Annotated in this window: 31 protein-coding genes; 5 read left to right on the top strand and 26 right to left on the bottom strand. The window is 29.3% G+C overall.

What is annotated here, in order from left to right; translation table 11 throughout:
* Positions 1-98 precede the first annotated feature (98 nt).
* From KJQ97_RS02610 to KJQ97_RS02625, 4 genes are all read right to left on the bottom strand, one after another.
* Entirely contained in the window at positions 99-437 is a 339-nt protein-coding gene (locus KJQ97_RS02610) for a TfoX/Sxy family protein (RefSeq protein WP_214119868.1), read from the bottom strand.
* Positions 438-531: 94 nt separating this feature from the next.
* Positions 532-2283: an autotransporter outer membrane beta-barrel domain-containing protein gene (locus KJQ97_RS02615; protein WP_214119869.1), complete on the bottom strand. Its 1752-nt coding sequence runs from the start codon at positions 2281-2283 to the stop codon at positions 532-534.
* A 387-nt stretch (positions 2284-2670) separates the two neighbouring features.
* Entirely contained in the window at positions 2671-4218 is a 1548-nt protein-coding gene (locus tag KJQ97_RS02620) for a flagellar hook-basal body complex protein (RefSeq protein ID WP_214115776.1), read from the bottom strand.
* A complete protein-coding gene (locus tag KJQ97_RS02625; protein ID WP_214115777.1) occupies positions 4215-5030 on the bottom strand; it encodes a flagellar hook capping FlgD N-terminal domain-containing protein in 816 nt (271 codons plus the stop codon). Before KJQ97_RS02625 ends, KJQ97_RS02620 begins: the two co-directional genes overlap by 4 nt.
* Before the next feature lie 93 nt (positions 5031-5123).
* Here KJQ97_RS02625 and ciaB point away from each other — a divergent pair, with 93 nt between their 5' ends.
* Positions 5124-6866, top strand: a complete 1743-nt coding sequence (ciaB, locus tag KJQ97_RS02630) for an invasion protein CiaB (protein WP_214119870.1) — start codon at positions 5124-5126, stop codon at positions 6864-6866.
* Positions 6863-8950 carry a type I DNA topoisomerase gene (gene topA, locus KJQ97_RS02635; protein WP_214119871.1) on the top strand — a complete coding sequence of 696 codons (2088 nt, stop codon included), beginning with the start codon at positions 6863-6865 and terminating at the stop codon, positions 8948-8950. The genes ciaB and topA overlap by 4 nt, the downstream gene beginning before the upstream one ends.
* Before the next feature lie 44 nt (positions 8951-8994).
* Here the strand turns inward: topA and KJQ97_RS02640 are convergent, their stop codons facing one another.
* Together KJQ97_RS02640 and KJQ97_RS02645 are read right to left on the bottom strand one after the other, a co-directional pair.
* Positions 8995-9576: a hypothetical protein gene (locus tag KJQ97_RS02640; protein ID WP_214119872.1), complete on the bottom strand. Its 582-nt coding sequence runs from the start codon at positions 9574-9576 to the stop codon at positions 8995-8997.
* Position 9577: 1 nt separating this feature from the next.
* On the bottom strand, positions 9578-11971 hold the full coding sequence (locus KJQ97_RS02645) for a molybdopterin-dependent oxidoreductase (protein WP_214119873.1): 2394 nt from the start codon (positions 11969-11971) through the stop codon (positions 9578-9580).
* Between the two features lie 407 nt (positions 11972-12378).
* Here KJQ97_RS02645 and KJQ97_RS02650 point away from each other — a divergent pair, with 407 nt between their 5' ends.
* Positions 12379-20559, top strand: coding sequence for an autotransporter adhesin family protein (locus KJQ97_RS02650; protein ID WP_214119874.1), 8181 nt, complete (start codon positions 12379-12381; stop codon positions 20557-20559).
* Between the two features lie 156 nt (positions 20560-20715).
* Here the strand turns inward: KJQ97_RS02650 and ychF are convergent, their stop codons facing one another.
* From ychF to KJQ97_RS02690, 8 genes are read right to left on the bottom strand one after another with little or no spacing between them, the layout of a single operon-like run.
* Complete coding sequence (gene ychF / locus KJQ97_RS02655) at positions 20716-21819, bottom strand: redox-regulated ATPase YchF (RefSeq protein WP_214119875.1); 1104 nt, start codon at positions 21817-21819, stop codon at positions 20716-20718.
* A complete protein-coding gene (locus tag KJQ97_RS02660; protein ID WP_214119876.1) occupies positions 21816-23228 on the bottom strand; it encodes a leucyl aminopeptidase in 1413 nt (470 codons plus the stop codon). The genes ychF and KJQ97_RS02660 overlap by 4 nt, the downstream gene beginning before the upstream one ends.
* Positions 23212-23862: a DedA family protein gene (locus tag KJQ97_RS02665; protein ID WP_250325095.1), complete on the bottom strand. Its 651-nt coding sequence runs from the start codon at positions 23860-23862 to the stop codon at positions 23212-23214. Before KJQ97_RS02665 ends, KJQ97_RS02660 begins: the two co-directional genes overlap by 17 nt.
* Positions 23863-23864: 2 nt before the next feature.
* Positions 23865-24413 carry an adenine phosphoribosyltransferase gene (gene apt / locus KJQ97_RS02670; protein ID WP_442862231.1) on the bottom strand — a complete coding sequence of 183 codons (549 nt, stop codon included), beginning with the start codon at positions 24411-24413 and terminating at the stop codon, positions 23865-23867.
* Positions 24407-24739, bottom strand: coding sequence for a hypothetical protein (locus KJQ97_RS02675; RefSeq protein WP_214115786.1), 333 nt, complete (start codon positions 24737-24739; stop codon positions 24407-24409). Before KJQ97_RS02675 ends, apt begins: the two co-directional genes overlap by 7 nt.
* Positions 24740-25180, bottom strand: coding sequence for an RpiB/LacA/LacB family sugar-phosphate isomerase (locus tag KJQ97_RS02680; RefSeq protein ID WP_214119885.1), 441 nt, complete (start codon positions 25178-25180; stop codon positions 24740-24742).
* A 32-nt stretch (positions 25181-25212) separates the two neighbouring features.
* Positions 25213-25650 (bottom strand): SsrA-binding protein SmpB, encoded by a 438-nt coding sequence (gene smpB / locus KJQ97_RS02685; protein WP_214115787.1) that lies wholly within the window; start codon positions 25648-25650, stop codon positions 25213-25215.
* Between the two features lie 8 nt (positions 25651-25658).
* Positions 25659-26564 carry a lipoprotein N-acyltransferase Lnb domain-containing protein gene (locus KJQ97_RS02690; RefSeq protein ID WP_214119877.1) on the bottom strand — a complete coding sequence of 302 codons (906 nt, stop codon included), beginning with the start codon at positions 26562-26564 and terminating at the stop codon, positions 25659-25661.
* A 51-nt stretch (positions 26565-26615) separates the two neighbouring features.
* On the opposite strand from KJQ97_RS02690, the gene KJQ97_RS02695 reads away from it, so the two are divergent.
* Positions 26616-27695, top strand: coding sequence for an Mrp/NBP35 family ATP-binding protein (locus tag KJQ97_RS02695; RefSeq protein ID WP_214119878.1), 1080 nt, complete (start codon positions 26616-26618; stop codon positions 27693-27695).
* Positions 27696-27727: 32 nt separating this feature from the next.
* Here KJQ97_RS02695 and KJQ97_RS02700 read toward each other — a convergent pair whose 3' ends face one another.
* The gene (locus KJQ97_RS02700) at positions 27728-31846 is read right to left on the bottom strand and encodes a hypothetical protein (protein ID WP_214119879.1); all 4119 of its coding nucleotides are present in this window, start codon (positions 31844-31846) and stop codon (positions 27728-27730) included.
* A 95-nt stretch (positions 31847-31941) separates the two neighbouring features.
* Here KJQ97_RS02700 and KJQ97_RS02705 point away from each other — a divergent pair, with 95 nt between their 5' ends.
* On the top strand, positions 31942-32712 hold the full coding sequence (locus KJQ97_RS02705; RefSeq protein WP_214115791.1) for a DUF5718 family protein: 771 nt from the start codon (positions 31942-31944) through the stop codon (positions 32710-32712).
* Between the two features lie 4 nt (positions 32713-32716).
* Here KJQ97_RS02705 and KJQ97_RS02710 read toward each other — a convergent pair whose 3' ends face one another.
* From KJQ97_RS02710 to KJQ97_RS02760, 11 genes are all read right to left on the bottom strand, one after another.
* Positions 32717-33091: a hypothetical protein gene (locus tag KJQ97_RS02710; protein WP_214115792.1), complete on the bottom strand. Its 375-nt coding sequence runs from the start codon at positions 33089-33091 to the stop codon at positions 32717-32719.
* A complete protein-coding gene (locus KJQ97_RS02715; protein ID WP_214115793.1) occupies positions 33091-33948 on the bottom strand; it encodes a helix-turn-helix transcriptional regulator in 858 nt (285 codons plus the stop codon). The genes KJQ97_RS02710 and KJQ97_RS02715 overlap by 1 nt, the downstream gene beginning before the upstream one ends.
* Complete coding sequence (gene rlmN / locus KJQ97_RS02720) at positions 33929-34993, bottom strand: dual-specificity RNA methyltransferase RlmN (protein WP_214115794.1); 1065 nt, start codon at positions 34991-34993, stop codon at positions 33929-33931. The genes KJQ97_RS02715 and rlmN overlap by 20 nt, the downstream gene beginning before the upstream one ends.
* The gene (locus tag KJQ97_RS02725) at positions 34990-35499 is read right to left on the bottom strand and encodes a phosphorylase family protein (protein WP_214119880.1); all 510 of its coding nucleotides are present in this window, start codon (positions 35497-35499) and stop codon (positions 34990-34992) included. Before KJQ97_RS02725 ends, rlmN begins: the two co-directional genes overlap by 4 nt.
* Positions 35496-37301 (bottom strand): 1-deoxy-D-xylulose-5-phosphate synthase, encoded by a 1806-nt coding sequence (gene dxs, locus KJQ97_RS02730; protein ID WP_214119881.1) that lies wholly within the window; start codon positions 37299-37301, stop codon positions 35496-35498. Before dxs ends, KJQ97_RS02725 begins: the two co-directional genes overlap by 4 nt.
* The gene (locus KJQ97_RS02735; RefSeq protein WP_214119882.1) at positions 37291-38073 is read right to left on the bottom strand and encodes a FliH/SctL family protein; all 783 of its coding nucleotides are present in this window, start codon (positions 38071-38073) and stop codon (positions 37291-37293) included. The genes dxs and KJQ97_RS02735 overlap by 11 nt, the downstream gene beginning before the upstream one ends.
* Positions 38073-39101, bottom strand: coding sequence for a flagellar motor switch protein FliG (gene fliG / locus KJQ97_RS02740; RefSeq protein WP_214115798.1), 1029 nt, complete (start codon positions 39099-39101; stop codon positions 38073-38075). Before fliG ends, KJQ97_RS02735 begins: the two co-directional genes overlap by 1 nt.
* Positions 39101-40789 carry a flagellar basal-body MS-ring/collar protein FliF gene (gene fliF / locus KJQ97_RS02745; protein ID WP_214115799.1) on the bottom strand — a complete coding sequence of 563 codons (1689 nt, stop codon included), beginning with the start codon at positions 40787-40789 and terminating at the stop codon, positions 39101-39103. Before fliF ends, fliG begins: the two co-directional genes overlap by 1 nt.
* Positions 40786-41850, bottom strand: a complete 1065-nt coding sequence (gene pheA, locus KJQ97_RS02750) for a prephenate dehydratase (RefSeq protein ID WP_214116008.1) — start codon at positions 41848-41850, stop codon at positions 40786-40788. The genes fliF and pheA overlap by 4 nt, the downstream gene beginning before the upstream one ends.
* A gap of 4 nt (positions 41851-41854) precedes the next feature.
* Positions 41855-43066 (bottom strand): diaminopimelate decarboxylase, encoded by a 1212-nt coding sequence (gene lysA / locus KJQ97_RS02755; RefSeq protein WP_214119883.1) that lies wholly within the window; start codon positions 43064-43066, stop codon positions 41855-41857.
* Positions 43067-43084: 18 nt separating this feature from the next.
* On the bottom strand, positions 43085-43653 hold a 569-nt coding region (locus KJQ97_RS02760; protein ID WP_214119884.1), incomplete at its 5' end, for an LptF/LptG family permease.

Raw genomic sequence — 43653 nt, forward strand, 5'->3', positions numbered from 1 at the left:
AAGTTATCTTGATATATTATAAATATATTAAATACTTTTCACAAGATTTCAATCAAAATAGCTATGAGAATTTAAAATTAAGAATTTTTATAAATATTTTAATTACTAATACAATCTTTACTATTTTTAAGCTTCTTTTTAGGATTTGGCAATTCATCAACCATTGCTATTACAATCATACTCAAAAGCTCTTTATCTTCTTTATCAAACAAAACCATCTCATTTTTTGCACCCTTAAAAGGCAATAAAAAAGTAGGTTCATTTAAGTATTTCAACACTGATTTTGTAGGTTTTAATAATAATTGATTATCAAAAATACCACCTATAACCTTATCTTTATAATACAGCATATATTCACTAAACATATATTTATATCTTATATTCAATCCATCAAATAAGTCTAAAACATACTCCAAATAATCCTTACTTGTAGCCATCAAAACTCCTTTAATAATTTAAATATAAAAATATCATACTAAATTATTTTTATTTTTAAAGCCTAAGGTTTAAATACCTTAAGCTTTAAACAAATTAGAATGTATATCTAATAACTGCATTTACTTCATAGTCTTTTTTGAACTTACTTCCGAAGCTCTTTTCTACGCCTAAATTAATTCTTAGATTATCATTTACTTTATAGCTACCACCTACACTTGCAAATCCGTGATTATTACTATTTAACTTGGTTTTAGCTTTTGCATCAATTCCATTTACGATATTGTTGATTACTATATCAGCTTCTTGTTTTTTCGCATTAACTACAGCACCAACTCCAGCTCTAAATACAAAGTCTTTATGCTCTATACCTGTATAAACTTGAGGCTTAATCATAATTGGCGTAAATGATTTAACACTTATTGTATTAGCCTTGCTCTTAGCTTCATATTTACCTACACGACCAGTGATTATTTCTAAGCTTGGCTCTACATAAGCTTTTTCATTAATCTTAGCTCTATATCCACCTTCAACGCTTAATAATACAGAGTTTTGTTTTTTAAACTCTACGCCAGTCTTTTTAAAGCTTGTATTTGCATATTTTAAAACGCTATCAACAAATAAACCATTATTATGGATATAACTTCCATATACACCAATATTAAAGCCATTTGCCTTAGTATCAGCATTAACTTTATCAAATCCTATCATCGCACCAGTTATCACATCAGCATCACTTAAATTACTCATCTTATCAGCACCAAATTGAGTTGAGTAGAAATTAATATGATTGCTACTATCGCTAAATCTTCCGCCATAAGCTCTAAACCAAGTTCCAATATCAGAATTTAATCCCCTAATCTCACCTAAACGCTTGTTCATATTATTAATTTGCACATTAAACGCACCTAGAGCATTGCTTGTGATATTTGATTTTTCATTATCAATTACTTTTGTTGCTATTGCATTTGCTGCTGTTTGAACTTTTGCTTTTGTAGTAGCGTCTAATTTATTTGCATTAAATGTAGCTAAATCACTAACTCCGCTATCTACTAGGATAGTTACAAGTTCATTTACTTTATCTTTTGCCATATTTCCTAGATTACCTAGATTTTTTACTATTTCTTCTGTTTGTTTGATTAGTTGCTCTTTTTTAACTTCTTCAGGAGATTTCTCTGGGACAGCTGGTGTGCTTACATCAGGTTTGATTGGTTTAGTAGCTTCATCTTTTTTGCTATCTTCTTCACCTTTATTTGCATCTTCTTTATTTGTATCTTCTTTGCTTGATTCTGGCTCTTTAACTTCTTCTTTTTTATCTTCAGTTTTTGGAGCTTCATCAACTTTTGGAGTATCTTCAGCTTTTAAACCATCTTCTTTACTTGCTTCATCTTTTTGATTTTCATCTACTTGACCTTCTTTCTTCGGCTCATCAGGGTCTTTTGTATCTACTGATTGGTCTTTATTTTCTGTGCCACTTGATTGGTCTTTATTTTCTGTGCCACTTTCAGTTCCGGTTGATTGGTCTTTATTTTCTGTGCCACTTGATTGGTCTTTATTTTCTGTGCCACTTTCAGTTCCGGTTGATTGGTCTTTATTTTCTGTGCCACTTTCAGTTCCGGTTGATTGGTCTTTATTTTCTGTGCCACTTTCAGTTCCGGTTGATTGGTCTTTATTTTCAGTTCCGGTTGAGTTTGAAGGTGATGAATTTATACCTTGTAAGTTTGTTTCCTTTGAATTTACTAATTGTGTGTTTTGATTTGAAGTTTGTAGCTCATCAGCAATTAAGCCTTGAGAGAAAATTAATGCACTAGCTGCAAGAGATAACTTTAAAATACCCCCCCCCAGCAACAGGTTTGTTACGTTTTTTCATTGTGTCTCCTTTGAATAAATTTGCACGAGAACTATATATTTAATTTATTAAATAAAACTTAAACATATACAAATTATGATTTTTTAAATTATATTTTATTCATAAAATTTTTCTTAAAATCCCTAGTTACAATACTTTCTTAATATTTCAAAATATTAATAAAAATTAATTTATATATTAAAAGCTAAAGAAAATAAAAATTAACTTTATCTAAAAAGACAATAACACAAAAATACATATTTTAAATTCTAAATTAATTATAAAACACACAATTTTTAAATATTTTTATACTAAATAATTTATTTAAAATATATTTTTAATTATATTTAACACGAAAAATTGTGCTAAATATAATTTATTTTGTATTATTTTTTCATCTCTATTGCGCGTTTTAGCATTTGATCGGCTGTTGTGATACTCTTAGCGTTTGCTTCATAAGCCTTTTGAAAAATAATCACTTGAGTAAGCTCCGTGCCTAAATCCACATTGCTTTGCTCTAAATAATTTGATTTGATTTTATATGAGTTTATTACATTACCATTTGCGTCGGTAAAAAATATAGGATTTCCACTATCAGGAGTAGTGCTGAACTCATTTTCTCCATTTTTATGTAAGCCTTGCTCATTTACGAAATTAAACACTGCAAACTTAGCTACAGCTTGAGATTTACCATTAGTAAAATTAGCTAATATATTGCCCCTTTCATCAATAGCGTAATCTTTTAAAACTCCTGCTGGATAGCCGTTTGCTTCTACATAACGCTCTATTTTTGCATTATCAATACAAGTTAATCCATCATATCCACCCTTACCATCAACTCTTGGGCTTCCTAGATTTAGATTTATTCCATCTATTTGATTTAATTCATTTGTATTTAATGAACCATCGGTATTAAAAATAATATTCCCACTAGCTTCACTAATAGTATTTCCTTGAGTATCTTTTAAAATAGCAGTAGCTTTAAAATTAAGCTTATCAATAGCTTGTATTTGCAAATCAATTTTTCTAATATTTCCATTCGCATCATAAGTTGCTATATCAAATTTATTATTAGCACCTACATTAATAGTCTTTACTTGCCTTGCACTAAAGCTATTTACATTCCCGCTAATTGTCTTTTCTAAATTCCCAAACTCATCAGCAAATGCTTCTATAGTATCGCTTCCATCTCCCCTATCAACTTCTAATAAAATTCTAGCATTAGGCTCAAGATTACTTGCTTTAAAAGTGCTTTTATTATTATCAATTTCTAATTCAATATTATCAAGATTTATATACTTATCTTCTTCATGAAAAGCATTGCTAAGATTTGCTTTAATATTTACATTTGTAGTTGCTACTGCATTCATAAAAAGTGTTCTTGGCAATGTTATAGGAGTTTGTGCGTTTGGTGCGTTTAGTTTAATATCTAAATCATTATTAGATATTGTAAAACCAGCATTTGAACTAACTTTTCCAAACATTTCTTTAATATTTTCACTCATAGCACTCGCATTAAATCCAGCATTCATAGTCCCTAGCACAAATCTTCCAAAACTATCAACCAAATTAAAATCGCTATCAATATTAAAAGCCCCATTTCTAGTATAATAAGTATTACCATCGTAATCTTTTATGCCATAAAATCCCTTGCCTTCAAGTGCTACATCAAAGGTATTTTGACTAGAAACTAATGCTCCTTGTTTTTGAGAAAAAGTTGAGCTTAAACCACTTGCAGCAAGTCCGACTTGATTTGCCCCAAAATTATTTAAGCCACCAACATCATTGCCTGTTTGATAAAATATGTCTTTAAATTCAGGCATAGCAGCCTTGTAGCCAACGGTGTTTATGTTTGAAATGTTATTAGCTAATAAATCCATTCCAAAACTATGAGTTTTTACCCCACTAACCCCGTTATAAAATGAACGCATCATAGTTTTTCATCCTGAAATTGTGCTATATCATCAAAGCTAATTTTAATACCAGAAGCGTTTAAATAAGCCTTACCATCTTCAAAAGTAACCCCATCAACCTTAAAATAACCGCTAGGAATTTGAACTATATTTCCATGTTCATCTTCATATTGAGCTACGAATTTAAAATCACCCTTCTCTCTAATAGTTCCATCTTCATATCTAGTATCCCAAATAAAATTATTATTACCTTTTTGAATAATGTCTTTATTGACTTTAATTGCGTCAATTTGCTCTTTATTTGAGTTAAATACACCTATTACTACATCATTTGGAGCACCATTTGGAAAGTATAAGTTAAACGGCAAATCAACAGCCTTACCATCGTGAGTAAAGGTATCTTTTTTAAGTACAGCCATTTTACCAACTGCATTAATCATACCAATTCCTACACTATTGCTAAGTAATTCCATTCTCTTAGCTAATTCATCCATAGTTTTATTGGTTTTTTCTTGAGTTTCAAGAGCTGCTAGTTGGCTTGTTTGAGTTAGCATTTTATCACTATCCATTGGACTTGTTGGGTCTTGATGCTTTAATTCTTCAAGCAATAATCTCATAAAAGCTTCTTGAGAAATCTTAGAATTTGGATTAGTTCCATCAGCTTCTTTTAAGGCTTTTGCATCTGCTTCTTGCTTTTTTACATCACTTGTATGAATGGTATTATCAAGACTAAAGCCCTCTGATTTTTGCTTATCAGAAAGTGTATTAGCATTTTGTGCAGCGATACTTGTATTAACACTCATAGCAGTATTATTCATAGGTGAAATTGCCATTTTCTATCCTTGTTTAAAAATATTTTTACTTATATAGCAAAGTGTGTTCCATATTTAAATATTTTTTGGCAAAATGCGAAAAAAGGAGCAAAAATGTTAGGAAAAATCATAAAAGAGCACGAAGAAGAATTATTCTCATTATACAAATTAAACTCATCAAGCAATCACGATTTAGCAAGACTTATAAATAATGATTTAAAAGAACTTGGCTTAGAAATAAATGATATGAATTTCAATTCATATTTATTAAGAATTATTGAGCTAAATACTACAAATTATGAAAATACTTGCAAAAAAAATAATATAAACTTAGCAAAAGCAAAAGATTTAGCATATAAAAGAGTTAAAGAATTTTACGAGCAAAGACATATAAAAATCATTGAAAAATTAAGCCCTTGTTTAGATAAATTTTATGTAGATTTATTAAATCTAGTGCATAAAATCGGTCTTGTTTTTAATAGTATTCAGCCTAAATGGGATAAGGCAATTGAAAAAAATAATGAATTTTTTAAAAGTTTAGAAAATCCTTATGAGTTTATAAAAAATAATAAGCTTTATTATCTTGATGAAAATGATGAAATAGCTACTAGGATTTATGCAATAGCAATTAATTTGGATACTAAACCAGAGCTTTTACCATATTCTTTATATTTTGAAGAAGAATTTAAAAAGATTGATGAATACTTTAATGAGTTTTTTAAATTAAATCATAAAAATGAAGCATATATAAAATATCTTAAAGCCTTGCAAAATGCTTTAATGAGTAAAGAGCTTAGCCTAAAGCCTTGGCAAAATGCTGAAATAGCTTGGATGGGGGCAAAAGACTTCATTCAAGTTGGGCATTTTTTAGAATATTACGAAGACGCTTTTACTCATTCAGTAGCACTTGAGTGGGATATTAGAATTGATGATAATTATGATTTTAATAGTGAAAGTTTTGTTAATAAGATGAAAAATAGCTTAAATAAAGCTTATAAAAACGCTAATATAACTAATCAAAACGCATTAAATCTAAGCCTAGCTAATTTAGACAAAATTGAACTTCATATTAGCAAACCTATACTTTATTATGGAGCAGAATTAAATGGCTTATTTTCAGCTCAAGTTGTGCCAAATGATGAATTTGTATCAGCAAATTATGGCAAAAAAATATTTGCATTTTTAGATTTTGTCTATAAAAAAACAAAATCAAAACCAAGAACAATGCTAAATCAAAAAGTATTTGATAAAGCCTTTAACGACTACAATAAAAGCGTATTAAATGATGAGTTTTTATGGAAAAAGATTTATGAGATTAGCACCATTGGACACGAAGCAGGACATATTTTCTTTATAGGTAACGATACAGAAAGCTTAATGAATACTAATGGAGTATTTAAAAATATTGAAGAATTTAAAGCAAGTGCTGGTGGGATATATGATTTTTGCAATCATTTTGATGAAAAATACAAAAAGGCCTTATTAGCAAATATAACAAGTAGAGCAGTATCTTTAATGGCTTATAAAAGCACTAAAGAAATAGAGCCTTATTATTGTGAAGGTTTGATATTTTTAGCAATATTATTTAAAAGCAAGGTTTTAAGCTTTTCAAATGATACTTTATTAAGCGTTGATTTAGAAAAATTTGAAGATTTTCAAAAGGAATTTTTAAATGTATATAACGAACTTGCAAAAACTTATCTTAAAAAAGAAAATGCAAATAATTTTTTAAAAGATTATGCAGTGTTAAAGGATTTAGAATACATTAGCACAAATAAAGATTTAGTAAAACTTGGCGATGAATATAGAAAATTATATGATGAATTTGCCAATGTTTTAATCAAGGAGAACGAATGAGTAATACCCTAATAATAGTAGAATCACCAAGCAAAGCTAAAACAATTTCAAGATTTGTAGGTAGTGAATATAGCGTAATTGCGTCTAAAGGTCATATTAGGGATTTGCCTAAAAATAAATTAGGAATTGATATAGAAGATGGACATTTTAAACCTAATTATGAAATCAGTAAAACTCACTCAAGCATAGTAAAAGAATTAAAAAGCCTTAGCAAAGGTGCTAAAGTCTTACTAGCAACCGATGAAGATAGAGAAGGAGAAGCAATTGCATATCATCTAGCAAATATCTTAGGCGGAGATGTTTTAGGCTATGATAGAATAGTTTTTCACGAAATTACAAAAGACGCTATTTTAAACGCTATTAAACACCCAAGAAAAATAGATTTAAATAGCGTAAATGCTCAACAAGCTAGGCGTATGCTAGATAGAATTGTGGGCTTTAAATTAAGTGGCTTATTATCAAGCAAGGTAGCAAGCAAACTTAGTGCTGGTAGGGTTCAAAGTGCGGCTTTAAGATTAATTATCTTAAAAGAGCGAGAAATAAGAAATTTCGTAAGCATTGAGTATTATGAGCTTGATACTAAGTTTAAAACAGATTTAGAAGTAGAATTAATAGAATTTGATAACAAGAAATTATCAAAAACAAGCATTACTGAAAAAGCCTTAGCCGAAGAAATCCTAAAACACATTACAAGCTCGGATTTTATCGTAGATGAAATCAGTATAAAAGAGCGTAAAGATAGTCCAAAGCCACCTTTTATGACTTCTACTTTACAACAAGCTGCTAGTTCTAAATTAGGTTTTTCTCCTAAAAAAACTATGATGTTAGCACAGACTTTATATGAAGGCGTTCAAACTCACGCAGGATTTATGGGTGCAATTACTTATATGAGAACTGATAGCTTAAACTTAAGCGAAGAAGCAATAAAATCAGCAAGAGAGCAAATCGCAAAAGACTATGGCAAAGAATATTTACCGACTAAAGCAAGAGTTTATGAGACTAAAAGCAAAGGCGCTCAAGAAGCTCACGAAGCTATTCGTGTAACTAATGTTAGCTTTACTCCCAAAATTGCTAAAGAATATTTAAAGGCTGATGAATATAAATTGTATAAATTAATTTATGATAGATTTTTAATGACCCAAATGGCTGATGCGAAGATAGAAAACAATACAATTTATATCACAAGTAATAAGGCGAAGTTTAAACTAAGTGGAAGAAGAGTGCTTTTTGATGGACATTTAAGATTGAATGATGATGCTAGTGGAGATAAGATTTTACCTGCTTTAAATAAAGGCGATAAAATGACTTTACAAAGTTCAAAAATAAAGACCTTACACACAGAGCCACCTGCAAGATATAACGAAGCAAGTCTTATTAAGCAACTTGAAGAATTAGGCATAGGTCGTCCTAGCACTTACGCACCTACAACAAGCCTTTTAATTGATAGAGATTATGTGAAGTTAGAGAAAAAACAACTAATCCCTACAGAAAAAGGCGAAAAAATCATAGAATTTTTAGAAGAACATTTTATGCAAATAGTAGATGCGAAATTTACTAGCAATATGGAAGAGCGTTTAGATGAGATTGCAACTCATGGGCGTGATTTAGATGAAGTTTTAAATGAATTTTATGAGCCATTCATTACTAAAATCAACGATGGAAAAACAAGTATTCAAAGTCAAAAACAAGTAGAAAAACTAGGAGAAAATTGCCCTGATTGTGGTAAAGAATTGCTAATTCGTGAAGGCAAATTCGGTAAATTCGTAGCTTGTAGTGGTTATCCAAAATGCAAATATTCAAGGAATTTAAATGATACAAAAACCGAAAACAAAGAAGAAAAACCTAAAAAAGAATTAGTAAAACTAGATGTCCCTTGCCCTAAATGTGGTAGCGATTTGGTGCAAAGATTTTCTAAAAGGGGTGCATTTTATGGGTGCAGTTCTTATCCTAAATGTAATTTCATTAGCTCATACCCACTAGCTAAAGAAAAATGCGCTAATTGTGGCGGAATAATGATTATAAAAGAACTTAAAAAAGGCACATTTATAGAGTGCTTAGATTGTAAAACAAAAATAGAAAAATAATAAAAGAATTTGTAATTAATCCTAATTACAAATTCTATTTTAATTTACTTAAAAGCTCCATTGCTAGAATGTGCTTGCATATAGCGTAATATTCTATCCTTTTGCTCGTCAGTAATTTTTGCATTCATTTGCATTGCTCCTAAATAAGCGTCCCATTCATCAATTGCGTGTTCGCTTGGAGCGTGTGCTGCGTGACAACTCGTGCAAGAATCATAATAAAACACCTCAACACCTTCAAAAGCAGCGTCTTTATCAGTAGTTAAAGAGCTTGATTTTACCCAAAAGCTCATTTCAGGCTTAGCGTTTTTACTCTCTAAATAGACAAATTCCGCATTTTTATTAAATGCTAATTTATCTCCTACAACTTCTCCACTAATGCTAACCTTAGCTAAATCTCCCTTAGTTTCAATTAGCTTAACCATAGTTCCTTCATAAATCGTTCCGATTTGCTTTTGATTTTCATCTAGCATTGTCGCTTTTTCATCTAAGATAAATCTAATATCTTTAGCAAATTCTTGCTTTTTTGTCTCAACTTTTGCAGGAGTTGGTAAAAATATTTGCTGATAATCAGGCTTATATGCAAAAGCACTTAAAGTAATTAATGATAATCCTATAATTTTTCTCATTTTACGCTCCTATAATTGTTGGTGGTGTTGTGTTTTTATATGGTTTAACAGCTTCATTTTTATCAAGTTTTCTAATCGCTACTAAGCAAGTATTTACGCTTGTTGCTTGTGCCATTTGAGAAGTTGGGCGAGATGAAGTCAGCACATTTACATGACCTTGATTGCATCTTGAATTATCTTTATCATCTTCAGGGTCATACCAAGCACCCTCTTGAATAGCTACAACGCCACTTCTAATATCATCACTTACAAATGCACCAGCTAATAATCTACCACGATTATTATATACTTCTACCACTTCGCCGTGCTTAATACCAAGCTTTTTAGCATCTTCAGTATTAATTACTACAGGCTCACGACCTTGGATTTTGTAAAGCTCTCTTACCCAAGTATTATCAAGTTGAGAATGAATTCTATATCTTGGGTGTGGGCTTAATAAATGGAATGGATATTTTTTGCTTAATTCTTGATTTCCTAAATATTCAGCCGGTTCAAACCAAGTTATATGACCTTTAAAATCAGGTAAATCATAATCAGCAAATTTTTGTGAATAGATTTGGAATTTTCCACTTTCTGTTGCTAATTTATTATTCACTGGGTCTTTTCTAAAATCAGCGTGGCGAACAAATTCATAAGCTTCTTTTGGAATTTCAAAATGAAGTGAGCCTTTCTCCCAAAACTCATCAAATTCCATTTCATTTATACAATCACTCTTCTCATAAAAACTTCTTATCCATTCTAAATGGTCTTTCTTGCCACCACTAAACTTAGCCAATTCTCTTTCGCCAAATCTTTTTGCTAATTCATAGAAAACATCGTAATCATTGCGGCTTTCATACACAGGCTCGATTACTTTTTTCATAGCATATACCCAATCTTGCGAATATGAACCACCAAAACTTATATCATCACGCTCAAGTGTTGTTGTAGCTGGGATTACTATATCAGCCATTTTTGCCATCGGCGTCCACCAAGGCTCATGAACAACTATTGTTTCAAGTTGTCTTAAAGCATGAATTAATTCATTAGTATTTGGATGATGACCTAAAACACTAGCACCTGCTACATAAAACATTTTAATCTCTGGATATGTAAAGGTTTTGCCTTTAAAATTAATAGTTTTATTTGGATTTAGGATAGCTTCGCTTACACGACTTGCAGGGATATTTATATTTACGCTATTTTTTCCTTGTGGTAATCCAACAGGAAGTAACGCTCCACTAAACGCTCCACCAGCCGAGCAATAATGCATAGAAAAGCCAAATCCACCACCAGGCAGTCCAACTTGACCAATCATACAAGCTAAAGTTATGATAGCCCAGTCAGCTTGTTCGCCGTGATGTGCTCTTTGATTTGCCCAGTTACCTGCTAAAAATGTTCTTTTACTAACGAATAAATCGCATAATTCTTTAATCTTAGTCGCATCAATTCCACAAATCTTAGCCGCCCATTCAGGAGTTTTTTCTACTCCATCGGTTTTACCTAGTAAATATGGTAAAAACTTATCAAATCCATCTGTGTATTTAGCTATAAATTCTTTATCGTATTTTCCACTTGTATATAAATAATGGCACATTCCAAGTATCATTGCAACATCGGTATTTGGGACGATTTTTATCCATTCAGCCTTTGTAATTTCTGCCGCTTTTGTATATTGTGGGTCAATGTTAATAAACTTTATATTACTAGCTGCGTATTTTTTAAGCCAACCATCATTCTCACGATTAGCTACCTTAAAATCTATTTGATTATCCTTGTAAATATCACAACCCCACATTACATAAACTTCGCAGTTTTTAATCATTTGCTCGTAATTTGTCTGCAAACTATAAACTTCTAAATCCCCTGCTATAGCGGTATTTACTTTACCCGCTGCTCCGTTACTATACTCTCCATCAGTGCCTATTGCTCCACCTAAAACGGTGTTAAAAAATCTACCTGCAACTGCGTTACAATTATGAAGTAAGCCAACATGACCCCATCCACCATAACTTGCGTTAAAGATATTTTCAGGTTTTGTAGCTTTAAGCTTTTTATATAATAAATCAAGCACTACATCCCAACTAACACGAACGAAAGGCTCACGACCCCTTAAATCAGGGCGATTTTTACCTTCTAAAAAACTTTTTCTAACACTTGGATATTTTACCCTTGTATCTGAATATGTTCTATCTATGATAGCTTTAGTGATTACGCTTGGGTTTTTATCACTTTCGTGTGGGATAAGATTGATTATTTTTCCTTCGCTATTTACTTCGGCTGTAAATGCACCAAAATGTGTAGCGTGTGGGATTTGCTTGATATCATAAAAGTTTGTATCAGCATTTAAAGGACAAGTAATCGCACTAGCTGTAATTGCTGAACCTTTAAGAAATGTTCTTCTTGAAATTGCCATAATTTCTCCTTTTTAAAATATAAAGCAAACATTTTATATAGTAAGTATTATCATAAAGTTATAAGGTATTTTTAGTCTTCTTTGAATAATTAGAATTTGAAATTCTAAAGCTATATTTTTATCACTAAGAATGAAAACTAATAAATATTTAAGATTTTAAATATTTATTTAATTTTTATAAATTAATATTTTATCTACTAGAACAATATTTAAAGTATTTTAAATATAACTAAATTACTATTAGAAAACTTGTAATATTTAAGAAATTTATTGCGAAAAATTTAGCAAAAATTGTTGCAAAATTATCATTTTTTAAGCTTTCTTTTTTCATTTTATAAATATAATACCTTGATTTATATCAATTTTTTAGCATTAATAAAAATCAAGCAACTTTTTAAGGATTTCATATGAATAAGACCATAAGAATGTCATTACTAGCATTTACGATAATTAGTTCAGTTCAAGCAGCAAGTTTTAATAATGGAACTTTGACTATTGATAAGTTAAACGACGAATATAATAATATTAAAGAAACAAACATAAGCAAAATTTCTTTTACCAATGGAACAAATGCTGAAACCACTAACTTTACTATGAGCGGTGGTGGGGACTTTCATCCTTTAGATAGTTTTAACGGAAGTTTTTATAACTTTACTATAAATAGTCAAGGATATTCATCTACAATGTTTAACAAAGAACAAAGAAGCACTTTGTGGATGAATTATAAAAGCTCCATGACAGTAAAAAATGATTTAACCGTAAATGGGGATTTAAATAACCCTTCAAATACTGAAGAAAAAGATTTAGGAAGTAAAGATGGCATTTATATGGAAAATCTAAATGCAACACTACTTGTAGAAGGCAATCTAATAGGTAATAACACTTATCTAGTAAATGACAAAGGAGCAAAATTTACAGTAAAAGGTAATACGAAATTAGAAAATACATTTTTACAAAACAAATGGGGAGAAATGACATTAAATACCTTAGAAGGTAATGGCTCTTCTAATTCTAAGCTAGAAAATAAAGCCGGTAATCTAAACGCTGAAACTATTTCATCTACAACTATTAATAGCAAAGGCGGAACTCTAACTTCTAAAAATATCAATAATAATTCTATCATCAATAGCGAAACTGGTGGAACTATTAATGTTACAAATGAAATTAATGGCTCAGAAGTTAATGGCAAAGGTGGAAAACTAACTGCAGGAAGTATTACCAATAATTCTACAATAACAAGCACGAGTGGAACTATTAATGTTACAAATGAAATTAATAATTCAACAATAAATGGCACAAGTGGAAATATTACTGCGGGAAATATCACAAATAAATCTACTATCAATAGTAAAGGTGCGACTATTAAAGTAAATAGCAATATTGACAATTCAACAATTGAAGGCGATAGTGGAACTTTAACTGCGGGAAATATCACAAATAAATCTACAATTAATAGTAAAGGTGCAAATATAACTGCTGATAATATTACTGCTAATTCAATTATAAATAGTGAAAGTGGTGGGAATTTAAGTGTTACAAATAATATTGACAATTCAACTATTAAAAATAATGGTGGGACTATTGATGTTAAAAATGATGTAGTAGGTTCTACAATTGATGGAACTAGCGGGACTTTAAAGGTAGCAAACAATATAGATAGCTCAACTATCAATAGTGATGGTGCTACAATCCAAGTTAAAAATGTTACAAATAACTCAATTATTAATAGTAATACAGATGGTAATTTAACTATATCAGGCGATGTTATAGGCTCAACTATTAATAGTAATGCTAATGGAAAATTAAGCGTTAATAATGTTAAAGATAACTCAACTATAAATAGCAAAGGTGGGACTTTAACTACAAAAGAAGTTAATAATTCAACTATTATAAGCGATAGTGGGGCTTTAAATATTAATGGCAATACAAGTGGCAATACCATTACTCACAATGGTGGGAGTGTAATATTAGGTGACGCAACTAATGAAACTACCGGCACTAATAATACAATTAATATCAATTCAGCTGGCTTTAATATAAATTCTAATTTATCAAATGGCACGATAAATACAAAAGGCAGTGGTGTTGCTAATTTCACAAAAGACAATACAACCATAACAGGCACTAAAATCATAGGAGATAATCCTTCAAGCATTAATGTAATGATTGGTCAAGATAAAACTCTCACATTAAAAAATGCTAATGCTACCAATTCTTATTTTGGACAGACTACAGGTAGTGTTACCGGTGGTCTTACAATAAGTGGTGGTAATTATGAGAATGTTATTTTAGGACAAGGTGGTGGAGGAGCAACTATACAAAAACTAACTATCACAGATAATGCAAATATAAGTGGGGATAGAATAAACGCTGATAATCTTACAATAAAGAAAAGCTCTGTAACTACTAGCGGAAATATTAGCACCAATACAAATATCACAATTGATGGTTCAAATGTTGATTTTAAACACATAGTTGTGGGTAAGCCAAATTCAACTATTGATATTACTAATTCAAATATTACTTCAAACAACACTACAGATGGTGGTATTTGGTCTACTCAAAGTGGAAATAAAATAAATATAACCAATTCTAAGCTAGATTTAGTAACCTTAAAAAGTGGTAGCGATATAACAATTAAGGATAATAAAACCGATAAAGCCTTAATGTCAAAAACAGAAGTAACATCAACTCAAGGCGGTGTAACTTTAGATAATACAGATAGTAATGCAAAGAACATAAATGGTAAAAATATCAATATTACTAACAATTCAAATATACTTTCTGGAACACTTAAAGCTAATGAAAATGTAAATATTAATAATAACTCAAATATCCAATCGGGTAAAATCATAGCTGAAAGCGGAAACATTACGCTAGATAGTTCAAACACAAGCGAAAACGCTAATTTAGAAAGTAAATTTAATAATGTTACTTATAAAGGCAAGTCTAATATACAAGGCAATACCATAGCAGGAGCTGATATCATCATTGAAAGTGGTGCAAATGTAAGCAAAGGAACTCACAAAGCTACTAATATTAAATTAAATCAAAACGGAAATATAAGTGGCTCATCAGAGCTAAACGCTACAAATCAAGCCGACATTGGTGGCAATGTAAGTGGTGGTAAAATCACTGCAAATAACACTATAAACATTAATTCTGGTGGTAATGTAAGTAGCGGAGAATTAAATGCAAATGATATATATGTTAAATCAGGTAGCAATGTAAATGGTGGAGTATTTACTAGCACAAATTCTATTAATATTGGAGAATTAGGTAAAGACAAAACTAATGTTAGTGGTGGAGAATTTACAAGTAATTATTTTAAATCTACTAATGCAAGTGTTAGTGGTGCAAATATCAATACAGACGGAGCTTATTTTCAAAACTCAACTTATAATGGAAATAGCTTTAAATCAACTGGCAATGTAGATATAGAAAATAATAGCGAAATTAATTCAGCCCTTGATATAGGTGGTGATGCAAAAATATCTTATGGAAGTAAGCTAAATGCAGATATTATAAATGTTAAAAATATAGACATTTATGAAACAAATACAATAATCAATGCCAATATAAATGCAAGTGGATTTTTAAATATGTATAGTGATGCTACCTTAAATGCAGATAAAACAATCAAAGCAAATAGTGCAAGAATAGGAAGTGGAAATATAAAAGGTATTTTAGATATAGATGATAGTGTGGATTTATTAAATGCAAATGTAGAAAAAACTGCAACAATTAAGGCAAATAATAAAATCCAAGCATATTGGGGGACTATAAACGGAGAATTAGAATCTAAAAATAGTGATATACTCTTAGGATATGGAGCTAAGTCAGATGAAAATGCTAAGTTTATAACAAATAGTGGAAGCGTTATTTTAAGTAATAAAATGCTTATGGATAACGCTCCTGTAACAGATACTCAAGATACCAATATAAAAGGGGCAATTAATGCTAATAAATTGCTTGTAAAAGATGGTGCTACATTAAATGCTAATTCTACAATAACTACTACAGCAGAATTTGAAAGCAAAGCTATTTTAGGAGAAAGTGGTGTTGTAAATGCTAATAGCGTTACTTTAAACGATAGTAGCACTAAAACAAACTCACAAATCAATGCTATTAATGATATACAAGTAAATAATGGCTCAACTATACAAGGTGGCTTAAAAGCTAAAGATATAACGATTGATAATTCAAAAACAGAAAATGCTACCATAAATGCTAATACAATAACCTTACAAAACAAAAGCGTAATCAACGAAGGCACAAAGCTTAGCACAAATACTAATGGTGGTAAAATCATAATAGATGGAAAAGATACAAAAGTATTAGCGTCAATTGAAGATACTGATAATTTAGAAGTAAGAAATCAAGCTACACTTAGTGGTAATGTAAATATCAAAAGCACTACTACTATAAAAGACGCTAATTTATCGGGAAATCTAACTTCTAATGAAGTTAATTTCATTAATTCTAAATTAGACAATTCAAAAGAAACTACAATCAAAGCTAATAAAACATTATTACAATTAGCTCAAGATATGCTTTTAGAAAAATTAAACATTCAAAATAAAGATGCTAATAAAAATAATGATGTTAGAATTGATGGGAATTTAAAAATTGCTAATTCTAAGATTAGTAATTCTAATATAAATGCAGCAAGTATAGATGATACATTAAATCTTAAAAATGTAGATTTAGCTAATGCAAATATAGGCAATGATACTAGCAAACGCTTAAATGATTTAACTTTAGATGATGTTAAATTTACTGGAGATACTATCAGTGCTAAAAATACTAATATCTTAAATACACAAGAAGCTAAAGGAATTAATGCTAATTTAATTAAAGCTGATGAGAAATTAAGCATTACAAATTCTAAAAATATAAAAACAAATACTCTAAATGCAAAAAATACTGATATAAGTTCATCTAGCGTAACTTTAAATAATGGTAATTCTAGTGATTTTTCAGCTACTAAACAATCAGTTGTAAATGTTTTAGGAGAATTATTTACAAATAAAGCCTTAATAGATTGCTCTACTACTAATGATGGTTTAATTAAAGGAACTAATTTAGTTACCGTGCAAAATGGTTCTATTGTTAATTCTAATATTAATAGTAGCGGTAGAGTAGATATAATAGGTGGTGGCTCTTGTGCTAATAACACAACTACTACAATTAATAAAGCAATAGAAACCAATGAATTAGTAGCTAGAAGAGGTGCAGTGATTAATGCAGGTAGTAATTTTAACAATGCTACAATTGATAATGCTACTATAAAAGGAGATTTAACTAGCAAAAATCCTAGTGGAACGCTACTAATTGCAAATGGGGCTGAAGTTAATGGCGGAAATATTAATGTAGCAGGTAATATAATCTTAAGCAATGACGCTCAAAATCTAGGAGAGCATAATGGAATTAGTCCAGAGCCACCTGCTGCTAATAAGAAAACTACCATTAACTCTACTATAAAAAATGCTAATGATATTACTTTAGGAAAAGATACAACGATAAATGCAGATATTAATAAAGCTAATAATATTACAGCTACAAATGCTACATTGAACTCAAGTAATGTAAATGCTAATAATCTTAATGCTAATAATTCTCAAATAGGTAAAGATGATAAGAGTTCTAATATTATCTTGCAAGGAATGGCAAATATAGCAAATAGCGTAATTGATGCGACAATTAATGCTATAAAAGATATTGTTGTAACTTCAGATGATAAGAATAATCCAAGCAAGATTAATTCTAAACTAACTTCAAAAGAAAATATCACAATCAAAGGAAGCGAGCCTACGCAAGTTAATGCTGATTTAAAAGCAGATAAAAATATCAATGTAACTAATGCAACTATAAAAGATAATACGAATTTAAATGCAAATAATGATATTAATTTAAACAACACTAAATCAAATAATATTAAAGCTACTTCAAATTCTGGGAATATTACTATTAGTGGTGGAGAGTTTAAAGGAAAAGACGCAATAATCACTGCAAATAATGGAAAAACCACATTAACTAATAATGCTAAAGTTTGCTCTAGCATTGATACTAAGGATTTGGATTTAAATAACAAAGCTAGTATTTGTAGCGATGATACAACTCCTGTTACAATCACTAGCACAGGCTTAAGCAATATTGATGGTAAAAATGGTGTTAATATAGGCAAAAATGTTACATTTAATGCGAATAATTTGGATATTAAAAATATTGATGATAAGTCTAAATTAGACGCTAAATTAAATGCTAGTGGGGAATTTAAAGTAAGTAATTCAACTTTAAAAAATGATATAAGCGTTAAAGGAAATAAAGCTTGTTTTAAACCAGATAGCACGACAACTCTTAAAGGAAAAGTAGAAGTAGATTGCCTAGATTCTAATCAAACTACATTTGATGGCGAAGTTATAGCTAAGAATGTAAAAGATAATGGCTCACAATTTAACAATAAAACTACAATAGATGGTGGGACAAATGATTTAAATAATTCAACATTTAATGATGATTTAACACTAAAAGGCAAAGGCAATACTAAATTAAGCAATGCTTCTATGAAAGATTTAGTAAATGAAGCTATTAAAGTGGTATTAGATAATATTAAATCATTTAATAATATTACAAATCAAAATGGCGGAGATTTAAGCATTAATAATACTGATAAAATCGCTGGAACAAGTATTAAAAATAATGGGGATAAATCTAAATTAGACTTTAATAATATAGGCGAATTAGCAACCAAAATTACAAATGATGATGGCGGTATTTTAAGTCTTACAAATGTTAAAAATGTAAGCGAAGATATTACAAATAATTCAGAATTGAATGTAAATAATTCTATTATTAATGCTGCTATTAAATATGACAATAATAAGTGTGGGACATTAAAAACTAGCAATGGAATTTATAATAACAATGTAGAACAATGCAATATAAATGCGAACTTAAATAATACCTTTAATAAAGATATTTTAGTGCATAATCATTCAGAGATTTCAGGTAATTTCACTGCAAACACATTTAAAACAAATACGCTAAATGCTGATAATGCCTTCATAGAAATTACAGGAACTAAACCTATATCAAGCATTGATGATTTGGCTACAAATACTTATGATAAGACAAGCGATTTAAAAAATAGCACTTATACAATCAAAAATTCAACAATAAGAGCTACTAATACAAATAGCAATGGCATAGGTGGAATTAGAGCTGATAATTTAATAGTGGATAATTCACACATTCAAGCACAAGTTGTAACTAATACTCTAAATGCTAATAATTCTAAGTTTTATATTTATGGTGGTGGAATTGATACTAGTTTAGAAGATAAATTCAGTGGTCCTATTATAGTAAATAAAGAAGCTTTAGGAGAAAATAACGAAATCGTTTTATACAATACGAACTTAAGTAAGTTAATAAATACAAGAGTTCCTATTGCTATTGTAAATGGTAAAAAAGAAGATAATGAAAAAGATAAAGCTTACTTTAAAGTAACTTATAAAACCGTTTTAGCTACTTATAATACTAAGGTTTTAAGCTTTGATGAAATAGGTAAAGATGGAGTATGGAGTTTAGGTTTAACAGATAAAGAACCAATAATTAATAAAGATAGCATTAGGTCTAATTTAGAAATAGATAAAGAAGCTTTAAAAGGTTTTGGTAAGGTTAGTGCTGATGATAAGGATTTATTGACTTTAGAATATCTTGACCCAGCTGTTACAAGTGCGATTAAAAACATAATGTATACACCATATTATGTTGCTAGATATTATATTGATGATAATGACTTAAGATTTAATTACTTAAGAAATGATGATAAAAATAAAGGTTTTTGGATAAATTCTGATTATGGTTATTTTGAAACAGATTCAAATAATTTAAAAGGTAGCAGAGTTAATGTAGGAGTAGATAATAAAGTATCTTTAAAAAATCTTGATGTAGCTTATGGTATAAAAGCTTCTAAAGCAAAACTAAAAGCTAATAAAGCATTAAGCACTGATGTTGGAATAACTGGCATTGGACTTTATGCTAGCACGAATTTTAATTCGGGATTTTTCGTTGATTATGACTTAAATTTACTAACTTTAAAGGGTAATTATAAGAGTGATTTAGCGATGATAAATACTACAAGATATGATAATTTATGGCAAGCAAAAGTTAAAGTAGGACAAAGATTTGGCTCTGATTATTATGTAGAACCTAATGTTAAATTAATAGCTACTCGCTATCCAAAAGTAAATATTGATGGAGCAGTATTAGGAATTCAAACAGAACAAGCAGCTCAATATACTGCAAAAGCAGGTATTAAAGCTGGTGCTAAAATCAATGATAAAGTAGGTTTAAATACTGAATTTGCTTATATTAAAGACTTAAACGAAAGTCCAAGTAATAGTGCTAATGATGGTATGACTTATTATTTTGAAAGGGTTCAAGATAGAGGATTTGAAATCAAATTCGGAGCTGATTATAAACCTAGTGCTAATACTAACATTAATTTAGATTTTGCTAAGAGCATTACAAATCACTTTAATAATAACTACAATATAAACTTAGGATTTTCTTATAATTTTTAAAATCAAGCAAGGCTTTTTTAAGTCTTGTTTGATTTATCTTCAATCAACAATGCTTTTAATATTTTTAACTTATAAAAATTTTTATCTTTTCTAAATTCTATAAATAAAAAGGATTTTTAAAAGATTAGCAAGACTTTTAAGCCTTGCTAATAAGATTTATACATTAAATCTAAAGTGCATTATATCGCCGTCAATTACTTCGTAATCTTTACCTTCTAAGCGTAATTTACCTGCTTCTTTAGCTTTTGCTTCGCCACCACAATTTACGAAATCATCATAGCTAATTACTTCAGCTTTGATAAAGCCTTTTTCAAAATCATTATGAATTACACTTGCAGCCTTAGGAGCTTTATAACCTTTATGAATAGTCCAAGACCTAACTTCTTTAACCCCGCAAGTAAAATAAGAAATCAAATTAAGCTTAGCAAAACTTGTCCTAATAATAGCTGCTAAACCGCTTTCATTTACGCCTAATTCTTTTAAAAACTCATTAGCTTCAGCTTCGTCCATTCCAACCAAATCTTCTTCAAGCTTAGCACATAATTTTAAAACACTATGATTTGATTTGGCTGCATATTCACGCACCTTTTTTACATAATCATTATCATCTAATAATTCATCTTCGCTTACATTAACGCCATAAATTACTTCTTTAGCACTAAGTAATCTTAATTCTTTATTTAAAGTTATAAAAGCTTCACTATCACGATTTGCATATTCACTAGCTAATTTGCCATCTTCAAGGTGTTTTAATAAATCCTGTGCTAATTCAAGGCATTCTTTAGCACCTTTAAGATTTGCTCTTGCTTCTTTGCTAAGTCTATCAAGCTTTTTATTAAGTTGTTCAATATCAGCTAAGATTAATTCAAGATTTATGATTTCTATATCTCTTAATGGGTCAACCCCACCTTCAACATGAGTGATATTTTCATCATCAAAACATCTTACTATATGTAAAATCAAATCAGTTTCACGAATATTTGCTAAGAATTTATTCCCTAAACCTTCGCCTTTACTAGCACCCTTTACAAGACCTGCAATATCTACAAATTCTATCATTGAGTGCATTATTCTTTCAGGATTTACTATATTTGCTAAGACTTTTAATCTCTCATCAGGCACTTCAACAATAGCTTTATTTGGCTCAATGGTGCAAAATGGATAATTTGCTGCTTGAGCGTTTGCTGCCTTTGTTAAAGCATTAAAAGTCGTGCTTTTACCAACATTAGGGAGTCCAACAATACCTACGCTAAGGCTCATTTTGCACTCCTTGCCATTCTAAGTAAATTTATAATATTCATTCTAACTCCAGCTGCACTTGCTCCATAAGCATTCTCGCCCCATACTTTTTCTACATAAGCAGGTCCAGCTATATCTAAATGCAACCATTTGTCTTTATATTCTTTTCTAATAAACTCGCCTAAGAACATTCCTGCACTAATTGCTCCACCATATCTTGAGCTACCTGTATTGCTAACATCAGCTATTTTGCTTTTAATAAGCTCTTTAATGTGTGGATTAAAATGTAAAACGCAAGTGTATTCGCCACTTCTTTTTGAATTGTTATAAAACTCGTTTTGCAAGTCTTCATTATATCCCATAATACCACTTGTATATTCGCTAAGTCCAACCACACAAGCACCTGTTAAAGTAGCTAAATCTATTAATAAATCAGGCTTTAAATCTTGAGCAAAACTCAAGCAATCTGCTAAAACCAATCTTCCTTCAGCATCAGTATTTCTTACTTCTATACTTACACCTTCTCTTGAAATCAATACATCATCAGGCATATATGATTTTTCGCTTATGCAGTTTTGTGCTGCACCTATAATTCCGTGTATTTCATAAGGTAGTTTTAACATACTAGCTGCTTTTAAAATACCTAAAACAGCAGCCGCACCACTCTTATCAGCTTTCATAGTTAGCATATAATCAGCTGGTTTAAGACTTAGCCCACCTGTATCATATACAAGTCCTTTTCCTATATAAACTATTTTTTTAATAGCGTTTTGTGGTTTATAAGCTAAGTGGATTAATTTTGCAGGATAACTACTTGCACGATTTACTGCTAAAAATGCGTTCATTCCTTCTTTTTGTAAATAATCATCACTATAAACATTGCATTCTAAATCAAATTCTTTAGCTAATTTTAAAGCGTCTTTTTCAAAACTAAGTTGATTATAAGTGCTTGGAATTTCATTTACTATATTTTTTACATCTTCACAAGCATTTGCTAATACTTTACCTAGTTCAACGCCTTGTTGAATATCATCGTTTTGTTGTGTTTCAAGGCTTATTAATTCTATTTTAGAATTCTTAGGCTCTTTATGATATTTGTTAAACTCATATAAAGATGAAATAACAGCATAAATATGAGCATAAGCACTATAAAACTCACAACCAAGATTAATAAATTCAAGGCTAATGCTTTTTATATTTAAGCTCTTAATGCTCTTAATCGCACTACCTAAACTAGCTATAAAACTAGCATAAGTTAATTCATCGTTTAAGCCAACATAAAGCGTTCTTTTAGCTAGGTTGCAAATCGCTCCAACTCCTTTATAATCATTTATTTCAAAAAATTCTTTATCATCAAATCTACTTAAATCTTTGTTTTGTATCAAACAAACTTTAAAATCAGTATTTTTTTCATTAAATACTACTTTCATTTTTTTTACCTTTCTTACTTAATAATTTATTTTCTAAACTTTTAAAAGCATATAAAATTAAGCATAAAAATCCTACAACTAAAATTCCTGCCAAATACCAATGGTCTTTCGCCCAATTAATAATCTCCCATATATGCTCGCCAAAAATATACACTATAAAAATAGTAATAGCAGCCCATACTTGAGCTGAAATAAAATTAATTATTGCAAATTTCTTTGCACTATAATTAGTAAGCCCTATACTCATAGGAATAACGGTTCTAAAACCATACATATAGCGTTGAATAAATATTATAGGCCAGCCGTATTTTTGAAGTAAAATCTGTGCTACTGCAAATTTTCGCCTTTGTGTTTTTAGCTTTTTTCTAATATAGCTTTTTGAGTATCTTCCTATATAAAAATATATCTGATCGCCCAAAAATCCCCCACAACCTGCTATAAATGTGATAAGTCCTATATGAATATGCTCTCCGTGAGCTGCAAGTCCTGCTAGTATTAATGCAGTTTCGCCTTCTAGCGTGCACCATAAAAATATAATAATACTAGCAATTACGATTTTATCTCTAAATAAGGAAGTTAAAACCCCCTCAGGGTCAGCAAAAAAGGAATTTATAAAATTAATTATCATATCCATTGCTAATCCTTTAAAATGCAATAAATATCATCACAATGCTCTTTTAAAGCTTTATATCCACCGATATTTATATCTATTAAAAAACAACTCTTAATCTCTTTAGCACCTGCTAATTTTAATAATTTCATACAAGCAATGCTAGTGCCACCCGTTGCTAATAAATCATCCATAAAAAGAACTTTTACATCTTTTTTGCCTAAAAATGCGTCCTTTTTCATCTCTATTTTATCTTTGCCGTATTCTAAATCATATTCAATACTTAATAGCTCTCCTGGGAGTTTATTTTTCTTTCTAATTGGAACAAAAGGGATATTTAAAATAGCTCCTAATGCAGCTGCAAAAATAAAGCCACGACTTTCAGCTCCTACTAAAAAATCAAATTCTTCATCTTTATATTTATCTTTTAAGTGATTTATTAAAACTTGCCAACCTTCTTTATCTGCTAAAAGCGTGGTAATATCTGCAAATACAATTCCTTCTTTTGGGTAGTTTGGATATCTTTTTATCTTCTCATTTAATAATTTTTCTATATTCATATTAATCCTTATAATAAGCTTTCAATTTTTGCTTCTAATTCTTTGATTTTTGTATTTAATTTATTATTTTCTAAGCGATATTGAGAATTTCTTGTCCTAAGGCTTGTTAATTCACTTTTTACCTTATCTAATTCTTCATTTAATACATCTATATTTCCTAAAGAGCGTTGAAGTTGTGTTTGTAGCTTTCTCATAACCACTTCTGTATCATCAAAATTAGTTTTTAAAAACTCTTTTGAGGCTCTTTCTTTATTAAGTAATGATTTATAATAATAAGTCATCACTAAAAAATAAATACATATACAAACTAAAGCAGTAATAACCATCCAAATAAATAACATTTATTGCCCTAATTTTTTTACTCTATTTTCGTGTCTTCCACCAAGAAATGGGGTATTTATAAAGGTTATGATTAATTTTTTTGCAAGTTCAAAATCAACAAATCTAGCGCCTAAAGATATAACATTAGCGTCATTATGTTCTCTTGCTAATCTTGCATAATCTTCGCAATGACAAAGTGCTGCACGAATATGCTTATGACGATTTGCCGCTATGCTAATTCCTATACCACTTCCGCAAATAATAACACCTATTGCATTTGTATCGTTTTTAAGCTCATTTGCTAATTTATTAGCATAATCAGGATAATCCACACTATCATCACTATCACAACCAAGATTTATACATTCGTATTCTTTACTAAAGTATTCAATCAAACTAAACTTTAACTTAGTTGCTGCGTGGTCGTTTGCAAAATAAATTCTCATATTTTTCCTTAATATAAAATAATTTTAGTTTAATATTTAAGAGTTAATTAATAATACGCTCTTGCTTCTCGTTTTAAATCTCTTTCTTTGATTGCTTGACGCTTGTCGTGAAGATTTTTTCCTTTTGCTAAAGCTAGAGTTCCTTTCAAAATCCCACGCTTAAAATAACAATTTAGTATTACTAAAGTAAATCCATCTGTGCTGATTTTACCTATTAATTTATCAATTTCTGCACGATGAAGCAATAATTTCCTAGCTCTTCTATCTTCGTGAGTGAAGTATTTATTCGCCGTATTCATATGACCTATGTGGCTATCAAGTAGCCAAGCTTCACCTTTGATTATCCTTACAAAAGAATCTTTTAAATTGATTTTGCCGTGTCTTACAGCTACAACTTCGCTACCTAATAAGGCAAAACCACATTCATAAGTATCAATTATGCTATATTCAAATCTTGCTTTTTTATTCTCTGCAACGCTTTTCATTATTATCCTTAAAATGAGTATATAAGACCGATTTTAGCGTAATTTTGATTAGCAATTAAACTTAAACGATAATTTTTATAATCAAAATAAGTATTAAGATTTATATGTTTTTTATCAGCACTAATTTTTATACCAAAATTATCAAAATCCTTTAAATAACCTATGTTTAAGCCATAATTATTAGCCCCTATAAAAAAACCTTCATAATAATACCCTAAGAAAAAATTAGCAAAAACCCTAGCCTTTTTATATCTAATTCCTAATTCAAATTCATAGCTAATCTTTTCGTATTCGCTAATTTTTATAGGGCTTATATAATTTTTATTAAAGTTTAATATATTTAAACTATGAGATAATTTATCATTTAGACTAAGAATACTTATCTCAAAATCAAGGCTATTTTTTTTATCATATTCATAAAACAATCCTACTTTATGAAAGTTCTTTTTATAATCAGTATTAAGCGATACAAAACGAATTGGAATTAGGCTTGATTTAAGATTAACACCATAGTTTTTGGCATACATACTTAAAGCTGATGAGCAATTTTTATGCAAAAATGTATAAGTATCATAAATCTCATCTTCGTAAAATAAAGCTGATAGATTGGCTTCTTGGCTATCATCTAAATTAAGCGGATAGCATTTTACTTGTCTTTCATCATCTTCATAAAACTTAATTAATTTATCCTTAGGCAAAATTTGCATAATGCCTTCTACTCCAAAAAGTGCTGATAAATTATCTTTAATATTTAAATTACTATTTAGATTAAAACTAGCTGCTCTATTATTATAAGCTAAAAATATATGCCCAAACATAGTATCAAGTCGCTTGTAGCTATCACTTACATAACAAACACTAATATCACTTGCTCTTAAAAAAATACTAATAATTAATAAAAACACAAATTTCATCTTATTATTTTACTTTTTTTGTTAGCATAAAAGGTAAAAAAAGGAGAAAAAATGGAAATAATTGAACTATTCAAAAATGTCAAATATCCTAATTTTCAAAAGGATATTGTAAGTTTTGGTTTTGTAAAAAGGTGCGAATTAGCAGGAGATATTATCCTAATGGATATTGAAATTCCAGCTGCAAGTGTAGAAATAGCAAATGCTATTAGAAATGAATGTGAAGCAATAGCTAGAAATAATCATTATAAACTTGAGCTTAAAATCATTCAACCAAAATTAGAAGAGCCAGAAGTAAAAAGACCAAAAATCAAAAATCTAGCTCCACAAATTAAGCATTTTGTGATGATTAGTAGTGGAAAAGGTGGAGTTGGCAAAAGCACAACTACTCTAAATCTAGCATTATCACTTGCAAAACTTGGTAAAAAAGTAGGAGTGCTAGATGCTGATATATATGGTCCTAATATGCCAAGAATGCTTGGTGCTGAAAACGAAAAACCTGTAGTAGTAGGCAATAAAATCCGTCCTGTTAAAGCTTATGGAATTGAGTTTATGAGTATGGGAATTTTAATTGAAGAAGGACAAGGATTAATGTGGAGAGGCTCTATGGTTATGAAAGCGATTGAGCAACTTTTATGCGATGTGTTATGGAGTGAGCTTGATGTATTATTACTCGATATGCCTCCAGGGACAGGTGATGCACAAATTACTCTAGCTCAAAGCGTGCCTGTTAGTGCGGGAGTTTGTGTTAGCACCCCACAAGCAGTAAGTCTTGATGATAGTAAAAGAGCTTTAGATATGTTTAATAAATTAAATATACCTGTAGCTGGTGTAATTGAGAATATGAGTGGTTTTATTTGTCCTAATTGCGATGTTGAGCATGAGATTTTTGGTAAAGGTGGAGCGCTTAATTTAGCTCATGAATATGATTGCTCTGTTTTAGCTTGTATTCCTATTGATTTATCAATTAGAACGGGTGGAGATAGTGGTAAGCCTATTTCTATGTGTGAGCCAAATTCAATAGTAGCAAAAAGATATGAAGAAGCTGCATTTAAATTAATTGAGTTTTTAAACACTACTAAAGCTGATAATTCTAGTATTCAACCAACGACAAACACTCCGGCTTGTCATTAATAAAAAGAAGGGTTTTTAAACCCTTCTTAAAATTACTTAGCATTTGTAAATTCTAAACTGAACTTACCACCATGTAAATCACTTGTATTATTAAGATTAATTACTTCTTTAATGTATTGCTTTTTAGCATTATCAGGTGTTAGTGTGATAGTTACTTCGCCTGTTTTTGGATTTTTAGAAAAGCTTGAGCCATATTCAGCATTAAATGATAATTCATTAATAATAGCACCAGCGTCTTTATAATATAAAGAACTCTTTAAAGGTATTTTTGTTCTTTCGTTTTTCTTATTTAAATAATAAAGCTCTAAATCTGTTGTAGGATTTAAAGTAATTTTGTCAGTATTTGTTACTTTATTATCTTTATAAGTAACATTAGTAAAGATAAATGAGTATTCATTAGCTAAATTAGTGCTAGCTCCATCTAAAGAAACTTTTGATGATTTTAATAATGAAAACTCAGCAACACTTGGCTTAGCTAAACTTGCATTAGTATCTATTGTTTTATTATCTGGAGTTTTTTTGTATTTAGTGTAAGCTAATTCTAAATCTACAGATATTTTATCTTTTGGTGCAGCAAATCCAGCTATAACAGCATTAATGTTATTTGTTTTTGTATTGTTATATAAATCTTCTAATTTTTTATCAAAATCTTTATTTAACTTATCTTTTGTAATGATAACTCTATCTACTAGAATTTGATTTGCACCATTAATTGTCGTATTAAAGCTTTTATCCGTATAATTTTCATCAATATTTACTAAATATCTATCTTTAGCTTGTTTATCAGTATTATCAAAATTTAATTCATACTCAAGATTATGGTCTTTGCTAAATTTATGATATACATAATTTAAGCTATTTGTATCCTTAGCACCTAAATTATTAAATACATAATAAATCTTTAAGCTATTATTATCGCCTACTTCACTCTTAAAGAATGTTTTTTCATCTGTAAAGGCATTGTTTATTATAGGAGTTCTTAAAACATATTCCTTAGTGCTAGCAAAATTAATACTTATAGCACTTTTACTATCAATTAAACAACCTACTTTTCCATATTCATCTACTTTATTATTGATAGCATTTACATTACATAAACCTTTAATACTATCTGGTTTTGTGAATTTACCTTCGTATAATTTAAGTTTTGCATCAGTTGATAATGGGAAATTTACAACTGCGTCATTGATTTTATAGGTATTATTATTGTCTTTTACAAACGCAACTTCATTGCTATCAGATATAGTATTTTTATTAGTTGCATTTAAACTAAAATCATAATTTTTACCTTGACTATCTTCTACACTTAAAGTAGTTTTTGTTAAAGCAAATTCTTCATTTGTTACTATTAGCTTATCTTTAGCATCTTTTAATCCCGCATTAAATACTGCTACTTTTCCACCCGCAAGAGCATTTTCTCCAGCTGTAAATGTAGTGCTTGTAGTGTATTCAACTAAAGCAGGTCTTAAACTAAAATCATTAGTGCAATTTCTAGCTTTTACAGGCACTTCAATTAGGCTTTTAGCGTCTTTATTGTTATTGTTTTTATTGATTTCTTCTTGAACTTGAGATTTAGAATATATTGTATAGCATACTTTATATCTACCTACTTTTAAATCATCAATCTTTACAACGCCATTATAAAACGGATAAGCACCACTAAATCCTGTTTGAGTAAATATTGCATTGCCTACTAAATAATCATTTTCATGACTAATATTAACCTTGCTTGTTCCATTGTCATAATAAGTAAGATTTGCTGATTTCAATATTGCATTAGTATTTGCATCTATTACATCAAAAGTTACAAAATTATCAATATTATTTAATTTATTTGATGATTTTGCACTTTGAATACCTAAATAAACAGGTTCTCCAGCTATTCTAGTATTTGCAGTTGTAGGATTAAAACCTGTGCTAGTGCTGTTTAATACAGGCATTTTATCAGGGTCTTGTTTATTCCAAATAGAACCAAAATCTACATTACTAGCATTAAAATTAATATCGCTAATAATTACATAAAACTTACCTGATGATTTAGCATTAATGATAGTATTTGAATCGGTTTCAAAAAATGGTCTATTATCAGCATAAAAACCTTTATCAAGTGTAAGTTCTAATAGTATTGATTCACCAGATTTATATTTAATTGCATCTAATAACCCTTCATCAACTCTTAATGCCATAACATCAGTTGTGTATTCACTTGAAAAATAGCCATTCTTTTCACTATCTTCACTAATTACTTTAAAGCCACCATCAGTTTTGCTTAATTTATAAGTTTTGTATTTGAAATCTTTAAATTTAAATTTCATATTAGAGCAGTTTTTACCACTACTTATATCGCATTCTTGTTTATTTTCAAAGCCTAATCTATTAGGGTCTAAATCAACGCCTTCGTATGTAAATGATAATTGAGCATTATTATTTACTCCGTATTTAAGCTCTGTTACAACATAAAATTCTTTATCATTAAAGCTACTTGGTAAATTTTCAACTTTTGCTTTTCTAGGAACTAAATTTTTATCAATTTCAGTAGTTTTAGCTCCATCAGCGTCAGGATAAAAATGTAAATAATATCTAGCACCAATTTTGCCATTTGAAGAATTGCCGTATTTTTTCGCATCATCATATCTAAAACTTGTAGGTCTAGTATTTAAAGTAAATATATGCTCTTCACCAGAAGTTGCTCTAGTATAAATATTGCTTCTATCTATTGAGTAATTAGCGATTGCATATTTACCATCTAAACTACTTATATAGTTTTGTAAAAACTCATTAGCTGGTTTATTCCATAATAATTTGCTAGATTGCATAGCTTCAAACTTTGCATAACCATTTTGATTTTTACTTCCATAATATTGTAAATTAATAAAATAGCATTTTCCTATCTTATTATTATTACCAAAAGCATTAGAATTATTAATACCTTGATCTAAATTCTTATTAAAAAAAGGAAACACATTATCTTTATTATTAAACTCATTAGTTCCGTATAAGCTTATATTTTTTAAAGTAATTGCTTCGGTTATTTTTCTTAGATTATAAGTTTTATAATACATATCTTTATAATAACCATCTGGATAATGTCTAACATAGGTATCATCCCCTCTAAATTCTGCAGAACCATAAAGGTCTCCACTAATTCCAAAAGGAACTACTTGACCATATTCATTTTTTATCCCACCATATTGAGCCATACCTGTTGTATAGTCTAAAACATGATCACTAGCAGTAGAAGCTCTAAATTGATAGCCTAAACCCCATAAAGAATGGAAAAATCTAACATATTTTCCATGAGCGCTTAAACTATTCCAATCACTAGAACCACAACCTGAACCACTTCTAAACCTACGATCATCCCAGTGATAAATCTGATTACACCAAGCACCTCTATCTTTGCCACCTGATATTGTTCTTTGAGCTAAAAGAGCCCAACTTTGATACATATTAGAGCGTTTTGAACCTGTTCCTGGTATCATTTGTCCATTTTGTATACCTAGATTTTGATTTACGAAGTTTTTAAAATCATTAGGAAAAGAGCCAAGATTAATATTATCGCTTAGATAAAAACTAAATGGATTGTATTCTTTTTGATTGTTAGCAACTACTAATAATCTACCTGTAGTATTTACGCCAAAATCTTTATATGATTCTTGATAATTTCCTAAGTTGTATTGATATATAGTAGTATCATATTTAATACTTGGGCTTATCTTATCTTTTGAAACATATAATCCTTTATCAAGATTAGCTTTATTAATATTTGCAATAAACTCACTAGCATTTGGAATTTTATTTGTTCCTAAATCACTACTACCATCAACCATACAATACACATTATCTCTATAATTTGCATTATCTGCTTCAGGATTTCCGCTACCATCTTTATAACTATAAACTTGCATTAAAGAAGCACAATCATAATAAGCCCAAGCATCACTACCAGGTCTTCCGTGAAGACAACCAATGATTGCATTATCACGACCATAATTATAAAAGTCTTGTATTAATTCAAGTTTAGTACGTGCAGCACCATACGCATTATCAACATTTCCAATAAAAATACCTTTAATTTTATTTTCTGTTGTTACCATACTCCCGTGCAATACACTTATCGCACATAGGGATAGAAATATCGTTTTTTTCATATTTTCTCCTAAAATAAAAAAAGTATATTTATTTTACATAAAACTTATCAATTAATGCTATAAATTATAAAAATATTTCAATTTAAGGAAAAATAATGTTTAAAGACTATTTATGCTTAGGTGTGATAGGAAATGTTCCTAATCATTTAAATCAAGCTAACGAAGCTAAAGATTTTACTGAATTACATACAAGTGATTTTGCACCTAAAGGTGTGTTTCCATTCTACTCTAAAGATAGTGATAAAGAATATTTAAAGAGATTTTGTATTAGTGAAAATGAGCTTATTTTAGATGGAGATTTTGTTCAAATTGAGCCTGAATTATGTGTAATTTTTAAAGCTTTTTATGAAAATGATAAACTAAGTGATTTAAAACCACAATTTTATGCAGCGTTTAATGACGCTAGTAAAAGAGTAAATGAAAATAAAATATCTTCTAAAAAGAACTTCTCAACTGCTAGTAAAGGTATTGGGAATTTAGTTCCTTTAAATAATCTTGATGAATTAAATGATTATAAAATCCACTGCTATTTAAAAAGAGATAATGAGATAATAAAATACGCAAACGAAGATTATATAAAAAATTATTTTTATTATTCAAATACATTAATCACTTGGCTAATTGATACTATAAATAATCAAATAGACATAGCAACCCTTGAAGATATAAGACCTTTAATAGCTAGTAAGCCTGCAAATTTATTGATATGTTTAGGTGCTTTATCTTATACTCCTTTTGGAGAAAAACACTATTTAAAAAATAATGATGAAATCTTTGTAGCTATTTCTAAAAATGATGAATTTATAAATGTTAAAGATGGCTCTTGCCTTCATCAAATAGTAAAAAGCAATAATTCTAGTAAATAATTTACTAGAATTTATCTTCTAACTTATCGTAACTTTCTTTTAATTGCAACATTATTAAGCATTTTTCAAGGTCTTTAAAATGCGTTGTATCATCTAAGAGCAAAAAGCATTTTTTTAATAATTCTTTATGTTCTTCATAATCATCGCTTACTAATTTTGCAGCTATACTAAAAGCATTTATTAAACTATTTTTCGTGTTAATTTCTAATAAAATATAAGCAAAATCAATATATCTTAAATCATTATAAGAAATCTTATTTGAGCTTTTTAGACAAAAAATCTCTTCATTTATTATGCTAAATCCTTCAATATTTACTATACTAATTTGCTTTTCTTTACACTCATTACAAATTATTTCAAATATCTTTTGCTTTTGCATTATATATTCTTTAAATATTCTTTAATTCTAGCCTTGCACTCATTTGCTAAGCTTTTTGGCTCAAGAATTTTAATATGTGGAATCCATTTAAAAACTAGCCTAATAATCTCATCTTCATAGCTTGTTTCTGTTTCTATTATGATTTTGTCTAAATGGCTTGAGATTATTCTTTGATTTTTTAATATTGCTCTTTTTAAAAAATATTCTTTAGCAACACAATCTAATTCTAAAATAACATTTGTAATATTATTTGATATAAAACTACTTGAATTATTGTTAATCAGCTCTTGTGTGCTTTCATTTGGGATGAATTCTTCTTGTGTGATTAATAAATTTTTGATTTTATATAAAGTAAAGCTTTTAAGTTCAGCTTCTTCACAAGCTAATAAATACCAAATATCTTGATGATTTACTAATTTATAAGGCATTAGAATTCTTTCTTTTGCATTATAAGTTATTTTAATTTTTACCTTATTTAAAATTGCATTAGTTAAGCTCTCATAAACACTGCTAATATCATCAATTTCGTTATTTTTAATATTAGTAATTGGTAGTTCTTTTTGAGTAAAAAGATTGTTTAAAAACTCATCGCTAAGCCTTGTTGGAAGCATAGTAATATCAAATATTTTTATAAGTTTTCTAATCTCTTCGTGATTGCTTTTGATATAAGCTTTATCTAAACTATAATCCCCATTTCTTCTAGCAATTATTGGTAATTTTGATAATCTTTCATTAATATCACGCTGAATAGTCTTAGCATTTACTCCAAATTCTTCAGCTAAATCGTGCTTATTTAATATCTCTTCATTATAAAGTCTTACTAATATTTGAGCTATTCTATATGATGGTTTTTGCATTTTCATCCTCGTTATTTCTTAATTGCCCGCACGCTGCACTAATATCAAGCCCTTTGCTTTGTCTAATGGTAGCGTTTTGTCCGTGTGCTTGTAAATAATCTCTAAAAGCAATTACTTTTTCTTCACTTGGGCGTTTATAGATACTGCCTTCGTGTGGGTTAAAATAAATTAAATTTATCTTAGCTTTTATTCCGTGTAGTAATTTTACTAAAGCCTTTGCGTGGCTTAAATCATCATTAATCCCACCTAAACATAAATATTCAAATAGCACTCTTTTTCTAGCATCTATTGGGAAATTCCTTACCGCATTTAAAACACTTTCAATATTATAAGCCTTATTAATAGGCATTAATTCATCTCTTAAAGTATCATTTACAGCGTGAAGCGAAATTGCAAGTAATACACCTAAATTCATCTTGCCTAATTCTTCAATTTGCTTTGCAAGACCACTTGTTGAGATTGTTTGACGGCGTGGTGATATTGCTAGAGTATCGTTATGAGAAAAGATTTTAATAGCCTTGCTAACTGCTTTTAAATTATCAAGTGGCTCTCCCATACCCATAAAAACTATATTAATACCTTGCTCATAAGGAATTTTTGCGTATTTTTTGATAAATAATACTTGGGCTACTATTTCAGCTGTGCTAAGATTTCTAATAAGCCCACTTTTGCCAGTTAAACAAAAGGCACAACCACTTTTGCAACCTACTTGGCTACTTATACAAATAGTGTATTTTGCACTTTTTTTCACACCATTTTCTATTCTTTCTTTTTTCATAGGTAGCAAAACGCTTTCTATTGTGTGATTATCGTGCAAGGAAAATAAGAATTTAATACTCCCATCAATGCTTGTTTGAGCTATTTTTAAGCTAAGTGGCATAATGTTAAATTCATTTTTTAATTGCTCTCTTAGAGCTTTTGATAAACTTGTAGCTTCGCTAAAATCATTTATATATTTTTGATATACAAATTTTGCTAATTCATTATTTAGATATTTTGGACTAAGGTTATATTCTTCTGGTAAAAAATCTAATAATTCTTTCATAAAAGTCCTTTGTTTTCTAAGTAATTTTCTAGTATTTCATTAGCTTTTGCTATGTTTTTTATATATTCTTCGTGTGCGAATTCATCACAATAATTAGTCGCTACTAAAATTGCACTAGCTGGAATTTTATAATAATTAGCAGTCGCAAAAAAACTAAAACACTCCATATTTTCGCCTAATATCCCGTATTTTTCATTCATTTTCTTAGCGTATTCGTAATTTTTACAAATATAATTAGAAGAATTTAAATTAGAAACTTCATTAGTTTTCATAGGGGTATAAACTAAATCATCTAACATAGCTAATTCAATATTTACAGCACTTTTAAACTCATTTACGCTAAAAAGCTCAATTTCTTTAGTATAAAGCCCCATTGAACCTATAAAAATCAATCTTTTTGGCTGCTTTTTAAGTATTAATTCGCTAAGTTTTATAGAACAATTACTACCTAATCCAATAGGCTCTGCGTAATCATAAATCTCACTTATTCCTGCACTAACTATCATTTATTGCCTTTAATTTTATTTATAATACTTTTTGCATCAAGCCCTAAGCTTTGCATAACTTCATTTGTATTTCCGTGAGTTATAAACTCATCTTCGTATTCATAAGATATTAATTTAATGTCTAAATCATATTCTTTTAAAAAGCTAGAAATTATAGAATTTAATCCGCCTATTTTTGCACTTTCGCTAAAAATATGCCATTCTTTTGAACTCTTAGCAAGATTTAATAAAAACTCTTTATCAAGTGGTTTAGCAAATACTAAATCAATTACATTTGCATTGATTTCTTCACTAACTGCTAAAGCTTTTGCAACGCCTTCTCCAAAACCTAAAAAGCTTATATTAGAATTTACATTTTTAATAAAATGAGTTTTTAAACTTGGCTCATAGCTCTCATCTAAAGCAAAACTTCCCCTTGGATAGCGAATAGCAATTAACCCAACTTTACTTGTAGCGTATTCAAGCAATAATTTAAAACTTTTAGCATTCGTTGGAGCACAAATTTTAAAATTAGGTATGCAAGATATATATGAAATATCAAAAGCTCCTTGATGAGTTTTGCCATCATTTCCTACAATCCCTGCACGATCAAGTGCAAAAACCATATTAAGATTAAGTATTGCACAATCGTGAATTAAACTATCATAAGCTCTTTGCAAAAAAGTTGAATAAATAGCTACAACAGGCATAAAACCACATTTACTCATAGCAGCCATTGAAGTTACTGCGTGAGCTTCTGCTATTCCTACATCATAAAATCTATTAGGATATTTTGCTATTAATTTATCAATTCCTGTGCCACTTGGCATAGCTGCACTAAGACCTACTATTTTTTCATTTTTACTTGCTAGTTCATCTAAAATATCACTAAAAATTGCCGTTACACTAGGTTTTTTTGAACTACTTAAACTCTTACCTGTTTTTATATCAAAAGCTCCAACTCCGTGCCAACTACCCTCATCATTTAAAGAATACTCATAACCATAGCCTTTGATTGTTTGAATATGCAATAATACAGGCTTTTTAAGACTTTTTGCTAGATTTAATGCAGTTATTAAATCAGCAATATTATGCCCATCAATTGGGCCAATATATTCAAGTCCTAATTCTTCAAAAAACATTCCAGCAGGAGTGATTAATTTAAATCCATCTTCAAATCTTTTTGCAGTATATCTAGCACCTTCAGGCAAGTATTCAAGCATTGCTTCAACGCCTTTTTTAAATTTTTGATAAATTGGACTTGATAAACTTTTTGATAAAAATCTTGAAACCGCACCAATAGGCTTACTAATACTCATTTTATTATCATTTAAGATAATAATACTTGGATATTTTCTATCTCCTAATTCATTTAAAGCTTCATAAGCTAATCCACAGCCCATCGCCCCATCACCAATAATAGCAATTGGAATTGCATCTTTTTTATTAAGACTAAAAGCCTTTGCAACCCCCGTTGCAAGAGATATTGAAGTAGATGAATGCCCTGCTATAAAAAAATCATACTCGCTCTCATTTGGCTCGGTATAACCACTAATTCCATTAAATTGTCTTAGATTTTCTAAATTCCTATTTGTTAATATTTTATGTGCGTAGCATTGATGAGATACATCAAAAATTAAAGGATTTTCCTTTATATCAAATAAATGATGAAGAACAACGCTTAGTTCAACCACGCCTAAATTAGACGATAAATGACCGCCGTTTTTGCTAACTTGCTCAATGATTGTAGCTCTTATATCACTACATAATTCTTTTAATTCGTTTTCATTAAGGCTTTTGATATTTTCAATTTTACGCTTCATCTAATATCATACTCCTTGCTTGTGCTAATCTTTCTTTTAAGTTAATTTGAGTATTTAATGTATCTGAATTAATAATCAAACAACCCTTATTAATAGCATCATCAGCTAAGATTTCAATCCTATTTGAACTTAATTCTTTATTTAAATAATCAAAATCCTTAGGATTTACACTGATTTTAATCTTAATGCTTTTATCAATTCCTTGCATTATCGTATTTGCATAAGCTAGAGCAATTTTTGCTGAACTTGTTTCTAGCTCTTTATTTACTACTTCTTTAGCTATTAAATAAGCAGCTTCGTTTAAATCGCTTTTTGTTTTTTCACAAAAATCACTTAATTCTTGGCATTTATTTTCAAGCTTTTTAATACTATTTGATACATTTATACTAAGCTCGTTTATTTTATCTTCATTTTGAGATTTACCTGCGTTTAAACCTTCTTCATAAGCGTTTTTTTTAGCTATTTCAATCTCATTTAAAAGTCTTTTTTCAAATTCTTCTTCTTGTTTTTCAAGTTTCATTTGAAGTTTTACTACATTATCGCTTAAAGTTTCCATTTTTTTAAGCATTTCTTCATTGATTGGATTTGGTGGCGGTGGTGGTGGCGGAGTAATTTCTTTAATTATTACAGGCTCTTCTTTTATTTCTTGTGGAGTTTCAATAACTTCACTAAGCTGCTCTTCACTTGTATCAGTATCAAATGAGCTTAGAATTTTAAATTTATAATTTTGAATATGATGCTCTTTGGCTTTATTATCAATAATAGTTTTCATCATTCTATCATCTCATCACTTTCGCCTAATTGTATTACTCCACTTTCATTAAGCTTTTGAACAACTTCAACGATTTTTCTTTGTGCTTCTTCTACATCTTTTACCCTAACAGCACCTAAAAATCCCATTTCTTCATTAAAACTCTCTGCTGCTCTTTGGCTCATATTAGATAAAAACATACCTTTTAAATCTTCCGTGCTTCCTTTTAAAGCTATCATTAAATCTTTTTTATCAGCTACTTTTAATATCTCTCTAATTGCTGTTGTGCCTAATTTAGTAATATCATCAAAAGTAAACATCATATCTTTAATAGTAGTTGCAAGTTTTTCATCAGTTTGCTCTAAATATGCAATAGTTGATTTGCTTGATTTTTGACCTAGACGATTAAGCACTTCAGCAACTGCTCTAGTCCCTCCAACTTCAACTTTATAAGATGTAAGAGATTGTAATTTACTCTCTAAAACGGTTGAAACTCTTTTAATAATACTTGGGCTAATATCACCTAAAGTAGCAATTCTATGGATTACTTCACTTCTTAAATTATCTTCAAAAAACTCTAAAGTCTCAGCTGCTCTAGTAGGCTCCATATGTGCAATAATTAAAGCTATTGTTTGTGGATATTCATTTACGATAAAGTCAGCTAATTGTTGAGGTTTAATATTGCTAAGATAAGAAAATGCTTGATTTCCATCTAAAGTTTTTGCTAATTTTGATAAGATTTTTTCAGCTTCTTCAATCCCATAAGTATTGTATAAAATCTCTTTAGCAAATTCCAAACCACCATTTTTAATATACTGATTTGACTTAAGTAAAGCGTGAAATTCTTCTAATACAGCAGTAGCTACTGCTCTATCGACTTGCTTTGCACTTGCAATATATTTTGTGATTTCAATTACCATATCTGTATCAAGATTTGAAAATATTAGTGTGCTTGGCTCTTCTCCCATTAGAACCAAAAATATTGCAATTTTTTCTAAAATACTTAAATCATTATATAAGCTTTTTTGTTCGTTGCTTAAATTTGCCATTACATTTCCTTTTGAGATTGATTAAATTCAGCATCGTTTTTTAATAAACTTTTAAATAGCATAGCAACCTCATCACTTTTTTCTGTGCTAATAGTTTTTAATTTTTCAAGTAAAATATCATATTGTAATTCATCTTCACTAAATCCAGCGTCAATTCCAAGTTGTTCTTCAACTCTTTTCTTAGCTTGTTGGTATTTTTCTATCGCATCTTCTTCATCATCAGCACCTTCTTCACGCCTAATTTCTTCTAATTCTTCAGGTGTAAATACCTTATCCTCAAGCATTTTCTTAATAAACGGAGATATAACCTTTTTATAAAATATAAACATTAACACCATAGCAAAAATATATTTTGCAGGTGGAATAAACGGCATTATATAGCTTTCTAAGAAATTAGTAATTTTAATTGATGGTGGAACTGGAGCTTTAATATTATTAAATCTAATATTATCAACACTAACACTATCTCCTCTAGTATCATTAAATCCTATTGCGTTTTTTACCAAACCTTGTAATTTTTTAAGCTCATCATCGCTAATTGCTACATATTTTACTTCGCCATTTTCATCAATTTCGTATTTTCCATCTACTACTACTGCTGCACTAATTCTATTTAAGGTTGCAAATTGACCTTTGATGGTTGTAATTTTTTTAGATATTTCATAATTAATTGTGCTTTGATTTTTGCTATAACTTTCTTTATTTTCTCCATCTTCAATGCCTTGAACAGGTCCAATATTTGATATTGCTCCTGGCACTCCGCCTACTTCTTTACCTTTTTTGCCTTCTTTTTTCTCTTCTAAACTTTGCTCACTTCTAGCGACTGAATTTGGGTCAAACACTTCACTTTGACTATTTGCCTTATCAAAATTAAAATCAGCATTAACTCTAGCAACAACTCTATCCCAACCACCAAGAACAGGTGCTAAAACATTTATAATCTTTTGCTCTAATGAATTTTCATATTCTTTTTTATAATTTATTTGTGCGTTTAATTCATCTACATCAAGCCCTACTTCATCAGCACCTAAATTAACTCCATTTTGGTCAATTATTTTAACATTCTCAACACTTAAACCAGCTACTGATGATGCTATTAAATTTTTAATCCCTAAAACTTGTTTTTGACCTAATTTCATACCCATTTTAATATTTAAAACTACTGAAGCTGTTGGTGGCTCTTTTTCTTTTACAAACAAAGATTCTTTACCAAAAGCAATATGAACTGCAGCTTTATTAATAGGATTTAGGCTCTCAATTGTTCTTGCTAATTCGCCTTCTAAAGCTCTTTTAAACTTGATTTTTTGTTCTTCATCAGTAGCTCCAAATTCTTGTTTATCAAAAATCTCAAAACCTACTTTATTATCCTTTAAAATTCCAGCACTTGCCACTTCTAAACGCTGCTTATAAACATCAGCACTTGGAACTAAAATGGTGCTTTCATCTTTTAAAATATAATTTATCTGATTTTTTTCTAATATTGACACAACTGCAGCTGAATTTTTAGTATCTAATTCATCAAATAAAACAGAATATCCAGAGTAGTTTTTATTATTACCAGAATTATATACGAGTAAAAAAACTATAAAAGCAACGGTTGCAATAATGGCTGCTAATATAGTTAGTTTTTGTTTTTTTTCTAAACCCGAATAGAACTTGCCTATTCCTTGTAAAAATTGCTTAATCATTTATCATTCTTTAAATATGAGCCAAGCCATTTTATATTTGTTTTATTTTTTAAGATTTTTTGCACATTCAAATCATCAATATGTCCGTCAAAATCAATAAAAAAACTATATTCAAATTCTTTTTTCTTTAAAGGTCTTGATTCAATTTTAGTTAAGTTGATATTTGCTTCTTTAAACTCATTAAGCAAATCAACTAAAGCACCTGCTTTATGTGCTGTATTTGCTAGAATTGATGTTTTAGAATTGCTTGATTTTTCGCAAGAATGTTTGCTAAGCACTAAAAATCTAGTTTTATTTGCCTTATTATCTTCAATACACTCAAACATTAAAGGCAAATCGCTTAATTTTGCTGCAATTTTTGAGCAAATTGCAGCTGAGTTTGGCGTATCTTTTGCTAATTTTGCAGCAGCGGCTGTGCTTTTTGTAGGGACAAACTCAATGTCTAAAATATTATGAGCTTCTAAGAATTTTTTGCACTGATTATAGCCTTGTGGATGAGAAAAAATCACTTTAATATCTCTTATATCATCAGTTGTGCTTGCGAATGAATGATGAATATCTAAATAATTTTCAGCAAAAATCAAAATATCATCGTATTTTGCAAGACAATCAAGAGTAGCTCCAACTCCACCTTCTGTATTGTTTTCTATAGGAACTACTGCATAAGATACTTCATCGTTATTTAAACTAACAAAAACATCTTCAATAGTAGCAATCTCAATATATTCACTAAGCGCTCCAAACCATAATCTTGCTGCTTGATGAGTATAAGTGCCAATTGGACCTAAAAACGCAACTCTTTGTGGTAATTCAAGATTTCTTGAAATTGCAAAAATCTCTTGATAAATTGCTTTAATTGCGTCTTTTTCTAATAAGCCTTTGCTGTTTTCACTTAGTCTATTTATTATCTCGTTTTCTCTTACAGGACGATAAATTGGACTACCTTCATTATGCTTTAAAATACCAACTTGCTTTACAAATTCCATTCTTTGATTTAATAATTTAATTATTTCATCATCAATTTTATTTATATTTTGTCTAATTTCTTCTAAATTCATAATATACTCACAAACAAGATAATTCATTAGCTATTAATTCATCAAAACTTTGAGCTTTATTTATTAATTTTAACTCATTGTTATATAAAGAATATTCAGCAACCTTTGTTCTTGAATTATAATTTGAGCTCATTACAAATCCGTAAGCTCCTGAACTTTTAATAACTACTAAATCATTTGCCATTAAAGGTGGTAAAACTATATCTTTTGCTAAGAAATCTCCACTTTCACAAACTCCACCAACTAAATCAGCTTTGCTACTTTCGTTTAGTTTATTTACACTAGGAAAGCTTAAAATCTCGTGGTATGCTTCGTATAAACTTGGGCGAATTAGTTCACACATAGAAGCATCGCATATTACAAATCTTTTTCCTTCGTTAATTTTTTCATATAAAACCTTGCTTACTAAATAACCTGCATTTCCTACAATATAGCGACCTGGCTCACAGCAAATTGTCAAATCTTGTGCTTTTGCAATATTTTTAATCATATGTGCAAACTCATCTAAATTAGGCTCGATTTCATCATTTTTGTATTTGATACCAACTCCGCCACCAATATCAAAAAACTTAATATTTAGCCCTGCGGTATTTAGCTCTTTTATAAATTTTTCTACCAAAATAGCAGCTTGGATAATACTACTTAATTCTAAGATATTTGAACCTATATGAAAATGAACTCCTACTGGATTTAAATAATCTGATTTATGTGCTTTTAAAAACATAACCCTAGCATTATCTAGGCTAACTCCGAATTTGTTTTCTTTAAGACCTGTTGAAATATAAGGATGAGTTTTTGCATCTATATTAGGATTTACACGAATACTTATATTTACTACTTGGTCTTTACTCTTTGCAATACTTTCTAAAAGCTCTAATTCAGCACTACTTTCTACATTTATATAAAGTATTTTTTGCTCTATTGCAAATTCTAATTCACTTGCACTTTTACCAACCCCACTAAAAATTATTTTATAAGGTTTAGCACCTACTTTTAAAGCTCTTCTAATCTCATTAGCACTAACACAATCAAATCCACTATCTAAATTCGCTAAAAACTTTAATAAAGATAAATTTGAATTAGCCTTAACCGCGTAAAAAATATTATTTTTAGCTCCACTAAATGCTTTTTTAATACTATTAAATCTATTTTCAATCTCGTTAAAATCATACAAATAAAAAGGTGTATTAATACCATTTGCAAGTTTTAAAAAGTCCATTTTTTGCTCCTTTTATAATCACTTATTTTTATTAAACTTCATTAATGAATATACAATAATTATACTTATTGGCAAAAGAATAGCTAGTTCAGGATTTATACTACCATTACTAGCAAATCTTAATAGCAAAAATAAAACTCCATAAACTAATAAAGATAAACTTGTATATGTTAAAGCATAGATATTTAAATCATTATATCTTGGCATAATAGGAATATTGTAAAAAATTATAAGCATAAAAAATGGAGCATATAATAAAAATATACTTTGCTTATAAATACTAGCTCTTGCTATGTTTTTATTAGCTTCAAAATTATTAAGATAAAAAAATGCGTCTTTTAAAGAACTATCATCAGTGCCTAAATTATCAAGCAAACTTGGGTTAAAATCTTTTAAAATCATTTCTTTTTCTAAATTTTGATTAATTATAAAGGTATCATCAAAATTATTTCCTAATTTAAATTCCATAACTTTTGCGTCTTCTAAAACCCAATTATTATCAATAAAATTTGCTCTTTTTGCTAAGATGATTTTAGATATTTCATTATTTGTTTTTTTGATAATTTTAATATCATTCATTGTAGATT

Source organism: Campylobacter sp. 2018MI01, assembly GCF_018501205.1.
In the GTDB taxonomy this organism is placed as follows: Bacteria; Campylobacterota; Campylobacteria; order Campylobacterales; family Campylobacteraceae; genus Campylobacter_E.

Bases quoted from the DNA above. Each gene is read 5' to 3' on its own strand.
- KJQ97_RS02610 (WP_214119868.1), bottom strand. From the start codon at position 437: ATGGCTACAAGTAAGGATTATTTGGAGTATGTTTTAGACTTATTTGAT.
- KJQ97_RS02620 (WP_214115776.1), bottom strand. From the start codon at position 4,218: ATGATGCGTTCATTTTATAACGGGGTTAGTGGGGTAAAAACTCATAGT.
- KJQ97_RS02625 (WP_214115777.1), bottom strand. From the start codon at position 5,030: ATGGCAATTTCACCTATGAATAATACTGCTATGAGTGTTAATACAAGT.
- ciaB (WP_214119870.1), top strand. From the start codon at position 5,124: ATGTTAGGAAAAATCATAAAAGAGCACGAAGAAGAATTATTCTCATTA.
- topA (WP_214119871.1), top strand. From the start codon at position 6,863: ATGAGTAATACCCTAATAATAGTAGAATCACCAAGCAAAGCTAAAACA.
- KJQ97_RS02640 (WP_214119872.1), bottom strand. From the start codon at position 9,576: ATGAGAAAAATTATAGGATTATCATTAATTACTTTAAGTGCTTTTGCA.
- KJQ97_RS02645 (WP_214119873.1), bottom strand. From the start codon at position 11,971: ATGGCAATTTCAAGAAGAACATTTCTTAAAGGTTCAGCAATTACAGCT.
- KJQ97_RS02650 (WP_214119874.1), top strand. From the start codon at position 12,379: ATGAATAAGACCATAAGAATGTCATTACTAGCATTTACGATAATTAGT.
- ychF (WP_214119875.1), bottom strand. From the start codon at position 21,819: ATGAGCCTTAGCGTAGGTATTGTTGGACTCCCTAATGTTGGTAAAAGC.
- KJQ97_RS02660 (WP_214119876.1), bottom strand. From the start codon at position 23,228: ATGAAAGTAGTATTTAATGAAAAAAATACTGATTTTAAAGTTTGTTTG.
- KJQ97_RS02665 (WP_250325095.1), bottom strand. From the start codon at position 23,862: ATGGATATGATAATTAATTTTATAAATTCCTTTTTTGCTGACCCTGAG.
- KJQ97_RS02675 (WP_214115786.1), bottom strand. From the start codon at position 24,739: ATGTTATTTATTTGGATGGTTATTACTGCTTTAGTTTGTATATGTATT.
- smpB (WP_214115787.1), bottom strand. From the start codon at position 25,650: ATGAAAAGCGTTGCAGAGAATAAAAAAGCAAGATTTGAATATAGCATA.
- KJQ97_RS02690 (WP_214119877.1), bottom strand. From the start codon at position 26,564: ATGAAATTTGTGTTTTTATTAATTATTAGTATTTTTTTAAGAGCAAGT.
- KJQ97_RS02695 (WP_214119878.1), top strand. From the start codon at position 26,616: ATGGAAATAATTGAACTATTCAAAAATGTCAAATATCCTAATTTTCAA.
- KJQ97_RS02700 (WP_214119879.1), bottom strand. From the start codon at position 31,846: ATGAAAAAAACGATATTTCTATCCCTATGTGCGATAAGTGTATTGCAC.
- KJQ97_RS02705 (WP_214115791.1), top strand. From the start codon at position 31,942: ATGTTTAAAGACTATTTATGCTTAGGTGTGATAGGAAATGTTCCTAAT.
- KJQ97_RS02710 (WP_214115792.1), bottom strand. From the start codon at position 33,091: ATGCAAAAGCAAAAGATATTTGAAATAATTTGTAATGAGTGTAAAGAA.
- KJQ97_RS02715 (WP_214115793.1), bottom strand. From the start codon at position 33,948: ATGCAAAAACCATCATATAGAATAGCTCAAATATTAGTAAGACTTTAT.
- rlmN (WP_214115794.1), bottom strand. From the start codon at position 34,993: ATGAAAGAATTATTAGATTTTTTACCAGAAGAATATAACCTTAGTCCA.
- KJQ97_RS02725 (WP_214119880.1), bottom strand. From the start codon at position 35,499: ATGATAGTTAGTGCAGGAATAAGTGAGATTTATGATTACGCAGAGCCT.
- dxs (WP_214119881.1), bottom strand. From the start codon at position 37,301: ATGAAGCGTAAAATTGAAAATATCAAAAGCCTTAATGAAAACGAATTA.
- KJQ97_RS02735 (WP_214119882.1), bottom strand. From the start codon at position 38,073: ATGAAAACTATTATTGATAATAAAGCCAAAGAGCATCATATTCAAAAT.
- fliG (WP_214115798.1), bottom strand. From the start codon at position 39,101: ATGGCAAATTTAAGCAACGAACAAAAAAGCTTATATAATGATTTAAGT.
- fliF (WP_214115799.1), bottom strand. From the start codon at position 40,789: ATGATTAAGCAATTTTTACAAGGAATAGGCAAGTTCTATTCGGGTTTA.
- lysA (WP_214119883.1), bottom strand. From the start codon at position 43,066: ATGGACTTTTTAAAACTTGCAAATGGTATTAATACACCTTTTTATTTG.